This window comes from Aureibaculum marinum, from assembly GCF_003813905.1.
Classification (GTDB): Bacteria; Bacteroidota; Bacteroidia; order Flavobacteriales; family Flavobacteriaceae; genus Aureibaculum; species Aureibaculum marinum.
Genome location: NZ_RPFJ01000031.1, coordinates 1 through 44,651 on the forward strand (window position 1 = coordinate 1; position 44,651 = coordinate 44,651).

Consider the following 44,651-nt stretch of genomic DNA (forward strand, 5'->3'; position numbering starts at 1 on the left):
GTAGATTAGCAGGTAGTTCGTCACTTTATTTTTTAGAGAAAATAAATGACACTTGGCAGATAAAATGTATTAAAGCACTTACAATTTCATAAAAGGTAATTCTATTCTAAAGCCTCATCATCTTCCTTTACGATATTTGGAAAAATTAACGGCACAATACCTTTGACAGGTTTATACAACACTGATGCATTCAATTGCTCTTCAGTAAGAAAAGGGATGGTTCTATTTAATTTGCTAAAAACAACCAAAACTACACTTAAAATGAGTCCAATTTTGGCAGCTCCAAACAAACCTCCTATCATTTTATTAAAAAGACCCAAGGCTGCAATATCTGCAATTTTTGTCAATAATTTACCAATTAAAGAAACTAGAATAATAATAACTAAAAAAGTAACGGCAAAAGAAGCTATTTGAATATGTTTTTCATTCCATGAAACACTATTTTCTAAATAACTTGAAGCATAATGTGAAAAATGTATCGCTCCATAAAGTCCTAATGCCAAGGCTGCCAATCCGGCAACTTCTACAAAAAAACCTTTCATAAATCCACGAACCAATCCAAAAAGTAATAAGGCTGCTAATATGATATCTAAAATGTTCATGAATTTTTATTATCGGGTTTATTAGTTGATAGTGATACAAATTAATTGATTTTATTTTAAATAAAATTTTATTTCATTGTAAAATTCAGTTTTTATTCATGTTTAAACCTAAAAAATAAGTTTTACCACAAAGTTCGCAAAGGACACTAAGAATTGTATGTTTAGAGCGTCTAAACGTTTTTCCTTAACGCTATTTGAAGGGAATTTTACTTATTTCACTTCTTCAATAACTATATCATCATCAATATATACTAAGATTTTCTTAGCTACTTTAAAACCTAATTGAGAAACAACACTGGCATAACTATTTAGTTGATGATGGTATTTTTTTTCAGGTTTTCCTGTTTTATAATCGATAATTGTAGCATTATTCTCCTCATCAATTACCAAGCGATCGGGAATAATAATTTCGCCTAATTCTGTAAAAATTTCACGTTCGTTATAAACCGTATTATTTTGTTGATAATAACTTTCTAAACTTGGGTGCGTAACTATTTGATAAATTAACCCAATAATAACTTCTTTTTCTGAAGTAATTATATTACCTGAACTTACATGCTTTTCTATAGCTTCTTCAATATCATCAGCCGTTTTTATTTGAGCCATTAATTCGTGAATTAAATTACCGTATTTTATAGATTCACCTCGCTCACTATCCCATAACAATGTTGAGTTTGTAACAATTGAAATATGATGTGAATGCCAAGAAGTACTTATCAATTGATTAAACTGAGCCTTATCCTTTTTTGTTTCTGGTTTTTCTGATACTCTTCTAATATTTCCAAAAGTATATTCAGTTTTAGCCTCACTCCACTCTCCTTTTTTATCAAGAAAATCCATTAAAAATTGAGATGAAGTAGTAGGATTTCCTTTTAACGTTTTTTGCTCTCCGATAATATATAACTGCTCAATGGCCCGTGTAAATGTTACATATAACAAATTAATATTGTCTAATTCTTTTTCATTTCGGTACGATAGGTACAAGTGTTGCCCAAATTGCCCAACATTTTCTAATGATTTACTCTGATTAACAAGTAAAGTTTCGAAATTATTAAAATCTTCAGGGTTTTCAATAGCGTACCAATCTTTAGCACCTTGGTCTTTATAAATATCTAAGTCATATGGAAAAATAACTACCGGAAACTCCAGCCCTTTTGATTTATGAATGGTCATAATCTGAACCGCATTCTTCTCTTCAGGAACTACAATACTTAGCTTATCTTTTTTATCATTCCAAAATTCTAAAAAGACTCTAATATCCGTTGATTTTTTAAGTGAAAACTTCAACACCTCATCTAAAAAGAATTGCAAATAGGCATCAGAAGTTTCATTAAAATTAACACTACGTAATATATATTCTACACTTTCATAAAGTGGAAGTTGTACAATCTCTTTAGGATTAAAATTCATATTAAAATCATTAAGAAATTGATAAAACTCAACAACTGGCAAATCAATTAATTCTTTAAAAAATAAATGTTTGTCACTTGTAATCTCTAAATGATTGTATAAAAAATAGAGTAAATTAAACTTCGCTTCCTTATCATTGTTATTTTGAAGATAGGTAAGTACATCAATTACATAATTTACCTTTTCAGAATTTTTTAGCAATAACGTCTCTGAACTTATAATATCGATATTGTTGTCTGTCAAAAAGTTAGCAATAGCTATACCTTGCTTTTTAGTTCGGGTAAGCACACAAATTTCATTAAATTGAAAATTTTCACTAGTATTATTAATAATTTCCAACACGCTATTACCATATGCCAAATCTTTTTCCTCAGCGACTAACCCCTTTTCTATAAAAGACAATGAAACATAGCCTCCTATTTTATCGGTTTGTTGTTGTTTATTTTCGTTGAAATAAATATCTTGATAATCTTTTTCATTAAAATAATTAGAGATGTGTTGAAAAAAACTATTATTAAAATTAATAACCTCGGTATAACTTCTATAATTGGTTTCTAAAGATTTTAATTCTTTATTAATATGAAACGGATTGTGTGCATGAGTTTTTCCCTGTTGAGCCAATTTTAAAAACTGTTCTGGTTCACTGCCTCGCCAACGATAAATAGATTGTTTGGTATCACCCACTAACAGCAAACCGGTTTGTTCTTGTGACAAGGCATTTTTTATTAACGGAATTATATTTTGCCACTGCAACAACGAAGTATCTTGCATTTCATCAATAAAATAATGCTTGAATTTTTCGCCAATACGCTCGTAAATATAGGGTGCTGGTTGTTCTTGCAAATTTTTACTAATAAGCTGATTAAACTCTGCATTTAAACGAATGTTGTTTTCTTCTTTTATCTCATTTAAGGTTTTGTTGATTCGACTTAATACAGCAAGCGGTATAATATTACTCAAAAAAAGACCATTTAAAACGTATTGCTGATATAATTTTTCAGATTCAAAATACAAAGCACTAAGTTTAGTAGCAATGCTATCAATAGCAGTTTTAACCTCTTGCGATTTCGATTTTGCATAAAATTCGTGATTCGATACTTTTTCTCTTAGCGTATTTGCATTAAAAAACTTAGCTTTATCTAAACTATATGCAATATTTTTGAAATGATTGGGCAACATTGATCTATAAAAGTCATTATAGTTTAATCCTAAATTTTCGATAATTTGTAACCCTTCTTCACCAATAGACTTAAATTGATTTTCTAATAATTTCTGCTCTTTTCGTAATTTATTTTTTAAGTCAATAAAATCTTTTATAGGTTTTTCTTGAATTTTTTCGAGTTGTAATTTATCATTTTCATTCAATAAAATTTTAGCAATCTCTTTTAGCTCTCGAGTAATATCCCAAGATTTATCGTCATCTGTTTTTTGTAAAGAAAAATCTATTAAAATATCTGTTAGCTCTTTATCTTCTCCAATTTGTGAAATAAGTTGATCAACAGCTTCATCTAATAAAGAATTAGCATCCATTTCTACATCAAAATTCAGCGACAAGCCTAAATCATATGCAAAACTCCGAATTAATCGATGTGTAAAACTATCAATAGTAGTAATATTAAAGGCTGAATAGTTTTGTAAAATATTATTTACAATTCGCTTTGATCGTTGATGAATTAGAACATCATTAACGGCAACACCTTCTAATAAAAATTCAGTTTCTATGGCTTTAAACAGGTCAGTTTTCTCTTTTAAAATAGTTTCTTCAGAAAATTCACGAAGATTTTTAATAACTCGTGTTTTCATTTCTGCAGCCGCTTTATTAGTAAAAGTAATCGCTAAAATATTTTGAAAACGATAAGCATCTTCACGCTCTAATAAAATTTTTAAGTATGTTTTTACAAGAGTAAAGGTTTTACCACTTCCTGCAGAGGCATTATAGACCTGAAATGTTGATTGTTGCAAAGCTGTTTTTTTTATAAAAGTATATTATATCAAAACAATCGCCAAATTTGTGCAACTAAAAAAGTGACAATAAAACCCATAATAATTGGTAAAATTGTAGCTACTGTTGTCCATTTTAAACTATTAGTTTCCTTATAGATAGTATAAATAGTTGTACTACATGGATTATGCAATAAGCTAAATAACATTAAGTTTACTGCAGTAAGTAATGTCCACCCGCCAGCTCTTAACAAATCTCCAGTAGCATTTACAGAATCTAATTCAAACATAACACCAGCACCTTCACCACCTGTTACACCTGTTACCAAAACTGTAAGCATTAAAATAGTTGGTATTACAATTTCATTTGCTGGAATAGCCACAATGTAGGCTAACAAAATAACTCCATTTAAGCCAAGTAAAAATCCAAAACCATCTAAAAAGTTAATAGTCCATGCAGCAATACTTTCATTACCAATATAAATATTTGAAATTAGCCATATAACTGCACCTGCTGGTGCAGCAAAAACAATAGCTCTCCATAAAACTATTAAAGTTCTATCAATTAACGAAGTATAAATTGTTTTTAAAACTCGTGGAGGACGATAAGGAGGCAATTCTAAATTAAAAGTAGAGACCTCACCTTTTAATACTGTTTTTGTTAATGCCCAAGACGTTAAAAACATAAAAAATATGCCCAAAATTGCTATTCCAATAACGGCAGACATAGATGCCACAGCAGAAAATGAACTAGGAACCACTGCACCTATAAAAATAGTAGCTATTAATATTTGTGTAGGCCAACGCCCATTACACAATGAAAAATTATTGGTAATAATTGCTATCAATCGTTCTCGTGGACTGTCAATAATACGCGTGGCAACCACTCCTGCAGCATTACAACCAAATCCCATACTCATGGTTAAAGCTTGCTTGCCATGAGCTCCAGATTTTTTAAACAAATAATCCATATTAAATGCTACTCTTGGCAAATAGCCAAAATCTTCTAGCAGAGTAAATAGCGGAAAAAATATTGCCATAGGAGGTAACATTACTGCAACTACCCAAGCTACAGCTAAATATACACCATCAATTAAAAAACCATCTAACCACCAAGGCATACCTATATTTGCTGCAACTTCTTTTAAAAAGGGATGAACGTTATCTAACAGTAGATTTGATAACATTGCTGAAGGATAATTTGCACCTACAATAGTTATCCACAGAATTAATGCTAAAATTAAAAACATGATAGGAAATCCCCATGTTTTACTAGTAACTATGCTGTCTATTTTTGAGTCTAAACGAAATTTTTTCTTTTCATTAGCTCTACTAACAGATGCATTTGAGATTTCAGAAGCATCTGCATAAATACCTTCCGCCAAACTATCGTGAAACTCATCACCAATTTTCCAGCGTAAATCTGAAGATAAGGTTATTAATTTCTCTATTTCGTCTTTTTTCATTTTTTAATTTTATACAAATTCACCTGTTTTTAACGCTTTAATAATACGTGCATCGCCTTCAAGTAATCTAAAGGCAATCCATCTACTATTAGGTATCGTGGGAAATTGTTTTTTTATTTCTGCACTTAATTTAGCTACTGCATCTTCTATTTTCTTTGGCACATTTTTTATTCTATGTGGTTTGCAAATTATTTTTCCTGAAGCAACTTCGTTAACTGTTTGTATTAATTCTGGTATTCCTTTATTAAACCTTGCACTTGTTGGAACAACTGGAATTCCTAAATCTCGAGCTAATGTTCTTTCATCAATCTTTACATTATTTCTCTTCGCTTCGTCCATAAGATTTAAACACAATACTGCTTTATCAGTAATTTCTAATATTTGTAATACTAAATTTAAATTTCGCTCTAGCCTACTCGCATCTACTACAATTATAGTTACATCAGGTTTGCCAAAAAGAATAAAGTCTCTAGCCACTTCCTCATCTTGAGAAGTAGATAATAATGAGTACGTTCCTGGTAAATCAACTAGTTTAAATTTACTATTGTCATACTCAAAAGCACCTTCTGCTCTAACTACTGTTTTTCCAGGCCAATTTCCTGTATGCTGACGCAATCCAGTTAAGGCATTGAACACTGTACTTTTTCCTGTATTCGGATTTCCTGCTAAGGCTACTACATAATCAAAATTACCAGTATGGACACCTAATTTTTTTAAGCCTTTTGCATTATATTGAGGACACGTTTCACAAGCACTATTTACTTTATTTTCCATGTTTCACACCTTTTTTTATAAGAATTTTTGAGGCTTGATCTTTCCGTAATGCAATACTCGTTCCTTTAATTAAATAGGCAATAGGATTGCCTAATGGACTTTTTAAATCAATACTAATTTTAGCTCCTTTTACAAAACCTAAATCTAACAGTCGTCTTCTACCATCACCTCTACTTTCTTTAGAAATACCAATTATTTCAGCCTCTTCATTATCTTTTAGACTTGATAACCTTGCCATATTTTCTTCTAATGATTCTTCTTTTTCAAGCAAAGCAATGGTAATATTTGCGGCAACTATTGGAGCCAAAATAAACTCTTGACCTTCTGCATAAAAAACAACACGCTCTTTATTATTCTCAATAACTCTTATTTGAGAACCAATATGAATTTTTTCTGCAAGTATTTGTTTATAAATAACATCCGGTTCATCTTCAATATGAATAATTCTTCCAATGGTACCCACTTTTAAAGAAGATAAAAACTCCCCTTCAAGACTGGCAACTTTACCCAATTTGGTAGGAATAGGATCTCCATGTGGATCGTATTTCGGATTTCCTAAATGGCTGGCTAACCTATCTGTTTCTTCGTGACTTAATTTATGCTCCATTTTTTCAGCCCTGTCATGCCACTCTGTTTTATCAAAACCAGTTTTTTCAGCCAAATACTTTTCCCATAACCTATGCACTCTAACAATTCTAAGAGCATAATCTCTTCCTGAACTTGTTAACTGAATGATATCTCCATTAAATGTAATTAGGTCAATAATTGCCATTTTTTTAACAACATCTACTATGGTTCCATCACTAAACTTTAATGAATTACTTAAATCATGTAAATTCATTTCCTTTCCAGAATTTTCGTTATGATATAATTGTTTTAGTACATCTTCAATAATTATTTTTTCGTTTGACTTTAAATTATTCTTAATAATCCAAAACCAGCCCGATTTTGGTCTAAATAATAAATAACCTATTAAAACCAATCCAAAAAATATCAATAACGCGTTTACTGGATTATAATTCATTTTTCTAATAAATATAAATTATGAGCCGCTTTTTGCGAAATTAACATCTTCTTTTTACCTACTTTAATGGTTAAAGAATTGTCAAAAGGCTCTTTTGCTAATACTGTTATTTTTTGACCAATAGAGATTTCATTCTTATCTAAATACCTTAAAAATTCGTCAGAAGAATCTTTTAAACCTAGCAATATACTTTCTTGGTTTACTTCTAAATTAGACAATTGAATCCTTTTTCTTTTTGTAATATTTCCATTTTTATCTGGAATTGGATCACCATGAGGATCAACAGTAGGAAATCCTAAAAATTTATCTAATTTATCCACTAAATCATCAGACTTCACATGTTCCAATTGCTCTGCAATATCATGCACTTCATCCCAAGTGAAATCTAATTTATCTACTAAAAAACATTCCCATAAACGATGCTTCCTTACTAAATAAACTGCAATTTTTTTACCCTTTTTAGATAACTGAACACCTTGATACTTTTTATAAACAACAAGTTCTTTTTCTGACAACTTCTTAACCATATCAGTTACGGAAGAAGCCTTTGTATTCATTTTTTTTGCAATAGCATTTGTACTTGCTCCTTTTGAATTAAGAAGCTCTAAATGGTAAATAGATTTTAAATAATTTTCTTCAGATGTACTAAGCATATTAAATTTTTTGCTATGCAAATATACAATTTTAATTTTATTAAATATATTTTTAGCCTTACCTAAATATTTATTTATATTTGCAAAAATATAGTTCTTATAAAAACAATAATCATGCTTAAAATAATTACTTCTACTTTTCTTTTTTGTACATTCTTTGTTTTTTGCCAAACCGCAACTATTTCTGGATTAGTAACAACTAATGAAGGACCTTTGCCTTTGGCGAATGTATATTTATCTAGCTCAAAACAAGGTGCTGAAACTGACAAAAATGGACTTTACACAATAACTAATGTTAAAGAAGGATCATACACAATTTATGTTTCTTATGCTGGATACACTACTGCTAAAAAACAGATAACCGTTTCCAATACTCCGTTAGAAATAAACTTTAATTTAACAGAAAATAGTTCTTTAGATGAAATTGTAGTCACAGGTACATTAAAAGCTGTAAGCCGTTTAGAAAGTCCTGTACCTGTTGAAATTTATACCCCAACTTTTTTTAAAAAAAATCCTACCCCAAACCTATTTGAAGCATTACAAAATGTTAATGGTGTAAGACCTCAATTAAACTGTAATGTCTGTAATACAGGAGACATTCATATCAACGGTTTAGAAGGTCCGTACACAATGGTTTTAATTGACGGAATGCCCATAGTAAGTGGATTATCAACCGTATATGGCTTATCTGGAATTCCGAATTCATTAATTGAACAAGTAGAAATAGTAAAAGGCCCCGCATCTTCGTTATATGGCAGTGAAGCGGTTGGTGGACTCATAAACATCATTACTAAAATACCTAAAAATGCTCCTCAATTTTTCTTCGATGGAAACATCTCCTCATGGGGAGAAATAAATGCGGACATCGGTTTTAAATCAAAGATAGGCAACAAAGCTACCATGCTATTTGGAGCAAATTACTTTAATTATAGCAATCCCATTGATAACAATAATGATAATTTTACAGACATAACTTTACAGGATAGAATTTCGCTATTTCAAAAATGGGATGTGATACGCAAAGATGACAGAGTATTTTCTATTGCTAGCAGATACTTTTATGAAGACAGATGGGGTGGCGAAATGGATTGGAATAAAAGCTATAGAGGAGGAAGTGAAGTTTATGGAGAAAGTATTTATACCTCTAGATTTGAAATTTTGAGTAAATACCAATTGCCCATAAAAGAAAAAATGATACTTTCATTTTCATATACTGATCATGATCAAAATTCAGTTTATGGAAATGTTCCTTATACCGCTCAACAACGTATCGGTTTTGGACAACTTACTTGGGATAAAAAACTCAACAAACATGATATACTAATGGGGCTAGCAGCACGATACAATTATTATAATGACAACACTCCAGCTACTGATAATGCCGATGAAGTTACCATACCTTCGTTATTTGTTCAAGATGAAATAGCATTTAATACAAAGCATACCATCCTTCTAGGTGCCAGATATGATTATGACAGTCGACACGGAAATATTTTTACGCCAAGATTGGCCTACCGATTTAAACCTTCTGAAGATGCTATCATTAGATTAAATGCAGGTACTGGTTTTAGAGTAGTAAATTTATTTACTGAAGAACATGCCGCACTAACTGGTTCGCGTGATGTAATTATTACAGAAGATTTAAAACCAGAACGCTCTTACAACATCAATCTTAATTTTCTACAGAAATTTTATACCAAAAATGATATAATATTTTCGATAGATGCTTCTGCATGGTACACTCATTTTACAAATTTAATTTTGCCTGATTACGACACAAATCCAAACAAAATCATTTATAACAATCTAAATGGACATGCAACCACAACAGGCATTAGCACTAATATTGATGCCGTATTTAGCAACGGTTTAAAAATAATGGCAGGTGTTACTTTTCAAGAGGTTTCAAAAAAGGAAAACAACATAAAAACAAATCAAATTTTAACCGAAAAATTTACAGGTACTTGGTCTGTATCTTATAAATTTTACAAACCCAATATTACAGTTGATTATACGGGTAATATTTATGGCCCTATGCGACTGCCCTTATTAGGAGATTTAGACCCAAGAAAGGAGTATTCTCCAACTTGGAGCATTCAAAACATTCAATTTACCTATGATGGAATTAAAAATATAGAACTTTATGGTGGCGTAAAAGATCTATTAAACTGGACTCCTAATAAAGGCAATCCTTTTATAATTGCTCGTGCAAATGATCCATTTGATAAGAATGTACAATTCGACCTAAATGGCAATGCAATTGCAACAACTGAAAACCCTTATGCCTTAACTTTTGACCCTTCTTATGTATACGCACCAAACCAAGGCATAAGAGGTTTTTTCGGATTGCGTTATTTATTGCGTTAATATTTTAAGTATTTTTGATTCAGTAAAAAAATTGTCTTAGTTGGCATTAGATTATAAATCATCAGCCTTCAACTTTAAACCTTTTTTGCATGCTAACAAATCAAAAATACCTTTTTAATCTTCCAGAAAACATAATATATCTAAACGGTGCCTATATGTCTCCGCAATTAAAAAGTGTTGAAACTGCTGGACATAATGCCGTAACAAAACTAAACTTTCCTCATAAAATTGGTGTTGACGATTTTTTTAACGGTCCTAAAAACCTAAAAAAAGCATTCGCTAAGTTGATAGAAGCTCCTAATTATAACAATATAGCCATAATTCCATCGGCTTCTTACGGAATAGCCAACGTTGCTAACAATGTAGCACTAGAAGCTGGTGACGAAATAATAATTGTTGACGCTCAATTTCCAAGCAACGTCTATGCATGGCAAAAAATAGCAGAACAAAAAAAAGCAAAAATCAAAATTATTTCTCCTCCTAAAAAGTATGAGAATAGAGGTAAAAATTGGAATAAAAACATTTTAGATGCCATTAATAAAAAAACGGCAGTAGTAACTTTGGGACCAACTCATTGGGCTGACGGAACTTTGTTTGACCTTAAGGCAATTAGAGAAAAATCAAAATTATATAATGCAGCATTAATAATTGATGGATCTCAATTTATTGGAGCTGCTCCATTTTCTGTACAAGAAATTAAACCCGAAGCCGTAATCACTGTTGGTTATAAATGGCTTCTAGGTGCGTATGGCTTAGGAGTAGCTTATTATTCAGATGCGTTTAATGATGGCTTGCCCATTGAAAATAATTGGATAAACAGATATAAAAGTGAAGATTTTGCTCAACTAGTTAATTACAATCCCGGTTACCAACCCAAAGCTGGACGCTACAATATGGGAGAATGCAGTAATTTTATTTTGGTTCCCATGCTTACTGAAAGCATCAATCAAATCTTAAAATGGCAACCACAATATATTCAAGAATATTGTGATTCTATTTCTAAAAAAGGAATTAATGCATTACGTAATTTGGGTTGTTTTATTGAAGACAATGCCTATCGAAGCAAACATTTATTTGGTGTTTACTTACCCAAACACATTCAAATACAAAACATTAAAACTAAGCTTAAAAAGCATCAAATTTATGTCTCCTATCGAGGTGATGCAATAAGAGTTTCTCCAGGAATTTATAACTCAGAAGAAGATTTTGAAAAATTTGTAAACTGTTTTAAAAATTAATTCAATCTTTAACTAGCAGTTTTAAAAAGTCTTAATTATTCTTTTATATCAACTGCTTTAATAGCTTCTGTAAACACTTCTAAATCTTCACCACTTACCACCAAATGAATTGCTTCATCACAAATTTTTTCTGCATTAGCTACAGAAAAGCCCAAACCAATTGCAACCCTTCTCAAAACTATCATTTCTGCTCCTGTAACCTCTTCATCTACAAAAACAACCTTTGTTAAATGATATAATCTTTCTATTCTACCATCATAATCCAATACAGAATGTATTGGATATTGATCTGGATTCTTTAATATTTTTTGATATTCCTCTTCATGAATATTCAAGTTTCTAGCAATCTTCTCTAGCAATTTCTGTTCAGAATCAACCAATTTACCATCAGCAAAAGAAAGTTTTACAGTTTTAGCAAAAAAACCTAAATTGCTCTTATGAGCACCACTTGAATAAAGATCTGATATTGACATATTTTTATTATTTGAGGCCCAAATATAATGAATCAATAAAATATTGAAAGAAAAATGATTCAATAATTTCGAAAATAGGAAAATTTGAGAACTAAAAATTTAAATGTTTCCCTTTCTTAACTTTTAATATTAACCTTATCTTTGCCCAAAATCCATAAACAATTGAGCAAACAAGCCATTGTTAAACTTTACGAACAATCTGAAAACGTAAAACAGATTGCTAAACTACTTAAACAAGAAAATCAAAGGCTGTTTTTATCGCATTTGGCAGGATCTTCATTGTCTTTTGTTATTGCTAATACTTTCTTAAAAATTGAAAAGCCTTATCTGCTTATTTTTAACGATAAAGAAGAAGCTGCTTATTACTTAAATGATTTAGAACAACTATTAGGTGATAAAAATGTGTTGTTTTATCCAGGTTCTTACCGACGACCTTATCAAATTGAAGAGACAGACAACGCTAATATTTTATTACGTTCTGAAGTTCTCAACAGAATTAATTCTCGCAAAAAACCTGCTATAATTGTAACCTATCCTGATGCTCTTTTTGAAAAAGTAGTTACCAAAAGTGAGTTAAATAGAAATACGTTAAAACTGAATACAGGCATGTCTATTTCACTTGACTTTGTCAATGAAATGCTATTTGAATATCATTTTAATCGTGTCGATTTTGTTACTGAACCTGGTGAATTTGCTGTAAGAGGTGGTATTGTAGATGTGTTTTCTTTTTCTAATGATGAGCCTTATAGAATTGAGTTTTTTGGTGATGAAGTTGATAGCATAAGAACTTTTGATATTGAAACTCAATTATCGATAGATAAATTAAAAAAAATAAGCATTTTACCGAATGTAGAAAACAAAAAATTACAAGAAAAACGTGAAAGTTTTCTGGAATATATCTCTAATAAAACTATTGTTTTTGCAAAAAATACGGACTTAATTTTCGATAATTTAAATGGACTATTTGAAAAGGCAAAAACAGCCTTTTCTGAACAAAAGCAAACTATAAAATTAGCAGAACCCGAAGAACTATTTTGCGATGGAACATATATAAAAAATCAACTGTCTAATTTTGATTTGGTAAATTTTGGAAATAGCGAATCTAAACAAGAAAATGTAGTTAAAATTGCTTTTCAAACCAAACCTCAACCTTCTTTCAACAAACAATTTGATTTATTAATTGACAATCTAAATCAAAATACTGAAAATGGGTTAACAAATTACCTTTTTTGTGCCAATGAAAAACAAGCACAACGTTTTCACGATATTTTTAAAGATCTTGATGAAAATGTTAGCTATAAAACTATAGTTTTTCCAATATACCAAGGTTTTATTGATAATAATTTAAAAATTGCTTGTTATACTGATCATCAAATTTTTGATCGTTATCATAAATTTAGACTTAAAAGTGGTTTTACTAAAAAACAATCCATAACTCTAAAAGAACTTACCAGTCTTGAAATAGGTGATTATGTTACACATATGGATCATGGAATTGGAAAGTTTGGTGGACTACAAAAAATAGATGTTGAAGGTAAAAAACAAGAAGCTATAAAATTAATTTATGGAGATAGAGATGTGTTGTACATCAGTATTCATTCACTTCATAAAATTAGTAAATTCAATGGTAAAGAAGGTAAAGCTCCAAAAATTTACAAATTAGGTTCTGGAGCATGGAAAAAATTAAAGCAAAAAACAAAAACTCGCGTTAAACAAATTGCTTACGACCTCATTCAACTATATGCCAAACGAAAATTGCAAAAAGGTTTCCAATGTAAACCTGACAGCTACATGCAATTAGAATTGGAATCGAGTTTTATGTATGAAGATACACCAGATCAGTTATCAGCTACTCAAGATGTAAAATCTGATATGGAAAGTGAACAACCTATGGACAGATTGGTCTGTGGTGATGTTGGCTTTGGAAAAACGGAAGTTGCCATACGTGCTGCTTTTAAAGCCGTTGACAACGGAAAACAGGTTGCTGTATTAGTACCAACTACCATTTTAGCTTTTCAACATTTTAGAACGTTTACGGAACGCTTAAAAGGTTTTCCTGTAGTAATTGACTATCTGAATCGTTTTAGAACTACAAAACAACGCAGCGAGATTATTAAAAATCTTGAAGCTGGAAAAATTGATATTATAATTGGAACGCATCAATTGGTAAACAAAAAAGTAAAATTTAAAGATTTAGGTTTACTAATCATTGATGAAGAACAAAAGTTTGGCGTAGGTGTAAAAGATAAGCTAAAAACTATAAAAGCAAATGTTGATACACTTACGCTAACCGCAACACCAATACCGCGTACACTTCAATTTTCTTTGATGGCAGCTCGTGATTTATCCGTAATTAGTACTCCTCCTCCTAACAGACATCCTATAGAAACGCATGTAATTCGTTTTGGAGAAGAAACAATTAGAGATGCCATTCAATATGAAATTTCTAGAGGTGGTCAAGTATATTTTGTCCATAATAGAATTGAAAACATTAAAGAAGTAGCAGGAATGATACAACGTCTTTTACCAGATGCTAAAATTGCTATTGGTCATGGACAAATGGATGGTAAAAAACTAGAACAACTGATGATGGCTTTTATGAATAATGAATTTGATGTTTTAGTATCTACAACCATCGTAGAAAGTGGACTGGATGTACCTAATGCTAATACTATATTTATAAATAATGCCAATAATTTTGGATTGTCAGACTTGCATCAAATGAGAGGCCGTGTAGGACGATCAAATAAAAAAGCATTTTGTTATTTTATAACACCACCATACCATATGATGACGGATGATGCCAGAAAACGTATTCAGGCTTTAGAGGTTTTCTCTGATTTAGGTAGTGGGCTAAATATTGCCATGAAGGATTTAGAAATTCGTGGTGCAGGAGATTTACTAGGTGGCGAACAAAGTGGTTTTATAAACGATATTGGTTTTGATACCTATCAAAAAATATTAAACGAGGCTATTGAAGAATTAAAAGAAAATGAGTTTAAAGATTTGTATAAAAACAGCTCAGACAAACCAAAAACATATGTAAAAGACATTCAGATAGATACCGATTTTGAATTGCTTTTTCCTGATGATTATATCAACTCCATTACAGAAAGGCTGAAATTATACAACGAATTAAATGACTTAAACACAGAAGAGGAGCTGGCCATTTTTGAACAACAATTGATTGACCGCTTTGGCGAAATTCCCGTTCAAGCAGAAGATTTATTAAATAGTGTACGTGTAAAATGGCTAGCAAAAAACATTGGTTTTGAACGACTTATTTTAAAGAAAAAAAGAATGATTGGTTATTTTATTTCCGACACCCAATCTAGTTATTATCAGACCGAAATGTTTACTAGAGTATTACAGTTTGTACAAAAAAACCCTACTACTTCTGTAATGAAAGAAAAAGAAACACGAAACGGATTACGACTATTATTAACTTTTATAAAGATTGATTCTATTGAAAAGGCGTTGGAGGTTTTAACGAAAATCTAATTATTAAAAATTTAATATTTTTAACCAACCAAATCATGGATTTCAAAAAATGCAGATAATCAGATTTTTTTTGCTCATCGCTTCTGGCATTATAATACTCTCTTGTAGCTCTACCAAAAAAATTGATAACGAAATCCAAGAACAATTTTACTCATTAAGTAGAAAAGCAAATGTCAATCTTCATTCTGTCGAATCTTTTTTAAAAAATTTATCTCAATTACCAATTAGACAAAGAGAAGATTCTCTAATTAAATATATGTCAAAAGGTTGGATGCCTGCTTACAACTTTCAGTTCAAAGAAGTTTCATATACTTATAAAAACGCTAAAGGTAAAAAGTATAAAATTAGCTTTTGGGTTTCTCCAGATTACTTATCCATTGGCACAAACCAAAATTTTGTAAGAATGCCTCTTACACCCCAAACTGCACAAAAACTAGCTGATCAATTCCACAGCGTTCTGCCAACAACCAAAATGGTAAATAAAATTTACGAGAAAGCAACCATAAAATTATCACCCATTCCGTTAACAGAAAATCGTGATTCGTTATCCACTTTTGTAAAGCATCATTTTTTAATTCAACAACAATTGAAATATAATATTCCTAATGGAATTGTTGCCGGTATAAAAAAAGATGTGGTTCAATCTAATGCCGTTTTAAGCAACCCAAAACCTAATAGAGTTGCCATTTATGGGTGGCACAAATTAGATGGCAAACCTATACAACCACTTTATACTGGTCATGTTGATTGGTATGTTGATTATAGCCATGGCATACGTTTGGTCTATGAAAAAATGTTAATTAATAATCAAGTGTTTTTTGTAAAAGATGTTTTAAATAACTCTGAACTTTCCAGAAGTATATGTGACGAAGGTAATTGTAGATTCATGCGATATAATAACTGATAAAACCAACCTTTAACAATTTAAAAAAGTGCTATAAAAGCTTACTATTTCTATTTTAGTAGCCTACATTACTAAATTAGAATTGTTTATCACATTTATATTAGAATAATTACCTTTGGTCTAATTTTTGAAAAGATAACATCAAAATGTTTTATAATGACAAATAAATTTTTCTTCCTATTTCTCTTGGCAACTACTTTTATTAATGCCCAACATACTATTACTGGAAAAATGCAACCCAAAGGAGACTATGAATGGATGATTTTATACCATATGCAAGGGGCAAAACAAAATTACATAGCCAATACTGATATTGTAGAAGGTAAATTTTCTTTTACCTTGGCAGATAGCTTAGATGTTGGCATCTATCGATTGGTTTACGACTTACAAAATCAACTTTTTGTAGATGTAATTTATAACAATGAAGATATTTCCTTTTTGTTTAATCCAAGAAATCCAAACCAAGAAATTACTTTTTCTTCTTCAGAAGAAAATAAATTGTATTATAATTATTTAAATAAAACAGCTATCCCGCAATATCAATTAGATTCTTTACAAGTGGCTTATTTTAGCTCTACAAGTTCAGCAGATAAAGATAAAATTAGTTCACAATATCAGCAAAAACAAAAGAACTTAACAAAAATTCAACAACAATTTGAAGCTGAGTCTAAAGGTAAACTTGCTTATCCTTTTATTAAAGCAAGTGGTAGATTTAATTCTGAAAAACCCATTGAAAAACCTAACGATTATTTAAAAAGTGTAAAGACTCATTTTTTTGATTATGTAAATTTTAATGATAAAACCCTACTAAATTCCACTTTTATTACTGATAAAATAAACGATTATATATTTTTCTTAAATGCTTCTGAAGATATAGAAGTAGACAACGGTCTTAAAAAAGAAGCTATTACAAAAGTAATTGCCAAAATAGGTACTAATTATAGCTTAGCAAAAGATATAGAAGAAGTATTACTATATAATTTTACCCAACAACAAAATGTTACCATTGTTAAATTTATATTAGACAATTATTATTCAAAATTGCCTACCAACTATCAAGATTCTGATTTCAGAAAAGATATTGAAGCCAAAATTAAAACTGCAATGGGCAACAAAGCTCCAAATATTAGCTGGACTGATAATAATTTATACAACCTCTCGGGTTTCGAGAATTATATTGTCGTTTTTTGGAGTTCTTCATGTGGCCATTGCCTTAAAGAAATTCCGTTATTTTATGATTTTATGAAAGATAATACAAAAACTAAGGTAATTGCTATAGGATTAGAAGAAGAAGTTAGCAAACCCGTTTGGGAAAAATTAATTTTAAATTACCCTTCATTTATAAATGTTTATGGAGCTAATAAATGGAAAAACAAATATGCCAGAGAATATGGCATCCATGCTACACCAACCTATTTTGTTTTAGACGCTGATAAAAAAATTATTGCCAAACCAGATGTTCTTGAAGATTTAAAAACATTTTACAAACAAAAAGAATAGAAAGAAAAAATTAGAAATGATAAAAAGCATCTTTAATATGCTCAATTTCAAATTTTGTATTGTTTTTAATAATGGCAATAATATCAAATCTAACGTTTACATCTAAACCTTTTGAAACAACATAATGGTCAGTTGCCATTACCATTAATTTAATTTTTTTATTACTAACAAAATCCTGTGGAAGTCCAAAATCTCGAGAAGAACGTGTTTTTACCTCAACAACAACCAGCGTATCCTCCTTTTGGGCAATAATATCTATTTCTGCTTTTAAATATCTATAGTTAATATCACATATAATATACCCGTTTTTCTTTAAATAAGCAATGGCTAACGCTTCTCCTTTGGTACCTAAATCATTATGTTCTGCCATAGAAAAAGTTTAATGTTAACACATTTATAAATTTTCATTCTTAAAAAGTGAACAGCACGAAAAATTTCTATTTTTCAAACTTAACAACCGTTTTACTTCCTTTTACTTTTAACTTAATTTCTCTTCCTAAAATAACAGTTCTATTATCTGTAATATGTCCAGCCGGAAAATCGAAAGCTACAGGGAAATCATAATCCTTAACAGCATCTAAAACTATTTCTTGATAGGTCATTCCAAATTCATCTGGCTCCGTTTTTCTATCAGATACGCCTCCAATAACAAGCCCTTTACAGTGTTCAAAATACCCAGCTCTTTTAAGACTAATCATCATTCTATCAATATGATATAATGCCTCTCCAACTTCTTCTAAGTATAAGATTTTATCCGTTGTATCTAATTGAGATTTTGACCCTAACATACTATAAACTAATGATAAGTTTCCTCCTACTACAACACCTTCGGCATTGCCTTCTCTGTTATACTCAGATTCAGCAACTCTATAATTAACACGTTTTCCAAAAAATGCTTTTTTTAACGATTTAATTGCAAATCGCTGTTCTTTATCATCAGGTTTATATGTCAAAGGCATAATGCCATGCATAGTTTCAATTCCCATATTATGCACTTCATTATGAAATGCAGTAATATCTGAAAAACCAATAATCCATTTCGGATGTTGTTTAAATTTAGTAAAATCAAGATCATCTAAAATTCGAATAGAACCATAACCACCTCTAGCACACCAAATGGCTTTAACACCGGCATCATCTAAAGCACTTTGAAAATCTTCTAATCGTTCTGCATCGGTACCAGCAAATCGATAATGTTGATTAAAAACATGATTTCCTAATTTCACATTTAATCCCCAACTTTCTAATAAATTAATACCATTAATAACACCAGTACTATCTCTCACAATTCCAGCAGGTGCAACAATCATTACCGTATCTCCTTTTTGTAAACTTGGAGGTTTTATTAATGAAGTTTTAGTTGTATTCTGTCCAAAGGCAACTAATGTCATCAAAAAAAGGAAAAAAATGCCTGAAATTTTATGCTTCATAATTCTAATTGATTGTGTTTTTTGTAAAAATAGATAAAATGCCAAATATAACTAATGTTATGAGTGCTTTTTCTTATTTTTGCCTTACTAAAATTTAGGAATGAACACACCAAAAAGATATACAATTACTGCGGCTTTACCTTATACAAATGGACCTGTTCATATTGGACATTTGGCTGGGGTTTATGTTCCTGCAGATATTTATGCTCGTTATCAACGTTTACAAGGTAAAGATGTACTGCTAATTTGCGGTTCTGATGAACATGGAGTTCCTATTACCATAAAAGCTAAAAAAGAAGGTATTACTCCTCAACAAGTTGTTGATAAATACCATGAAATGATAAAAACATCATTCTCAGAATTTGGAATTTCATTTGATAATTACTCACGTACTTCTGCTAAAATTCATCATGATACAGCCTCTGAGTTTTTTAAAAAACTATATGATGATGACAAGTTTATAGAAGAAACAAATAAACAGTTATACGATGCCGAAGCCAATCAATTTTTAGCAGATCGATTTGTAATTGGTACATGTCCTAAATGTGGTTATGAAGAAAGTTATGGTGATCAATGTGAAAATTGTGGAACAAGTCATAACGCAACCGATTTGATTAATCCTAAATCTGCCATTACAGGAAATACACCCACTTTAAAAGAAACCAAACACTGGTTTTTACCCTTAGATAAATACCAAGATTGGTTAAGAAGTTGGATTGTTGAAGGTCATGCTAATGACTGGAAACCAAATGTATTAGGACAAGTAAAATCATGGTTAGATGATGGTTTAAGACCAAGAGCTGTAACTCGAGATTTAGATTGGGGTATTCCAGTTCCTGTAGAAGGAGGCGAAGGGAAAGTTCTTTATGTTTGGTTTGACGCTCCAATTGGCTACATATCATCTACCAAAGAATGGGCAGAACGTACTGGTAACAATTGGGAGCCTTATTGGAAAGATGAAAATACTAAATTATTGCATTTTATTGGTAAAGATAATATAGTATTTCACTGTATCATCTTCCCTAGTATGCTTAAAGCAGAGGGTTCTTATATTTTACCTGAAAATGTACCTGCAAATGAATTTTTAAATTTAGAAGGAAACAAACTTTCCACTTCTAAAAATTGGGCCGTTTGGTTACATGAATATTTAGAAGATTTTCCTGACAAACAGGATGTTTTACGATACGTATTAACCGCTAATGCTCCTGAAACTAAAGACAACGATTTTACATGGAAAGATTTTCAAGCGAGAAATAATAATGAATTGGTAGCCATTTTCGGTAATTTTATAAACCGAGTAGTAGTATTAACACAAAAATATTATAATGGACTAGTACCAGCTCCAGGACAATTATCTGAACAAGATGAAGATACCTTGATGTTATTAAAAAAATATCCTCAAATAATATCAAAATCTATTGAAAGATATCGATTTAGAGAAGCACAAACCGAATTGATGAATTTGGCTAGATTGGGCAATAAATACTTAGCCGATGAAGAACCTTGGAAAGTTATTAAACAAGACGAAGAACGTGTTAAAACAATTATGTTCGTTGCCTTACAAATTGCAACAGGATTGTCAATTTTAAGTGAACCGTTTCTGCCTTTTACTTCAACTAAATTAAAAAACATTCTAAATGTTAGTTCTGTAAAAAGTAATGTTGATAGCCCATGGAACGATGTTTCTAAAAATGATACACTTTTAAAACCTGGCCATCAAATTGGTAAAGCAGAATTATTGTTTACTAAAGTAGAAGATAGTGAAATACAAAAACAATTAGACAAACTTACTGCTTCTAAAAAAGCAAATGAAATCTCTAACCAATCTGTTGAACCTCAAAAAGAAACTATTTCATTTGACGATTTTACTAAACTCGACATTAGAATTGGCACGATTTTAGAAGCTACAAAAGTGCCTAAAACGAAAAAGCTATTACAACTAAAAGTTGATGTAGGTATTGATGTAAGAACAATTGTTTCTGGTATCGCTGAAAGTTTTAATCCAGATGCTATTATTGGACAAAAAGTATCAGTTTTAACCAATTTAGCTCCAAGAACCATTCGTGGTGTTGAAAGTCAAGGTATGATTTTAATGTGTGACACCCCAGATGGAAAATTGGCTTTTGTTGAACCTGATAGCAACGTTAAAAATGGCGAAAGAGTAAGCTAAATTAGTATTTACTCTAAAAAATAAGTAATATGCTCAAAAAAATAAATAAAAGAGCATAGTAAATTACTGCTTGTGTTCAAAAATTTTATAAGTATGAAAACACTGTATATACCAATAATTATTGTTGCCATTATTTTAGCAAGTTGCAACGTTAAAAAGCCAGTTACTAACTCAGAAAAAGAACAAATGGTTGACTTACACAACAGCATGAATTCATTAGATTGGAATGGTACATACCAAGCTACTTTACCGTGTGCAGATTGCGAAGGTATTAAAACTGTACTTACACTTAATAACGATTTAACATTTATTAAAAAGTATAAATACCTTAGTAAACTCGATACCATTTTTGAAGATAAGGGTTCTTTTTCTTGGAATAAAACAGGACAAATTATCACATTGAATAATAACAATCATGAACAGTATTTTGTTGGCGAAAATAGAATTTGGAAATTAGATGAAAACGGTAATAAAATTAGTGGAAATTTAGCCGAAATGTATATTCTAAAAAAAGATATAGCTCAACTTACAGACCGTCATTGGAACTTAATTGAGCTCAATGGTAAAAAAATTGAGTACAATAAAAAAGCAGGCAACCAGCCCTATATTATCTTAAGACCAGATGAAGAAAATAAGGTTTATGGAAATGCGGGTTGTAATCGTTTTTTTGGCTCATTTGAACTTAAAGAAGGGAATGGAATTACTTTTTCTCAAATGGGAGCTACAAAAATGTACTGCTCTAGCATGGAAATAGAAGATCAGTTTTTAAAAGTACTAAATACTGCTGATAACTATTCAATAAACGGTGATACTATGACATTAAATAAAGCTAGAATGGCCCCTTTGGCAAAATTTGAAGTGGCTTATTTTAATTAGAATTCAATTTATAGTACTTTAAAACTTTACAAAACTCTTATTCACTAATACTTTGTTTATTATTAGTAACTAAATTACTTATAACGTTTAATTTTCAAAACTAAAATTTTAACACAAATCTTATTTAGATTGAATAAAAATAACTAATTTTACCTCGTTATTTTATTACTATTTACGTTTTGGGTAAAAAGAAGAAAAAGAAAGCAATTAAAAAATTACAGAAGTTAGGTATGATACCTAATAAAGTTAAAAGTGATTGCTGCAAGAAATATAAAAAAAGTGAACAAAAACGTTGTAAAAAATGTCCTTGTTTTGATTTGCTCAAAAAAGTAGCATAACCTTTTTAAAATTCATTTTTTCTACAAGATAGTTTTTTATATTGCGTTCTTTTAAATTAAGTAATGCTAAACTATATAAAACTTCACACCAATCTCTCTGAAAAAAGTATTAAAAATACTATTGAACTTCTCAATCAAGATTGTACCATTCCGTTTATTTCTCGTTATAGAAAAGAAGCTACAGGGAATTTAGACGAGGTTCAAATTGGTGACATTGTTAATTATAAAGAACAATACGAAACCCTAGAAAAACGAAAACTTTCAATTCTAAAATCTTTAGAAGAGCAAGATGTTTTAACTGAAAATCTTAAGCAAAAGGTTAAATTGGCAACTGATTTAACTACTTTAGAAGATCTATATTTACCTTTCAAGAAAAAGCGTAAAACCAAAGCAGAAACCGCTCGTAAAAATGGATTAGAACCTTTGGCTAAAATTATAATGAGTCAAAATGCAAGTGATATTGAATCCATTGCCTATAAATACATTAACAATGAAGTAAAATCAATCGAAGGTGCCTTAGAAGGTGCAAGACATATTATAGCAGAATGGATAAATGAACGCACTGACATTAGAAATAACATCCGTAAACAACTAGAACGCTATGCACAAATTACTACAACAGTAATTTCCACAAAAAAAGAAGATGAAAAAGCTCAAAAATATAGAGACTATTTCGATTGGTCAGAAAGCTTAAATAGATGTCCATCTCATCGTTTATTGGCTATTTTACGTGCAGAAAAAGAAGGATTTATACGCATAAAAATTGAAATTGACCATGATAAGGCGTTATATAACATAGAAAATCGCATTATACGATCTGACGGAGAACCTGCAAAACAAATAAAACTGGCTATACAAGATTCTTATAAACGTTTACTTTTCCCTGCTTTATCAAATGAAATTTTAAACCTAACCAAAGAAAAAGCAGATGATAATGCAATTCAAGTATTCGCTAAAAATTTAAAACAATTACTATTAGGAGCTCCCTTAGGTGAGAAAAATATTTTAGCTATTGATCCTGGGTTTAGAACAGGCTGTAAATTAGTTTGCTTAAATGCTCAAGGTGCACTAGAACATAACGAAACCATCTATCCTCACGCTCCACAAAATGACAATATTGGAGCTATTAAAAAAATTAGTTCATTGATAGATGCTTATAAAATAGAAGCAATTGCCATTGGTAACGGTACTGCATCGAGAGAAACGGAACGTCTTATACGCAAAATTAGATTCAATAAAGACATTCAAGTTTTTGTGGTAAGTGAAGCTGGAGCATCTATTTATTCAGCTTCAAAAATTGCCCGTGATGAGTTTCCTAATTATGATGTTACCGTACGTGGTGCTGTTTCTATTGGTAGAAGATTAGCAGATCCCTTAGCTGAATTAGTAAAAATTGATCCAAAATCTATCGGTGTTGGACAATATCAGCATGATGTAGATCAAAATAAATTAAAAAGTAGTTTAGATACTGTTGTAGAAAGTTGTGTAAATACAATTGGCGTAAATGTAAATACCGCAAGTGAATCATTATTAAGTTATGTTTCTGGTATAGGCACTAAATTGGCAGAAAATATTGTAGCTTATCGAGATAAAAATGGTCCATTTAAATCAAGAAGTGATATAAAAAAAGTGCCTCGTCTAGGCGATAAAGCCTTTGAACAAAGTGCAGGGTTTCTTCGTATTAAAAATGCTAAAAATCCGTTAGATGATTCTGCGGTACATCCTGAAAGCTATGGTATTGTAAAACAAATGGCAAAAGATATAAAAAAAGATGTTAAAGATTTAATTGGAAATAAACTGACACTAGAAAAAATAGACCTGCAAAAATACACAAGTACTACTGTAGGTTTACCAACCCTAACGGACATCATTTCTGAATTAGAAAAACCAGGACTTGATCCTCGTGAAAAAGCAAAGGTCTTTACCTTTAACCAAGATATAAAAACTATAAATGACGTTAAAGAAGGACAGTTACTTCCTGGAATTGTCAATAACATAACCAATTTTGGCTGTTTTGTAGATATTGGAATCAAAGAAAGTGGTTTAATTCACGTTTCAAATCTTTCCGACAATTTTGTTAAAGATGTAAATGAACATGTTAGTTTACATCAACAACTTATAGTAAAAGTACTAGAAGTTGATGTGGCAAGAAAACGAATACAATTAAAACTTCATAAAGGCTAAAATAACATTTAAAATCTTAACCAATTCTTAAGTTTTAATCTTATAAAGTATACTAATTTTGCACATTTTTATTATGTGATGAATAAACCAAGATTAGCATTAGCCGTAGGAATAATATGTATTAGTATTTTTCCAGTTTTAGTAAAACTAAGTATGGTATCTGGCATCATTTCTGCCTTTTATAGAATGGCATTTTCTAGCCTTTTGATTATACCTTATGTTTTAATATTTAAAAGTTTTAAATTTCCAACATTAAAAGTAACCTTACTAAGTGTACTTTGTGGTGTTATTTTTGCTTCTGACGTTACCGTTTGGAATATTGCAATTATTAATTCAACAGCCACACAAGCCTCTTTACTGACTAACCTATCTCCTATTTGGGTAGGCATTGGTGCGTTCTTCTTCCTAAAAGACAAACCTAAAAGAAATTTTTGGATAGGTACTATTATTGCCATATTAGGAATGATACTACTTGTAGGCGTTGACGTGTTTAAAAATTTAGATTTTGATATTGCCTTTGCTTTTGGCGTCCTTTCAGGAGTGCTATATGCTTTTTACATGCTAATTAGTAAGAATATACTTAATCAAATAAACGTTTGGGGTTTTATGTCAATAAGCCTCACTTCAGCAACATTTTTTTTAGGAATTCTGAGTTATTTTAGCAACGAATCTTTTACAGGGTTTTCTGGGACTAGTTGGATAATACTAGTTACAATGGCCGTAGTGTGTCAATTAACAGCTTGGCTACTTATTAGCTACGCAACTCAAAATATGCGTGCTACACGTGTTTCTGTTAGTTTATTAGGGCAAGCAATATTGGCTTCAATATTAGCTTGGCTGTTTTTAAATGAAGAAATTACTTTACAAATGATTTTTGGTGGAATAATTCTACTTTTTGGTATATGGGTTACCTTTTTTACAACTCCAATTCGTTTAAGCAGAACTAGATATAAACATTTAAAAAAGGGTATTAAAATCTAAACATAGATTTTATAAAAATTAAAAGTCCTTATCATTTAAACGATAAGGACTTTTAATAGTTTTTAGGCTGAATTTCTTGCAGCATTAATATTACCAAATAAAGAACGTGTTACTAATTTTTCATAAACTTTTAACTGCTCTTTATCTTTTGGATTTTCCTTTTCTAATTCTTGAATCTTCTTTAAAGCATATTGTTGAATAGTTAATAGTGGTAAAACTATTGCCTCTCTTATATCAATAGATGCTTTACCTGCTGGCTCATTTTCCATTAGAGCTTTAGAACCAGTTAATTTCAATAATAATGCTTTTGTAGTTTTATACTCTTCGTGAATGATATCCCAAAAAGCACCAAATTCTTCATCCTTTGACATATATTTTGTCAAATTAAAGAAAGATTTTGACAAAGACATCATACTGTTTTCAACAAGTGTTTTGAAGAATTTAGAATTTTTATATAATGCTTCTACTTTTTCAAATTCACCGTTTTCTTCATATTTTTTTAGAGCAGTTCCTACCCCATAAAAACCAGGTACATTTTGTTTTAATTGACTCCAAGAACCTACAAAAGGAATTGCCCTTAAATCTTCAAATTTTAGGCTTTCAGATTTACCTCTTTTTGAAGGGCGACTTCCAATATTTGTTTTAGCATAATATTTAAGCGTACTCATTCGCTCTAAATAAGGGACAAACATTGGATGATTTTTAAAATCAACATACTTTTTATAGCTAATAGTTGCCAAATCTTCCATTACTTTTCGGTCATCATCTGTCATTGGTAAATTTGTCTCTAACTTATTATCAATACCTGAACTTATTAATTGTTCTAAATTATATTGAGAAGACTCTAAGGTTCCAAAATTAGAACTAATTGTTTGCCCTTGTATGGTCAACTGAACTTGTTTAGCCTCAATTGTTGGACCTAACGAAGCATAAAATTGGTGAGTTTTACCTCCACCTCTAGCAGGTGGTCCTCCTCTACCATCAAAAAATATAACGTCTACATTGTATTTCCGAGAAACTTCTGTTAATCTTTCTTTTGCCTTAAAAATAGCCCAGTTCGCCATTAAATACCCTCCATCTTTTGTTCCGTCAGAGAAACCAAGCATTATCAATTGCTTGTTTTTTCTGTTCTTTAAATGTTTAGCATAGGCAGGATTTGTATATAATTCCTCCATTACTTCATGGGCAATTTCCAAATCAGGAATAGTTTCAAATAAAGGACCTATATCAAGAGTTAAATCATCATGAAAAGCAGCTAACTTTAGCATTGCAAACAACTGCATAATATGTAATGTACTCTGTGTATTACTAATAATATACCTATGCACAGCACGTTCACCATTATTTTCTTGAATTTTCTTGACCGTTTTTATAGTCTCAAAAGTCTTTAATAATTCTTCATCTTTTAAAAGAGTCTCATCAATCGTTCCTTTCACTTCTGAAAGAATTTTAACTTGCTCTTTAGCTGATAGTTGAAAATAATTTTTAGGTAAAATGTCACTTTCAGATTTTATTAATCCTTCAGCCAACGTGTTAAAAACACTTTCATGCACTCTACTATCTTGCCTAATATCTAGAATAGCAAAATGGTAACCAAACAAATGTATTTTATTTAATAAACTGTTGATTTCTGATAGGTATAATGATTGATGCTCTTTAACAACAAGACTTCTAATTGCTTTTAATTCAGCTTCAAAAGCTTGTAAACTAATCTCAGGTTCAGCACCCTCATCAATAAAACTATCATACAACTTTCTCTCAATAACAGCTATTCGATCTTCAAGTCCACTAAAAGTTAATTTTCTTTTTAACCGTCTAATATCTCTATAGTAATTTTTAAGGATGGTTTCTCTTAGTCTATTGGCAACTTTTAATGTAATTTCTGGAGTTACAAACGGATTACCATCCCTATCTCCACCGGGCCAAAAACCAACATTAATTATATTATTTTTAATGTCTTTATTATCAAAAATATTTTGTTGAATGTAATCAAAAATAGAACCGAATGAATAGTAAAATACATTTTCTAAATACCAAATTAAACTGACAGCTTCATCATAAGGAGTAGGCTTTTTCTTTTTATAAAAAGGCGTTTTTCCTAATTGAGCCAAAAGTTGATTGATAGATGATAAATCATTATCTCTAATCGCTTTTGTTAAATCAGTTATAATACCTAATACACTACCTGGATAAAACTGTGTAGGGTGAGCTGTTAATACAATACGTACCTTAAACTCTTCGAGGTATTGTTTTAATATTTCTAATTTATTATCTGAAGAAGCAGACTCTTTTAAACTTCGCATGGTACCAATACCATCCATATTGTTTACTTCTGGAAATGCAGCATCTTCAATTGCATCAAACAAAACAACCTGTCTTTCAATGTATTGAATAAAACGAAATAATAGATTTATCTGACTCTGACTATCTCTTCTCGCCTGATATTTTTTAAAAAAGTTTTTAACGATGGTTGTTGGATCTTCACCCTTTTTAAAACCATCATTACAGGTTTCGTGAAATAGTGGTAATAATACCCCTGTTTTGGTGATAGAATCAAAAGGCAATGTCATAAAAATACTATTGTAAATTTGGTATTTAGACAATACGTTTTGGTTGAATCGTTGTAATTTTGGTTGTACAGACATAAATTGTTTCAATTATTTTGGTAAAAATACTAAAAGACAGGGCTAAAGCAAACCAACACTGTTAATTTTTATGAATTACATAATTAATTAAAATGGAATTTGTTTTTTCGTAAGATAAATGAATAACTACGAAGAAAAATATAATGTATAAATGAACACTTAAAAAATAATTAAGATTAATTTTGATCAATATTGGTTCTGTCTTTTTTCTTTTTATCACTTTTTCTTGGGGATAGTTTATAGATTAAATATCCAAAACCTATTACAAAATGGAGGATAACCACTACCATAATAAAGTAGAACCAAAAATTAGACATGCCCATTGTTTAAAATTTTGTTCTTACAAAGTTACATCACAATTATTGTTTATATTAAAATATAAACATAAAATCACGAAAGATATTAACTCTTTATAAAGTTAAATTTAAAACCTATTATACCAACACCAATAATTGTTACACATATCATAGCGTAAAAAACTGATTCATTATGTATTTTATCATCAATATATTGGTCGTATTTCATACCAATATCATATAACAGCCCTTTTTTGTTACTCATAGCATACACCAAAGGTCTCCTATACCGATGGTAAAAATTAGAAAGAAAGTTTGGATGTTTTGCTTCTTCCAATGCTTGCCTTTTAAATAAGATAGAAATTGTGTCTCCTGATTTTAGATTTAAATTACTAAAAGCAGAACTTCCTAAAGATGTACTTTTAGGTATAAACTGTGGAGAACGGAATGTAATAGGGCTGTTTTGTACTGAAAAAGTAATTTCGGCTAATGACGGTTCTACGTATTGTTTTAACGATTCAGAAATTGGCATATGATAAAGATATTCTACATATGCTGAATCTACTACAACTTTTTCAGTTACAAAATCGTCTTCGGTTAGTTTTGATGCCTCGTTCTTTAAACTGTTTGATCTTAAAATAACAGCACTGATAAAAACAAACATTACAAAGATAAAGGCTATTAACCCAAAAAGAATTTGTTTCCACAATTTAGGCGACTTTTTCATATCAATTTTTACTCTTACAATCAAGACGAAGGTATGAAATAAATTCTCTCAATTGATTTGACATCTAGAATAGATGCAGATTTAAGTTCTAGTTAAAACAAAAAGACCGCCTAGCAGGGCGGTCTCTCACTTTTTCTTGCTCAAAGCGATTTTCCGCCTCTAGCTTTTTTGTAAAATAATAACGTTAAATTCTGAAATATATTTCCCTACTCATTGTGTGATTAATCATAAACTTATTAAACAACTAACAAACAACAAATTAATTAGTTAATTAATTCAAATAAAAAATCCAGATATCTTTACTATTGATACCTGGATTTATAAACTATTGTGAATTTAATTTTTAAGCTTCACAGCTGCTACACTCTTTCTTTTGTTTAAACTTTTGAGCGGCATTCATACTATGTTGATAGTACAATGATTTTAAGCCCATTTTCCATGCGGTAATGTGAATTTTATTAATTTCCTTTGCTGGTGTGTCTGGGTGTATTATTAAGTTTACTGATTGACCTTGATCTATATGATTTTGACGGTTAGCAGCTTGGTAAATAATATCCATCTGGTCTATTTCTGGATATGTTTTAAATACATTTTTCTCATTTTCTGTTAAAAAATCTAAGTGCTGTACCGATCCATCACGTTCTCGTATACTATGCCAAACACTTGTAGTATTCTGTCCCTTTTCCTCTAATAATTGAACTAAAAATGGATTTTTAATAGTTGTTTTTACTTTAGCAATATCTTTAACATAAATGTTAGACCAAATTGGCTCAATACCCTGTGAAACTTGCCCTAAAATAAAAGCAGAAGACGTAGTTGGAGCAATCGCATTTAAAGTAGCATTTCTTCTTCCATACCCTTTCAAAACTGCTGGTTCACCAAATTTTTCAGCTAATTCTGCTGAAGCTTTATAAGATCTTTCCTTAATACTTTTAAATATTTGACTATTTAACATATAAGCCTCTTCACTGTCAAAGGCAAGCTGTTTAGATTGTAATAAGGAATGCCAACCTAAAACACCTAACCCTAAAGCACGATTATCTTTTGCAAAATTATAAGCACGTTCCATAAATAAGAAGGTCTGACGATCTTCACGATCTGAAGAATCACGATATGCTTCTAACTTCTCTATAAATTCTGTAATTACAGCATCTAAAAAGTAAACCATAGTTTCTACGGCATCTGTATCTTTCCACTTATCATAATGAAGTAAGTTTACTGATGACAATACACAAACAAACGACCAATTATCATTTGAAGGAAGCATAATTTCAGTGCATAAATTACTTGCATAAATGGTATGGTCCTTGTCTTTATAAACATCTGCTGCAAAATTATTGGCATGGTCTTTAAAGAAAATATATGGATACCCCATTTCGCCTCTTCGTTGTAAAACTTTAGCCCAAATAGTACGCTTATCAACATCTCCATCAATCATCTCTTGCATCCACTTATCCGTTACCGTAACACCATGTGTTAATTCTTGAATAGGATTTCCTTCTGTACCAATTTCTAAAAACTCCATTATATCTGGATGTTCAACAGGCAAGTAAGGAGAAAAACGGCCACGACGTACAGAACCTTGACTTACAACATCAACCATAGATTCAAAAAGTTGCATAATATGAACCGCACCAGAGGCTTGTCCATTATTTTTAACTTCAGCACCACGATGTCTTATTTTTCCAAAATATCCAGAAGTTCCACCTCCTAATTTAGACATCATTCCAACTTCTGATTGGGTATATAAGATATTACCCATATCATCATCTATATGAGAACCAAAACAACTAATAGGTAACCCTCGTTCTTTACCAAAATTAGACCATACAGGTGAGGCTAATGAGAAAAATCCTTCTGACATATAGCCATAAAATTTATCTGAAAAACCTGGCATTCCTAATAATTGCTCTGCTCTATCTGCAATCTCTCTAATTCTCTCTTCTGGAGTTACACCTTCTGATAAATAACCTGCATTTAAAAAATTACGACTATGCTCTGTTAACCATTCAAAACCTGCATTGTCGGATGATTTAAGATTATTTAAAGTTTCTTTTCTTGCTTTTACTAACTGTTCGCTTAGTGATGTTGTTGTTTCTTTAATTTTGTTTAGTTCGTTCATTAAAATAAGTCGTCGCTGGTTATACTTTTTGTTCTTTTACTATAATTAATTGAGCGTTTTACGAAAAAATCGCCATGTTTGGTTCCTATAATTTCATCATCAAACCATTCTGTTTCATTTAATAATATTTCATCTACTTCAAAAACTTTATCTATACCGATACTTTCCAAAGAATTATTAAAACGGTTCTTTATAAATTCATTTATTAATGTTTTTGGAAGAAAATCTAATTCTCCAGCCTCAAAAATCCAATCAATAATTTTACTTTCAGAGATAAAGGCTTCTTTACACATTTCTTGAATCATTTTAGCATGCTCATCATTAAACCATTCAGGATTTTCATTCTTAATAATTTTTATAATATCTATCCCAAAATCTCCATGTATTTGCTCTTCTTTTGAAGTAGCTTCTACCACATTAGAAATTCCTTTTAACATGTTTTTATGCTTATTAAAAGCCATTATTATCAAAAATTGTGAAAACAACGATACATGTTCTATAAATAAAGAAAATAATAATATAGATTCTGCATACTCCTTATTATCATCACTTTTAGCATTTTTTAATGCTGTCTCTAAATATTGAACCCGTTTCATTATAACAGGTTTTTTCTTTAAGTTCTTAAATTCATCATTAAGTCCTAGTATTTCAAGCAAATGCGAATAAGCATCATGGTGACGCACCTCACTTTCAGCAAAGGTTGCTCCTACTGAACCTATTTCTGGTTTAGGCATTTTATGATAAATGTCTCCCCAAAAAGTTTTTACTGCTACCTCTATTTGAGAAATAGCCAGCATAGTGTTTTTTATTGCACTTCTTTCTACTTCGGTTAAACGCGTTTTAAAATCTTGAATATCACTTGTATAGTTATATTCTGTATGAATCCAATAAGAGTGACGAATTGCCGATACATACTCATAAAGTCCTGGATACTCATACGGCTTTAAGTTAATTCGTTTTTCAAAAATATTTGATTTACGCTTTTGAGCTTGTTCATTTCTATATAAAATATATCCCTTTGCAACATCAAAAAATCCACTTTCCATTAACTTATTCTCTACAAAATCTTGTACTTCTTCAATGGTTGGTATATAATCTTGATGTAATTTTTTTCTTTCCAAAAGTGATTGAACTACACTGTCAGAAATTCTTTGAGCATCGTCAATATCACCATGTTCAACAGCACTCATGGCTTTAAAAACTGCTTGAGTAATCTTATATTGCTGAAATGGTTCTTTGGTAAAATCTCTCTTTATGAGATGCGTAATTTCCATGTTTTTTTTAGTTTAAAATACTCGTAAAGTTGAGGACTGTAAAGTTGAAATTTTATTGCCTTTGTTACACATAATTCGCATCAAGGTTTTCCACATTCTTATTAACATGTTTTTTAACCCTTTGTAATATTTTGATTTTCAGTTGATTATTTAAAATAAAAGATTTCTTTTTATAATATTACATTCCATCAACTTTCTACCACCTGTTTTAAAATTTGATAAACAAAAACCAATTTACTAGCAAAATAATTTTACCAACTCTGTATTCTTCAAACTCAAAAAAATTAAGATTGAAATACTTCAAAATAATTGTAAATTTGTTGTTAAGATGAAAAAAATAATCAGCTACATATATCCGGTTACCAAAAAAATTACTTCTAAATATAGTGGCAATCTCGAAATTACTTGGTACAATGGTAAAAAACATCTTAACTCTAAAAACGCTAACTATTCTTACGGTTCTTTGCAAAAAATATTAAAAATTGGATTAAAAAAAATTAATTTAACAAACTGTAAAGAAATTTTGGTTTTAGGAATGGGTGGTGGAAGTGTTATTAAATCTTTAAGAGATACTTTTAATTATCAACACAAAATTACAGCTGTTGAAATTGACCCTATAGTTATTAAAATTGCTGATGAGGAATTTGATATTCGAGAAGACGAAAAACTTAAAATAATTTGTGATGATGCTCAACATTTTATGCAATTGAATACCAAAAAGTTCGATTTAATTATTATAGATTTATATATTGACACTAAAGTACCAAGTCCATTTTTAAAAATTCCTTTTTGGCAAAATGTTAGCAAGTCTACTTCAACTATTTTATGTAATGCTTCGTTAGAATTAAACAATAACGATAAACTTTTAAATATTAATCAATTTTTAACTCATAAAAACTATCAAGTTTCTTTTTACGAAAAAGTAAATGGCTCTAATACATTGTTAATAGCAAATAAATAATCTGTAATAAAAAGCAATTATATAATTTACGTCTAATAAGCCTTCTCAAAGTTATAACTTGTTAAATTTCAAAGATGTTAGCACTGCTTAAATTTTAAAATTTTTGTTGCTATTTTGAAAAAACACCTGAATGTAAACGCATAATTTGTATATTGCATTAAGAAAAAAATTATCAATGGAAAAGAAATGCCCTGAATGTGGAACAAAAATTATAGGAAGAAAAGACAAAAAGTTTTGTTGTGATTATTGTCGCAATACATTTAATAATAAAATTAATAGAGGAAATAAAAATCTTATTAGAAACATAAATAATAGACTAAGAAGAAATTATAAAGTATTGATTGATTTAAACACAAAGGGAAAAACGAAAGTGACAAAAGCAAAATTATTGAACTTTAATTTTGATTTTAATTTTTTTACATCAATTTATACCACAAAATCAGGAAATACCTACTATTATATTTATGACCAAGGTTATTTACCATTAGATAATGAATTTTACTTGCTAATTAAAAACGAATAATACTATGATAAAAAAATTATTTTATTCCTTAATTTCTTTTATAATTGTATCAAATGCAACATCAGCTCAAGAATTCATATCAAAATCAACCCATCAACAGCACAAAGAAGAATTCGGACTTACTACAAACCTAAAATCTTCTTTTGACCCAAGCGGATCGGACATTATTCCATTACAAACAAAAAAAACATCAAACGTATCTAAAATAGTCTTTGGTTTTCTTCCATATTGGGAGTATGCTTCAGGAGCACATGATAACCTTAACTATGATTTACTAACCCATATAGCCGCATTTGATTTTGCAGCTTCCTCAACAGGAACATTGACACCTCCTTCCAATTGGCCTTGGACTGATGTTATAAACGAGGCTCATTCTAACGGAGTAAAAGTAGTAATGACAGTCACTAACTTTAATTCTTCTCAAATCCATACTTTATTAACAAATTCTACTTCCAAAAACACATTATTTACTGCAATAAAAAATACGATAACTAACTACCAACTAGACGGAGTAAATATAGATTTTGAAGGTTTAAGTGTTGAAGATAGAGGTTCATTATTAAATTCCTTTATGGCCGATTTAACAACTTATATTCACACAAACCTACCTGGTAAAGAAGTTTCTTTTGATGCTCCTGCAGTAAATTGGGGAGGTTGGAGCTTAAATAACTTAGCAGAGAGTGTAGATCACCTTATAATTATGGCTTATGATTATAACGGAGCTTGGAGTTCTTATACTGGTGCTGTATCGCCTTTAACACATCCTTCTGGAGGAATTAGCGTTAGTAAAACCCTTAATAATGACTATAGCGAGCCTATTGCTAATTATCCAGAAAAATTGATATTAGCAGTACCCTATTACGGCAAACATTGGAAAACCACAACTAGTTATGCAGGTTCTTTAGTTAAAAGCTATGTTGGATCCACTTTTTACAAAAATACTGTTGTACAAGCTCCTTCAAATGGTGGTGAAATTTGGGATAACAATTCTCAAACTCCATGGTACAGATATCAATTAGAAGATTGGCATCAAGTTTGGGCTGATAATGCTCAAAGTCTAAGTTTAAAATATGATTTGGCAATAACTAAAAACTTAGGTGGTATTGGAATTTGGGCATTAAATTATGATGGTGACAGACCTGAATTATGGGATTTAATAGATGCAAAATTTAAAAGTATCTTAGCGGTCGAAGATTCTTTTTTAGAACAAGAGATTTATATATACCCTAATCCCACTAAGAGCTTTTTAAACATTTCAATAAGCAATTTTATAAAAGTTAGTGATATTGAAATTTATAATTTACAGGGACAAAAAATCAAAAGTTATTCTTCTAATGAGAATAGTATAGATATTAGCTCTTTAAAAAGTGCTGTGTATATTCTTAAAATCCAAGATAACAAAGGACATAACGCAACTTTTAAAATAATAAAAACTTAATTTTATAATTTTCTAAAGTTTCTTCTTTATGAGTATATTTTATTTCATTTTCAACATTCCCTTTTTTTAAACCACAAACTAAATTAAAAAAATACAACTTTTATAATATTGAATACCAACTAACTATACCTAGATTTAAAAATTCTCAAACTTCTAAAGTAGGAGTTATTCATAGCTAATTGTTATATACTCGAAGCAGCGATAGAGACAATGCTTCAGTCGAAAACGGGAAAATTGCTATGAAAAACAATGAGAATTTTCGAAACGAAAGAAAATAATCAAACCGTTAAAAACTGGTCTCCTTTCTCCCCAGAAAAAGACATAAATAGTTTTAAGTTTACAAGTTTAGTTAGAGAAAATTGTCCTGCTCTTCAGCAGGACTTTTTTTTGTTAAAACAACACTATAACTACTATTAACAGACAACTTAAAGCTAATCTTAAAAATGGATTAGAATTATTAAAGTATAACTTTATTAAATGTAACATTCTTTCTCTTTGAAAATCTATTAGTTAAAAAATAATTTAATAGTATAGGGGGAATTTTAAAGAGAAAATTGTTCTATTAATGAAGACGAGTTACAGACAAGTCTTTAATCGTAATAAGTGGAAATTTTAGTAAAATAATAAAATTTTGCTAGTAAAACATTTTCTCCTTTCTCCCCCAAATTAAGGACGTTTTACAGTAAATTACTTAGTTTAAGTTGATAGTTTAATTAGAGAAATTACCCCGTTGAAGAACGGGGTTTTTTTATAGATTCTTTTATTTCCAGTTTTGACCTTTTTGTTCTAACGCAGCAATAAGTATATCTTTTTGACTAATTTGACCTATTAACTTTCCATTTTCAACAATCGGAAACCTCCTATGTTTAGCTTTTAAAAACTTATCAGCTGCTTCAAAAATATTCATATTTCCATCAATAGTATCTACATCTTTTACCATATGCTTATCTACTGTATTATTATCCATAGGCATATTATAGTATCTACTTTCTGAAATATGTTTTATACAATCCCCTTCAGAAATAACTCCAACCAATTCATTATTTTCATTAACAACAGGTCCACCAGAAATTCTATTTTTAATTAACGATTCTACAACTTCTGATACAGGCTGTTCTGGTCTAAAGGTAATCAGCTTTGTAGTCATATAATCAGAGACTAAAGCTGGTTTTAATTCATCTTTTTGAGGTTGAGATCTTTTGCCTTGAAAACTTTTGATAGCCATAACTTTATATCTTTAGGTTTCTATAAATATATGATAATTTCTTTAAAAATACTTATTTTAGTCAAAAATCATCCTCTAACTTAAGACAAATTCAACATGAAAAAATATGCGTCAGCTATTTCATTTATCATAATTATTCTATCTATCTACCTCTCTTTCAATGTATTAATGCCAAAAATTAAAACTTCAGAAAATGTTCCAATTACTGAATTTTCAATTACCAGAGCTCTTACGCACTTAAAAGAAATAAGCCAAAAACCTCATTATGTGGGTACTAAAGAGCATCAAAAAGTTCAAAGCTATATTGTAAACGAATTAAAAAAATTGGGATTATCTGTTGAAATTCAACATCAAGTAGCTGTTAATAGAAAGTGGAGGGCTGGTACAAATACTCAAAATATTATAGCAAAAATTAAAGGTTCATCAAATTCAAAAGCACTATTAATATTAACACACTATGACAGTGCAGTACATTCTTCTTTAGGTGCTAGTGATGCTGGCAGTGGTGTTGTTACTATTTTAGAGGGTTTAAGAGCTTTTTTAAGTAAAAATAAAGCTCCTAAAAATGATATTATAATACTATTTTCTGACGCTGAAGAACTTGGCTTATTAGGAGCTAATGCATTTGTTAAACACCATCCTTGGGGTAAAAATATTGGTCTGGTTCTAAATTTTGAAGCAAGAGGTAGTGGAGGTCCAAGCTATATGCTAATGGAAACAAATAATGGAAACAAAAAACTAATTGAACATTTTACTAATGCAAACCCTAAATATCCTGTTGCCAGCTCTTTAATGTATAGCATTTATAAAATGTTACCAAACGATACCGACTTAACTGTTTTTAGAGAAGAAGGCAATATTCAGGGCTACAATTTCGCCTTTATAGATGATCATTTCGATTACCATACCGAACTTGATAGTTATGAAAGATTAGATCGTAATACATTAGAGCACCAAGCTAGTTATTTAATGCCATTATTATATTATTTTGCTGATGCTGATTTATCTGATTTAAATGCTGTAAGTGATTACGTTTATTTTAATTTTCCGTTTATTGGCATGATGTATTATCCATTTTCTTGGGTAATGCCAATGGTTATAATTATTTCAATAGTATTTCTATCACTATTAGTTATTGGAATTTCAACAAAAAAATTAAATATTGTAGCCATTTTAAAAGGCTTTATACCATTTTTATTATCACTTGCAGTAAACGGTTTAATTACCTTTTACGGATGGAAAATACTACTAAAAATTCACCCTCAATATCAAGATATACTGCATGGTTTTACTTATAATGGACATTGGTACATTGCAGCTTTTTCAGCCTTAACACTAGCCATTTGTATTTTAATTTATAACAGGTATTTTAAAAATATTGAAATCATCAATTTAATTATAGCTCCAATTTTTATTTGGATTTTGATTAATACCGCTGTTGCTATTTATTTAAAAGGAGCAGGCTATTTTATAGTTGCAACTATCTATGGAATAGTTGTTTTTACTCTGCTTCTGTTCTCAAAAAAGAAGAATCAATCTATATTATTAAGCTTGTTGTCAGTTCCTATATTATTAATATTTGCCCCTTTAGTACAAATGTTTCCAATTGGATTAGGTTTAAAAATGCTTGTAATAAGTAGTATTTTTATAGTATTAATTTTTGCATTACTTCTTCCAATATTTTCATCTTTTAAAAACAATAAAAAACTAGGAAGATTATTCTTAGTACTATCATTGTTAATTTTTATTTCAGCATCATATAAATCTGGATATACTAGTAACCAAAAACTACCTAATAGCATCATTTATGTATTTGATGCGGATAAAAATGAAGCTTATTGGGCTAGTTACAACAAAAATACTGACGAGTATATGGAACAATTTTTAGGTAAAAATCCTACAAAAGGTGGATTTGACAATACCACTACCATGAGTAAATATGGCACCAAAATTCAAATGCATAAAAAAACGGAAGTAAAAACTATTATTCAACCACAAATAGAAATATTAAGAGACACTATTATTAATGAATCTCGACACCTAAATATAAAAATCACACCTCAACGCGACATTGATAGAATAGAATTACTTTCATTAAATGAAGTTTCTTTTGAAACCTTTACCATAAACGGAGAGCCTTTGCCTAAACCAAAAGATTCAGAATATGTATTTAAAACCAATAACCAAATTTTAAGTTATTATTTTTCTAACACCGATAAGCACTTAGATTTTAAATTTTCGATTCCCAAAGAACAAAAACCTTCATTTGTAATATATGAAACCTCATACGACTTACTAGAAAGTATGTCTTTTAATATTACCCCAAGAAATGAAACTATGATGCCTATGCCTTTTGTAATTAACGATGCTATTATTATAAAAAAACAGATAAATTTAGAGTAAAAAAGTAATGGAAAGGCTATATTTGTATCATAAAATTATATGACAAATGACAACAATTAATGATTTTAATTTCAAAAATAAAAAAGCACTAATACGTGTAGATTTTAACGTGCCTTTAGATGAGAATTTTAAAGTAACAGATACTACGAGAATTGTAGCGGCAAAGCCAACTATTATAAAAGTACTAGAAGATGGAGGAAGCTGTATTTTAATGTCACATCTTGGTCGCCCAAAAGGAATAAGTCCTGAATTCTCTCTATCTCATATTGTTGATACTGTCAGTGAAATTATTGGTGTTCAGGTAAAATTTATTGATAATTGTGTTGGAGAAAATGTTGAAAATGCCGCAGCAGAATTAGAACCTGGAGAAGTTTTATTATTAGAAAATTTACGTTTTCACGATGAAGAAAAAGCTGGCGATGTTGCTTTTGCAGAGCAGCTTTCTAAATTAGGAGACATTTATATCAATGACGCTTTTGGCACTGCCCACAGAGCCCATGCATCTACTACTATTGTTGCCCAATTCTTCGAAGGCAAAAGATGTTTTGGTAATCTATTAGCAAAAGAAATTCTTAGTATAAATAAAGTTTTTAAAGACAGTGTAAAACCCGTAACAGCTATTTTGGGCGGGGCCAAAGTTTCTTCAAAAATTACTGTAATTGAAAATATTTTAGATAAAGTAGATCATTTAATTATTGGTGGTGGTATGAGCTTTACCTTTATTAAAGCACAAGGTGGTAATATTGGAGACTCTATTTGTGAAGATGACAAACAGGAATTAGCATTAGATATTTTGAAACAAGCAAAAGAGAAAGGTGTAAAAGTACATTTACCTGTAGATGTTATTGCTGCTGATGACTTTAGTAATGATGCCAATACACAAGTTGTGGATATCAACCAAATTCCTGATGGATGGCAAGGTGTTGATGCTGGACCAAGAACCAATGTGGCATTTGCAATGATTATTGCTCAATCTAAAACTATTTTATGGAATGGTCCTGTTGGTGTTTTTGAAATGCCTAAGTTTTCTAAAGGGACTATTGAATTAGGTAATGCTATTGCTGATGCAACCGCTGATGGAGCTTTCTCTTTAGTTGGTGGTGGTGATTCTGTAGCCGCTGTAAAACAATTCGGATTCGAAAATAAAGTAAGTTATGTTTCTACTGGTGGTGGTGCCATGTTAGAAATGTTAGAAGGTAAAACTTTACCTGGAATTGCAGCAATCTAGAGATAATCCCATTAAATAATAATATTTAAAACAGAGTTTAAATTAAACTCTGTTTTTTATTAACTTATACTGAACCCTTACTACTATGAAATACACCAAACTACCTCATACCAATATCAAAGTAAGTAAAATATGTCTTGGCACTATGACCTGGGGACAACAAAATACCGAAGCCGAAGGTCATGAGCAAATGGATTATGCTTTAGAACAAGGCGTTAATTTTTTTGATACTGCAGAGATGTATTCTATTCCAGGAAAAGCCGAAACTTATGGTTCAACCGAAAAAATTATTGGTTCTTGGTTTAAAAAGACAGGTAATAGAGATAAAATAGTACTTGCATCTAAAATTGCAGGTCCTGGAATAGCTCATATTAGAGATACAGGGTTTTCAAAAGAAGCAATTACCGAGGCTCTTCATGGTAGTTTAAAACGATTACAAACTGATTATATAGATATCTATCAATTACATTGGCCTGAACGTCCTGTTAACTGTTTTGGCGTACGAGACTATCCTTACAATCAAGAAAGCAAATGGAAAGATAATTTTGCTGAAATATTAGAAACATTAAATAATTTTATCAAACAGGGTAAAATTCGAAATGTAGGCATCTCGAACGAAACTCCCTGGGGAACAATGCGTTATTTAGAAGAGGCTAAAACCAAAAACTTACCTAGAATGATTACGATTCAAAATGCGTATTCATTATTAAATAGAATTTTTGAAGCTGGTCTTTCTGAAATTGCCTTAAAAGAAGGTATAGGTTTATTAGCGTATTCACCTTTGGCATTTGGCGTACTCTCGGGTAAATATTTAGATGGAAATGGACCCGACGACGGACGTGTTAATTTATTTCCTGCTTATAAAAGATATAGCAGTACAGAATCTACCAACGCTGTTATTGAATATTTAAAAATTGCCAAAAAACATGGGTTGAGTTTAGCACAATTATCTTTAGCATTTGTAAATCAACTCCCTTTTGTTAGCGGAACAATTATTGGTGCCACAAAAATGAATCAATTAAAAGAAAATATTGATAGTATTAATATTGATTTATCTTCAACTATTATTGATGAAATAAACGCAGTACACAACAAAATACCAAATCCTGCTGCATAAAATTACACCTATATCTGAATATTAATAAACATCTTTCCTCACAAAGATGTTTATTAAACAACGTTCTTCACAAAAAAAAAGAATCTAGAAAATACTAATATCCTAATTTTTCTCTAACCCTATTTAAAACCTCTCTTGCCACTTTTCTTGCTTTCTCTGCACCTATAGCTAATATTGCATCTATTTCATGTAAATTATTCATGTAGTACTGATATAACTCCCTTTCTTTAGCATATTTGGTAATTAGCAAGTCATAAAAAGCTTGTTTAGCGTGCCCATAACCATAATTTCCTCCTAAATAATTAGCTCGCATTTCTTCAATTTGATCTTCGTCTGCAACTAATTTATATAAGGCAAATAAATTACAAGTATCAGGATTTTTAGGTTCTTCAAGAGGTGTACTATCAGTTTGAATTTTCATAATTACTTTACGTAATTTTTTATCATCCAGAAATAAATTAATTTCATTTCCACGTGATTTACTCATTTTTTCACCATCCAGACCTGGTACAATCATCACATTTTCTTGCACCTTAGCTTCTGGCGGCACTAAAGTATCACCCATTTTATGATTAAACCTATTAGCAACATCTCTAGTCATTTCTAAATGTTGCAATTGATCTTTTCCTACAGGAACTACCTCTGCATCATATGCCAAAATATCTGCTGCCATTAACATTGGATAGGTAAAAAGACCAGCATTTACATCATCTAATCTATCTGCTTTATCTTTAAAGCCATGTGCCAACCTTAAACGTTGATATGGAAAAAAGCAACTTAAATACCAAGCTAATTCGGTAACTTCTGGTACATCACTCTGACGGTAAAAAACAGTTTTATTTATATCTACTCCAAAGGCCAACCATACCGCAGCTGTACTATAGGTATTTTGTTTTATAACAGCTCCATCTTTAATTTGCGTTAATGTATGCATATTAGCAATAAACAAAAACGAATCATCAGCTGAATTATTAGACATCTCAATAGCCGGTATTATGGCTCCTAATAAATTACCTAAATGTGGGGTTCCCGTACTTTGTACTCCCGTAAGAATTCTAGACATAAATTTTTTTTGATGTACAAAAATACAAATAGCAAGTGAGAATTTTAAAAAAACGATTTTCAATTTTCAAAAATTGAACTATGGTATAGTTTCTAGATTTCATAAATTTACCCCAATGAATTTATTAAAAAATATTTTTCGACTTTTTTGGCGTATCTGGTTTTATGGCTGGGTGTTTTTTTCTATCCTTTTTTCTTTACCTGTATTAATTGTTGTTATTTCTTTTGATAACTTATATAAAACCTTTTTTAAAATTGCTATTTTTTGGGGCAAAACCATTCTATTTGTAATGGGTTTTACACCTGTTGTAAAAATTGAAGAAGAAATATTACCCAATAAAAGCTATATGTTTATTGCCAACCATGCTTCTTTAATTGATGTAATGCTAATGCTTTCAGTTATGAAAAATCCAGCTGTTTTTGTTGCAAAAAAAGAAGTTAGAAAATTACCTATATTTGGTTATGTAGCAAGAAAAACAAGTATTTTAGTAGACAGAGCTAATGAAGAAAGTAGAAAAAAAGTCTATATAAGTGCCCAAAAAAAACTTAACCAAGGATTAAGCATTGTAATTTTTCCTGAAGGTTTAGTCCCTGAAGAAAGTGTTACTTTAGCTCCTTTTAAAAAAGGAGCCTTCCGATTAGCCATAGAACATCAGATACCTATAATACCCATAACTTTTTACGATGTAAAAAAACGATTCTCTTGGACTTTTTTTAGTGGCTGGCCAGGAACTTTACGTGTAAAAATTCATAAATTTATTCAAACGAAAGGATTATCTTTAGATGACATGGAAACAATTAAACAACAAGCCTACAACACCATTTATAACGAGCTGATTAATGATACAGCTAATGAAAAATAAGCTTATAACATACTATCCATCTAAAGAAGAAAAACTAAATGTACTTACACATGCAATTGGCTTAGTTTTAAGTATTATAGCTTTAATAATGTTAATAATTCATGCCTATAAACATGGAACTGCAACACATATTGTAAGTTTTACCATTTTTGGATCCAGTTTAATCTTGTTATACGCTGCCTCTACATTTTATCATTATTCTAAAAACCCACAAATTCGTAGAAAATTAAATATTCTTGATCATTCGGCTATCTACGTTTTAATTGCTGGCACGTACACCCCCTTCACATTAGTAACTTTAAAAGGTACAATAGGTTGGACTATTTTTGGTGTTACTTGGGGAATTGCCTTAATTGGCATTTTTTTTAAATTATTTAATACAGGTAAGTTTGAGAAAATTTCAACGGCTGCCTATGTAGCAATGGGATGGATAATTATCTTTGCTATAAAACCACTACTAGAAAATTTACCTACAAATGGCTTGTATTGGTTATTAACTGGCGGTGTTTTTTATACTATTGGTGCAATACTATTTAGCATTAGAAAAATGCCTTATAACCATGCTATTTTCCATGTATTTGTATTATTAGGAAGCTTTTCACACTTTATGGCCGTGTATTTTTATGTGTTGGCTTAATCAAAACCTTCGCTAAAAAACTCTTTAAAACTAATGTTCATAGCTTTTAACAGTATAGATATGATTACAATATTAGGTGTAACCACACCTTTTTCAATTTTATAAATATATTGTCGGTCTTTATTGGTATAATTTAATCATTTTTACGGTTTCAACCGTAAAAAATTACGGTTATTTATAGGATATTTTGAGGTTTTTAATAAAAAATTATAATTTTTTTTCTCTAAATTAGTAACTACTATATACAAAAACCATTATAGTAGAATCTTATTGCTAAAAATCAATAATGAAATTAAAT

At 30.2% G+C, this 44,651-nt stretch carries 30 protein-coding genes and 2 pseudogenes; 17 read left to right on the forward strand and 15 right to left on the reverse strand.

Annotated elements, in window-relative coordinates:
* Positions 1-101: 101 nt before the first annotated feature.
* The 5 genes and pseudogenes from EGM88_RS13165 to EGM88_RS13185 all read right to left on the reverse strand — a co-directional run bounded on the left by EGM88_RS13165 (position 102) and on the right by EGM88_RS13185 (position 7,870).
* A complete protein-coding gene (locus tag EGM88_RS13165; RefSeq protein ID WP_123898897.1) occupies positions 102-602 on the reverse strand; it encodes a CvpA family protein in 501 nt (166 codons plus the stop codon).
* Positions 603-812: 210 nt separating this feature from the next.
* On the reverse strand, positions 813-3,974 hold the full coding sequence (locus EGM88_RS13170; protein ID WP_123898898.1) for a UvrD-helicase domain-containing protein: 3,162 nt from the start codon (positions 3,972-3,974) through the stop codon (positions 813-815).
* A gap of 29 nt (positions 3,975-4,003) precedes the next feature.
* Positions 4,004-6,193 (reverse strand): annotated as a pseudogene (gene feoB / locus EGM88_RS13175) (ferrous iron transport protein B).
* A complete protein-coding gene (locus tag EGM88_RS13180) occupies positions 6,183-7,217 on the reverse strand; it encodes a metal-dependent transcriptional regulator (RefSeq protein WP_123898899.1) in 1,035 nt (344 codons plus the stop codon). Before EGM88_RS13180 ends, feoB begins: the two are co-directional and overlap by 11 nt.
* Complete coding sequence (locus EGM88_RS13185) at positions 7,214-7,870, reverse strand: metal-dependent transcriptional regulator (RefSeq protein ID WP_123898900.1); 657 nt, start codon at positions 7,868-7,870, stop codon at positions 7,214-7,216. The genes EGM88_RS13180 and EGM88_RS13185 overlap by 4 nt, the downstream gene beginning before the upstream one ends.
* 114 nt (positions 7,871-7,984) lie before the next feature.
* Between EGM88_RS13185 and EGM88_RS13190 the strand changes: the two genes are divergently transcribed.
* Both EGM88_RS13190 and EGM88_RS13195 read left to right on the forward strand, forming a co-directional pair.
* Complete coding sequence (locus EGM88_RS13190; protein WP_123898901.1) at positions 7,985-10,237, forward strand: TonB-dependent receptor; 2,253 nt, start codon at positions 7,985-7,987, stop codon at positions 10,235-10,237.
* An 89-nt stretch (positions 10,238-10,326) separates the two neighbouring features.
* Complete coding sequence (locus EGM88_RS13195) at positions 10,327-11,475, forward strand: aminotransferase class V-fold PLP-dependent enzyme (protein ID WP_123898902.1); 1,149 nt, start codon at positions 10,327-10,329, stop codon at positions 11,473-11,475.
* A 35-nt stretch (positions 11,476-11,510) separates the two neighbouring features.
* On the opposite strand, the gene EGM88_RS13200 is transcribed toward EGM88_RS13195, so the two are convergent.
* Complete coding sequence (locus tag EGM88_RS13200) at positions 11,511-11,948, reverse strand: tellurite resistance TerB family protein (protein ID WP_123898903.1); 438 nt, start codon at positions 11,946-11,948, stop codon at positions 11,511-11,513.
* Between the two features lie 162 nt (positions 11,949-12,110).
* Here EGM88_RS13200 and mfd point away from each other — a divergent pair, with 162 nt between their 5' ends.
* From mfd to EGM88_RS13215, 3 genes are all read left to right on the forward strand, one after another.
* Positions 12,111-15,449 carry a transcription-repair coupling factor gene (mfd, locus tag EGM88_RS13205; RefSeq protein WP_123898904.1) on the forward strand — a complete coding sequence of 1,113 codons (3,339 nt, stop codon included), beginning with the start codon at positions 12,111-12,113 and terminating at the stop codon, positions 15,447-15,449.
* A 49-nt stretch (positions 15,450-15,498) separates the two neighbouring features.
* Positions 15,499-16,353, forward strand: coding sequence for a hypothetical protein (locus tag EGM88_RS13210; RefSeq protein ID WP_123898905.1), 855 nt, complete (start codon positions 15,499-15,501; stop codon positions 16,351-16,353).
* Between the two features lie 156 nt (positions 16,354-16,509).
* Positions 16,510-17,853, forward strand: a complete 1,344-nt coding sequence (locus tag EGM88_RS13215) for a TlpA family protein disulfide reductase (RefSeq protein ID WP_123898906.1) — start codon at positions 16,510-16,512, stop codon at positions 17,851-17,853.
* Positions 17,854-17,863: 10 nt separating this feature from the next.
* Here the strand turns inward: EGM88_RS13215 and EGM88_RS13220 are convergent, their stop codons facing one another.
* Together EGM88_RS13220 and EGM88_RS13225 are read right to left on the reverse strand one after the other, a co-directional pair.
* The gene (locus tag EGM88_RS13220; protein ID WP_123898907.1) at positions 17,864-18,223 is read right to left on the reverse strand and encodes a YraN family protein; all 360 of its coding nucleotides are present in this window, start codon (positions 18,221-18,223) and stop codon (positions 17,864-17,866) included.
* A 67-nt stretch (positions 18,224-18,290) separates the two neighbouring features.
* Positions 18,291-19,283, reverse strand: a complete 993-nt coding sequence (locus tag EGM88_RS13225) for a S66 peptidase family protein (RefSeq protein WP_123898908.1) — start codon at positions 19,281-19,283, stop codon at positions 18,291-18,293.
* Between the two features lie 100 nt (positions 19,284-19,383).
* Between EGM88_RS13225 and metG the strand changes: the two genes are divergently transcribed.
* The 4 genes from metG to EGM88_RS13245 all read left to right on the forward strand — a co-directional run bounded on the left by metG (position 19,384) and on the right by EGM88_RS13245 (position 25,832).
* On the forward strand, positions 19,384-21,453 hold the full coding sequence (gene metG / locus EGM88_RS13230; RefSeq protein WP_123898909.1) for a methionine--tRNA ligase: 2,070 nt from the start codon (positions 19,384-19,386) through the stop codon (positions 21,451-21,453).
* 93 nt (positions 21,454-21,546) lie between these two features.
* A complete protein-coding gene (locus tag EGM88_RS13235) occupies positions 21,547-22,329 on the forward strand; it encodes a copper resistance protein NlpE N-terminal domain-containing protein (RefSeq protein WP_123898910.1) in 783 nt (260 codons plus the stop codon).
* 401 nt (positions 22,330-22,730) lie between these two features.
* The gene (locus EGM88_RS13240; protein ID WP_123898911.1) at positions 22,731-24,851 is read left to right on the forward strand and encodes a Tex family protein; all 2,121 of its coding nucleotides are present in this window, start codon (positions 22,731-22,733) and stop codon (positions 24,849-24,851) included.
* A 78-nt stretch (positions 24,852-24,929) separates the two neighbouring features.
* Positions 24,930-25,832: a DMT family transporter gene (locus tag EGM88_RS13245; protein WP_123898912.1), complete on the forward strand. Its 903-nt coding sequence runs from the start codon at positions 24,930-24,932 to the stop codon at positions 25,830-25,832.
* 62 nt (positions 25,833-25,894) lie between these two features.
* Here the strand turns inward: EGM88_RS13245 and EGM88_RS13250 are convergent, their stop codons facing one another.
* The 4 genes from EGM88_RS13250 to EGM88_RS13265 all read right to left on the reverse strand — a co-directional run bounded on the left by EGM88_RS13250 (position 25,895) and on the right by EGM88_RS13265 (position 32,896).
* Positions 25,895-28,477, reverse strand: coding sequence for a phosphoenolpyruvate carboxylase (locus EGM88_RS13250; RefSeq protein WP_123898913.1), 2,583 nt, complete (start codon positions 28,475-28,477; stop codon positions 25,895-25,897).
* Positions 28,478-28,879: 402 nt separating this feature from the next.
* The gene (locus tag EGM88_RS13255) at positions 28,880-29,500 is read right to left on the reverse strand and encodes a hypothetical protein (protein WP_123898914.1); all 621 of its coding nucleotides are present in this window, start codon (positions 29,498-29,500) and stop codon (positions 28,880-28,882) included.
* 343 nt (positions 29,501-29,843) lie between these two features.
* On the reverse strand, positions 29,844-31,622 hold the full coding sequence (locus EGM88_RS13260; protein WP_123898915.1) for a ribonucleoside-diphosphate reductase subunit alpha: 1,779 nt from the start codon (positions 31,620-31,622) through the stop codon (positions 29,844-29,846).
* Positions 31,622-32,896: a ribonucleotide-diphosphate reductase subunit beta gene (locus tag EGM88_RS13265; RefSeq protein WP_123898916.1), complete on the reverse strand. Its 1,275-nt coding sequence runs from the start codon at positions 32,894-32,896 to the stop codon at positions 31,622-31,624. The genes EGM88_RS13260 and EGM88_RS13265 overlap by 1 nt, the downstream gene beginning before the upstream one ends.
* A 328-nt stretch (positions 32,897-33,224) precedes the next feature.
* Between EGM88_RS13265 and EGM88_RS13270 the strand changes: the two genes are divergently transcribed.
* From EGM88_RS13270 to EGM88_RS13280, 3 genes are all read left to right on the forward strand, one after another.
* Entirely contained in the window at positions 33,225-33,857 is a 633-nt protein-coding gene (locus EGM88_RS13270) for a spermidine synthase (RefSeq protein ID WP_123898917.1), read from the forward strand.
* 175 nt (positions 33,858-34,032) lie between these two features.
* The gene (locus EGM88_RS13275; protein ID WP_123898918.1) at positions 34,033-34,380 is read left to right on the forward strand and encodes a hypothetical protein; all 348 of its coding nucleotides are present in this window, start codon (positions 34,033-34,035) and stop codon (positions 34,378-34,380) included.
* A gap of 4 nt (positions 34,381-34,384) precedes the next feature.
* Positions 34,385-35,818 carry a glycosyl hydrolase family 18 protein gene (locus EGM88_RS13280; RefSeq protein WP_123898919.1) on the forward strand — a complete coding sequence of 478 codons (1,434 nt, stop codon included), beginning with the start codon at positions 34,385-34,387 and terminating at the stop codon, positions 35,816-35,818.
* 760 nt (positions 35,819-36,578) lie between these two features.
* Here EGM88_RS13280 and EGM88_RS13285 read toward each other — a convergent pair.
* Positions 36,579-37,043 carry a CBS domain-containing protein gene (locus EGM88_RS13285; protein ID WP_123898920.1) on the reverse strand — a complete coding sequence of 155 codons (465 nt, stop codon included), beginning with the start codon at positions 37,041-37,043 and terminating at the stop codon, positions 36,579-36,581.
* A 96-nt stretch (positions 37,044-37,139) separates the two neighbouring features.
* Here EGM88_RS13285 and EGM88_RS13290 point away from each other — a divergent pair, with 96 nt between their 5' ends.
* The 3 genes from EGM88_RS13290 to EGM88_RS13300 all read left to right on the forward strand — a co-directional run bounded on the left by EGM88_RS13290 (position 37,140) and on the right by EGM88_RS13300 (position 41,791).
* Entirely contained in the window at positions 37,140-39,446 is a 2,307-nt protein-coding gene (locus tag EGM88_RS13290) for a M28 family peptidase (RefSeq protein WP_123898921.1), read from the forward strand.
* A gap of 46 nt (positions 39,447-39,492) precedes the next feature.
* Positions 39,493-40,674: a phosphoglycerate kinase gene (locus tag EGM88_RS13295; RefSeq protein WP_123898922.1), complete on the forward strand. Its 1,182-nt coding sequence runs from the start codon at positions 39,493-39,495 to the stop codon at positions 40,672-40,674.
* A gap of 85 nt (positions 40,675-40,759) precedes the next feature.
* Positions 40,760-41,791 (forward strand): NADP(H)-dependent aldo-keto reductase, encoded by a 1,032-nt coding sequence (locus tag EGM88_RS13300; RefSeq protein WP_123898923.1) that lies wholly within the window; start codon positions 40,760-40,762, stop codon positions 41,789-41,791.
* Positions 41,792-41,885: 94 nt separating this feature from the next.
* Here EGM88_RS13300 and trpS read toward each other — a convergent pair whose 3' ends face one another.
* Positions 41,886-42,854, reverse strand: a complete 969-nt coding sequence (gene trpS, locus EGM88_RS13305) for a tryptophan--tRNA ligase (RefSeq protein ID WP_123898924.1) — start codon at positions 42,852-42,854, stop codon at positions 41,886-41,888.
* A 115-nt stretch (positions 42,855-42,969) separates the two neighbouring features.
* Between trpS and EGM88_RS13310 the strand changes: the two genes are divergently transcribed.
* Together EGM88_RS13310 and trhA are read left to right on the forward strand one after the other, a co-directional pair.
* Complete coding sequence (locus tag EGM88_RS13310; RefSeq protein WP_123898925.1) at positions 42,970-43,716, forward strand: lysophospholipid acyltransferase family protein; 747 nt, start codon at positions 42,970-42,972, stop codon at positions 43,714-43,716.
* Complete coding sequence (gene trhA / locus EGM88_RS13315; protein WP_123898926.1) at positions 43,706-44,353, forward strand: PAQR family membrane homeostasis protein TrhA; 648 nt, start codon at positions 43,706-43,708, stop codon at positions 44,351-44,353. The genes EGM88_RS13310 and trhA overlap by 11 nt, the downstream gene beginning before the upstream one ends.
* On the opposite strand, the pseudogene EGM88_RS16145 reads toward trhA, so the two are convergent.
* Positions 44,350-44,469, reverse strand: a pseudogene (locus tag EGM88_RS16145) (helix-turn-helix domain-containing protein); the annotation flags it as partial. The gene trhA and the pseudogene EGM88_RS16145 sit on opposite strands and share 4 nt — an antisense overlap.
* Positions 44,470-44,651 lie beyond the last annotated feature (182 nt).

Excerpts from the sequence above, each read along its gene's own strand:
- EGM88_RS13240 (WP_123898911.1), top strand. The coding sequence starts at position 22,731 with ATGCTAAACTATATAAAACTTCACACCAATCTCTCTGAAAAAAGTATT.
- trpS (WP_123898924.1), bottom strand. The coding sequence starts at position 42,854 with ATGTCTAGAATTCTTACGGGAGTACAAAGTACGGGAACCCCACATTTA.
- EGM88_RS13250 (WP_123898913.1), bottom strand. The coding sequence starts at position 28,477 with ATGTCTGTACAACCAAAATTACAACGATTCAACCAAAACGTATTGTCT.
- EGM88_RS13215 (WP_123898906.1), top strand. The coding sequence starts at position 16,510 with ATGACAAATAAATTTTTCTTCCTATTTCTCTTGGCAACTACTTTTATT.
- EGM88_RS13200 (WP_123898903.1), bottom strand. The coding sequence starts at position 11,948 with ATGTCAATATCAGATCTTTATTCAAGTGGTGCTCATAAGAGCAATTTA.
- EGM88_RS13280 (WP_123898919.1), top strand. The coding sequence starts at position 34,385 with ATGATAAAAAAATTATTTTATTCCTTAATTTCTTTTATAATTGTATCA.
- EGM88_RS13190 (WP_123898901.1), top strand. The coding sequence starts at position 7,985 with ATGCTTAAAATAATTACTTCTACTTTTCTTTTTTGTACATTCTTTGTT.
- EGM88_RS13210 (WP_123898905.1), top strand. The coding sequence starts at position 15,499 with ATGCAGATAATCAGATTTTTTTTGCTCATCGCTTCTGGCATTATAATA.
- EGM88_RS13245 (WP_123898912.1), top strand. The coding sequence starts at position 24,930 with ATGAATAAACCAAGATTAGCATTAGCCGTAGGAATAATATGTATTAGT.
- EGM88_RS13220 (WP_123898907.1), bottom strand. The coding sequence starts at position 18,223 with ATGGCAGAACATAATGATTTAGGTACCAAAGGAGAAGCGTTAGCCATT.
- EGM88_RS13255 (WP_123898914.1), bottom strand. The coding sequence starts at position 29,500 with ATGAAAAAGTCGCCTAAATTGTGGAAACAAATTCTTTTTGGGTTAATA.
- EGM88_RS13295 (WP_123898922.1), top strand. The coding sequence starts at position 39,493 with ATGACAACAATTAATGATTTTAATTTCAAAAATAAAAAAGCACTAATA.
- EGM88_RS13180 (WP_123898899.1), bottom strand. The coding sequence starts at position 7,217 with ATGAATTATAATCCAGTAAACGCGTTATTGATATTTTTTGGATTGGTT.
- EGM88_RS13260 (WP_123898915.1), bottom strand. The coding sequence starts at position 31,622 with ATGAACGAACTAAACAAAATTAAAGAAACAACAACATCACTAAGCGAA.
- EGM88_RS13270 (WP_123898917.1), top strand. The coding sequence starts at position 33,225 with ATGAAAAAAATAATCAGCTACATATATCCGGTTACCAAAAAAATTACT.
- EGM88_RS13310 (WP_123898925.1), top strand. The coding sequence starts at position 42,970 with ATGAATTTATTAAAAAATATTTTTCGACTTTTTTGGCGTATCTGGTTT.
- EGM88_RS13235 (WP_123898910.1), top strand. The coding sequence starts at position 21,547 with ATGAAAACACTGTATATACCAATAATTATTGTTGCCATTATTTTAGCA.
- EGM88_RS13195 (WP_123898902.1), top strand. The coding sequence starts at position 10,327 with ATGCTAACAAATCAAAAATACCTTTTTAATCTTCCAGAAAACATAATA.
- trhA (WP_123898926.1), top strand. The coding sequence starts at position 43,706 with ATGAAAAATAAGCTTATAACATACTATCCATCTAAAGAAGAAAAACTA.
- EGM88_RS13285 (WP_123898920.1), bottom strand. The coding sequence starts at position 37,043 with ATGGCTATCAAAAGTTTTCAAGGCAAAAGATCTCAACCTCAAAAAGAT.
- EGM88_RS13225 (WP_123898908.1), bottom strand. The coding sequence starts at position 19,283 with ATGAAGCATAAAATTTCAGGCATTTTTTTCCTTTTTTTGATGACATTA.
- EGM88_RS13300 (WP_123898923.1), top strand. The coding sequence starts at position 40,760 with ATGAAATACACCAAACTACCTCATACCAATATCAAAGTAAGTAAAATA.
- EGM88_RS13290 (WP_123898921.1), top strand. The coding sequence starts at position 37,140 with ATGAAAAAATATGCGTCAGCTATTTCATTTATCATAATTATTCTATCT.
- metG (WP_123898909.1), top strand. The coding sequence starts at position 19,384 with ATGAACACACCAAAAAGATATACAATTACTGCGGCTTTACCTTATACA.
- EGM88_RS13265 (WP_123898916.1), bottom strand. The coding sequence starts at position 32,896 with ATGGAAATTACGCATCTCATAAAGAGAGATTTTACCAAAGAACCATTT.
- EGM88_RS13275 (WP_123898918.1), top strand. The coding sequence starts at position 34,033 with ATGGAAAAGAAATGCCCTGAATGTGGAACAAAAATTATAGGAAGAAAA.
- EGM88_RS13185 (WP_123898900.1), bottom strand. The coding sequence starts at position 7,870 with ATGCTTAGTACATCTGAAGAAAATTATTTAAAATCTATTTACCATTTA.
- EGM88_RS13165 (WP_123898897.1), bottom strand. The coding sequence starts at position 602 with ATGAACATTTTAGATATCATATTAGCAGCCTTATTACTTTTTGGATTG.